Origin of the sequence: Sphaerisporangium sp. NPDC005288, assembly GCF_040607475.1 — a bacterium.
GTDB classification, from domain to species: domain Bacteria; phylum Actinomycetota; class Actinomycetes; order Streptosporangiales; family Streptosporangiaceae; genus Sphaerisporangium; species Sphaerisporangium rhizosphaerae.
In genome coordinates, this window is the sequence record NZ_JBEXGT010000004.1 from 56,900 (window position 1) to 114,570 (window position 57,671).

Genomic DNA, 57,671 nt, shown 5'->3' on the forward strand with positions numbered 1-57,671 from the left:
GGTGGACGCCACGCTCCCGGCCGGCCTCATGCCGTACGTCGTCCCGCAGCTCAAGACGATCACCCTGGGCGGCGCGGTCACCGGGCTCGGCATCGAGTCCTCCAGCTTCCGCCACGGGCTGCCGCACGAGTCGGTCGAGGAGATGGAGATCCTCACCGGTGACGGCCGCGTCGTGGTGGCGAGGGACGACAACGAGCACAGCGATCTGTTCCACGCCTTCCCCAACTCCTACGGCACCCTGGGCTACGCGCTGAGGCTGCGCATCAAGCTGCTCCCGGTCAAGCCGTACGTGCGGCTCACGCACATCCCCTTCTCCGACGCCGCCAAGTGCATGCTGGCCATGCAGGAGATCTGCGACAGCGGCCACTACGAGGGGGAGAAGGTCGACTTCGTCGACGGCACGTTCTTCGAGCCGGGCGAGATGTACATCACCGTCGGCCAGTTCGCCGACCGCGCGCCGTACGCCTCGGACTACACCGGCATGCGCATCTACTACCAGTCGATCCGCACCCGCACCCGCGACTGGCTGACCGTCCGCGACTACCTGTGGCGCTGGGACACCGACTGGTTCTGGTGCTCGCGGGCCTTCGGCGTGCAGCAGCCGCTGGTGCGCTCGCTGATGCCGCGGCGCTACCTGCGCTCGGACGTCTACCGCAAGCTGGTCGGGCTCGACCAGAGGTACGGCGTGACGGCCCGCGTGGACCGGTGGCGCGGCAACCCGGTACAGGAGTCGGTCATCCAGGACGTGGAGGTCCCGGTCGAGCGAGGCGCCGATTTCCTGGAGTTCTTCCACGGCAAGGTGGGCATGACGCCCGTGTGGATGTGCCCGCTGAAGGCCACCGGCGAGTGGCCGCTGTACCCGCTGGAGCCGGGAAAGCTCTATGTGAACTTCGGGTTCTGGGGCATGGTCGCCCTCCCGCGCGGACAGGCCGACGGTTACCACAACCGGCTGATCGAGAACTCCGTGCACGACCTGGGCGGCCACAAGTCCCTGTACTCGACATCGTTCTACCCCCGTGAGGAGTTCTGGCGTCTCTACAACGGCGACGCCTACTGGCCGGTCAAACGTGCCTACGACCCGGGCGCCCGGCTGCTCGACCTCTATGAGAAATGCGTACGGGGGCGTTGAGGAGGTTGGTCGCATGACACTCGCCCAGATCTTCGAGAAGATCGTCGGGCCAGACGCGAACATCGAGTTCGCGGCGTACGACGGCAGCAAGGCCGGGCCGTCGGGCGCTTCCGTCCGCATCGAGGTCAAGTCGCCCATAGCGGTGGCCTACCTGGCGCAGTCGCCAGGGGAGATGGGGCTCGCCAGGGCCTACATCGCCGGTCACATCGACGTGCACGGCGACATGTACACCCTGCTGTCGGAGATGGCGCAGATCACGCTCAACGACATGCCGGTGAAGGAGAAGATCTCCGTCGCGCGGTCGCTGGGCGTCAAGCCGCTGCTCATGCGGGTGCCGCCGCCCCCGCAGGAGGTCCGCCGCAGCGCCATGGCGAGGCTCGGCAGCCGCCACGCCAAGCAGCGGGACGCCGAGGCGATCCACCACCACTACGACGTCTCCAACCGGTTCTACGAGTGGGTGCTCGGCCCCTCCATGGCCTACACCTGCGCGACCTTCCCCGAGGAGGGCTCCTCGCTGGAGGAGGCGCAGTTCGCCAAGTTCGACCTGGTCGCCAAGAAGCTCGCCCTCAAGCCGGGCATGCGTCTGCTGGACGTCGGCTGCGGCTGGGGCGGCATGGTGATGCACGCGGCCAAGCACTACGGGGTCAAGGGCCTCGGGGTCACGCTGTCGCGCCAGCAGGCCGAGTGGGCGCAGAAGGCCATCGCCGAGGCGGGGTTGTCGGAGCTGGCCGAGGTGCGCCACCTGGACTACCGCGACGTCGCCGAGACCGGCTTCGACGCGGTCAGCTCCATCGGCCTCACCGAGCACATCGGCAAGGACCAGCTTCCCGGCTACTTCGGCTTCCTGTACGGCAAGCTCAAGCCCGGCGGCCGGCTGCTCAACCACTGCATCACCCGGCCGACCGGCAAGGAGAGGACGATCAACAAGGGCGGTTTCATCAACCGCTACGTCTTCCCCGACGGGGAGCTCGAGTCGGTGGGTCATCTCGTCCGCGAGATGGAGGACACCGGCTTCGAGATCCGGCACGAGGAGAACCTCCGCGAGCACTACGCCAAGACCCTCGAGAAGTGGTGCGCCAACCTCGACGCCCACTGGGACGAGGCGGTCGAGGAGGTCGGCTCCGGCACGGCGCGGGTGTGGCGGCTCTACATGGCCGGCTGCATCGTCGGCTTCGAGCGCAACAAGGTGCAGCTCCACCAGGTGCTCGGCGTGAAGCTCGGCGACCGGGGCGAGTCGGGCGTCCCGCTGCGGCCCGCGCTCGACTGGCCCTGATCGGCGCCCGGCGCGATCACGTGACGACGGCCCGTCCGGCCTCCCCTGAGGAGCCCGGGCGGGCCGCCGCCTTCTCCCGGCACGTGCCCGGCCGCGTACGTGCCACGGCCTCGTGTGCCACGGCGCCGTACGTGCCACGGCCCCGTGTGCCACGGCGCCGTACGTGCCACGGTTCCGCACGTGGCCGGACGGTTCAGAGGGATGCGCGGCCGCTCAGCGCCGGGCGTGGTGTTCGGCGGCGACCAGGCCGGCGGCGAGCTGGACCGCGACCAGCTTGCGGATGGCGATCGGCCGTCCGCCCGATTCGGCGTCGGCCTCGGCGTACCAGGCGTCGAACAGCTCGCCCAGCCGCTCCCGCTGCGCCCGGATGGCGGGGGTGAGGTTGCCAGCGGCGGCCTCGGCGTGCAGCATGCGGCGGAAGGTCCCGCAGGAGCGTAATCGGCGCATGTGCAGGGTCTGCCGGTTGCCGAACTGCTCGGCGACGGTCGCCGGGCGCTCGACGCCTGGCAGGCCCTCCCACACGTCGGCGAACCTGCGGTAGGTGTCGAGCATGTCCTCGACGGAGCGGCGGAAGGGCGAGTGGACGGTGAGGTCGGCCCGCACCGCCGCCATGATCGCGCTGAGGACGTCGATGGCCTCGCGTTGCGCGGCGAGCCCGGCCTTGATGACCTCGCCGTAGGAGGTGGCCGTGGGGCTGGGGTCGCAGACGCGCTCGTCGGCCCAGTACGGCAACTCGGTGATCAGGTGCAGCGCGCCGAACCTCGCGGCGTAGTCGGCGCTGCCGCCGCCGGAGCCGAAGATCCTGGCCTGGCCCGGCCCGCCGGGGGTGGGGTAGACGGCCGGGGCGATGGCGACCGAGCCGGGCAGCTCGGGCTGGCCGTGGTGCAGCGGGATGCCCTCCAGGGCGGGCAGTTCGGTGAGCCGGGCGGCGAGGGCCGGGTCGTGGTGGTTGAGGTAGAAGAAGGCGCCGCTGTACTCGCCGTTGTGCAGGGAGTAGACGAAGGCCGGCCGCACCTGGTCCATGAGCCGCATCAGCGACTCGGTCTCGGGGAGGGCGCGGTCGAACGCGTAGCCCTCGCCGGAGATCGGGAAGGTCCACTCCACCTGGTCGCGCCAGGCGGGCCGGTAGAAGTGCCGGGCGTAGTGGCGCCGGTCGCCGGGGCGGGCGTACCAGCCCTCGTTGAGGCGGGCGCCGTCGGGGTCGACGCACGGGATCAGGTGCCAGCGGTAGCCGAGCCCCTCGCGCAGTGCGGCGTCCTGGCAGAGCAGACGGGTCAGGTGGCTGACGGTGAGCGAGCCGATCGGCTCGTTGGGGTGCGGGCCGCCGATGATGAGCGCGTCGCGGTCCCCGTCGCCGACGGTGAGCGCCCGCAGCGGCTCGCCCAGGCGTGAGGCGCCGATGCGGCGCACCTGTACCAGGCCTGGGTAGCGGGCGGCCAGTTCGTCCAGCTCGGCGCCCATCTCGTCCACGCTGGGAAACCTGTCCAGTTCGGGGACCCGCCGCATGTGATCGCGGACGTCCATGGCATCGCCTCCAGTTCAGGGGAGATCCTTCGACCCGCCTCCTTGTTGTTTTGCCCGAATTTGGGGAGGTCGCGTGCCTGGAGTCCCTGCTCTGCGGCAGCCGGAATCCGTGCCGCCGATGCCCGTGACGCCGGCGGCCGGGGGCCGTCAGCGCAGCTCGCGCTTGAGGATCTTGCCGCTGGCCGTCATCGGGAACGAATCGCGGAACTCCACCAGCCGCGGGTACTTGTAGGCCGCCATGTTCTCCTTGCACCAGGCGAGCAGTTCGTCCTCGGTGACGGTCGCCCCCGGTCTGCGGATCACGTAAGCCTTGATCTCCTCGCCGTGGGAGCCGTGCGGGACGCCGACGACGGCGGCCAGGGAGACCGCCTCGTGGGTCATCAGCACCTCTTCCAGCTCGCGCGGATAGACGTTGAACCCGCCGCGGATGATCATGTCCTTGACGCGGTCGATGATGAAGTAGTAGCCGTCGGCGTCGCGGGTGGCGATGTCCCCGGTGCGGAACCAGCCGTCCTTCGTCACCTCGGCGGTGGCCTCCGGCCGGCCGAGATAGCCCTTCATGACGTTGTGCCCGCGGATCGCGATCTCGCCCGGCCCCTCGCCTTCGACGGTGTTCCACGTCGGGTCGATCAGCTTCATCTCCACACCCCAGACCGGGGTGCCGATCGACCCGGGCTTGGCGGGCCGGCCGCGCTGGTTGAAGCTCGCCACCGGAGAGGTCTCCGACAGCCCGTAGCCTTCCATCACCGGCAGGCCGAAGGTCTTCTCGAAGTCCTTGAGCACCTCCACGGGGAGCGACGCGCCGCCCGAGGCCGCCGTACGCAGGGTGGAGGGCACTTCGGCGCCGTCCGCGTGCACCGAGGTGAGCATCGCCCAGTACATGGTAGGCACGCCCGCGAACATGGTCACGCGCTCCTCGCGCATCAGCGCCAGCGCCGCGGCCGGCTCGAAGCGCGGCACCATCACCAGGGCGGCCCGGCGGCGGAAGCCGGCGTTCATGATGACGGTCTGGCCGAAGGAGTGGAACAGCGGCAGGGCGGCCAGGAAGACGTCGTCGCCGGTCAGCTCGAACATCTCGTCGGAGATCACGGCGTTCAGCAGCATGTTCTGGTGGCTGAGCTCGGCGCCCTTGGGCTGCCCTGTGGTGCCGCTGGTGTAGAGGATCACGGCGGTGTCCTCCGGAGCGGTGGCCACGGTCTCGAACCGGTCGGGGAGCCCGCTCAGCGCCGTCCAGAGGGTCGGGACGCCCTCGATGCCCGATTCGGTGCCGAGTGGGGTGGCGGGCAGGATGAAGAACCCGTCCGGGTCGGGCCCGCCCTCGGCGACCGCCTCGCGGAACCCCTCGTGGCCGCGCCGGCCGAGCGGCAGCTCGGGGGTGCCCTCGAAGCAGAACAGCGCCTTGGCCCGCGAGTCGCGCAGGTGGTAGGCGATCTCGCGGGCCTGGAGCAGCACGTTGAGCGGGACGACGGTCGCGCCGGCCTTGAGGATGCCGAAGTAGACGATCGGGAAGTAGGGCAGGTTCGGGCAGGCGAGCGCGACCTTGTCGCCCCTGCCGATGCCCCGCGAGGCGAGCAGGCCCGCCACCTGGTCTGCCAGGGAGTTCACCAGGGCATAGGACATGCGCAGGTCTCCGAACACCACGGCCGTGCGGTCGGGACGCTCCCGTGCGCTGTCCTCCAGGACGACGGAAAGGTTGAGCATGGCGATCTCCTCGTGCTGCCGGCGCCCCGGCGCGAACGGCGCGGTGGCGCTCGCAGGGGGTCGGCGTCATCTTGCCAGCCGATAGCTACTATCCGGTAACGAGCGTGGACGCGGGGCGGCGCGCGGGCGTAAGTACGGTGGGAGCCGATCACGTCCCCCCGGAGGCCCCCATGCAGTACGACTACGTCATCGTCGGAGCGGGCTCGGCCGGCTGCGTCCTGGCCAACCGGCTCTCGGCGGACCCCTCGGTGCGGGTGGCGCTGCTGGAGGCCGGCGGGGCCGACCGCAAGTTCGAGATCCGCGTGCCCGCCGCCTTCTCCAAGCTGTTCAAGACCCCCTACGACTGGGACTTCACCACCGCCGAGCAGAAGGAGATGGGCGGGCGCAGGCTGTACTGGCCCCGCGGCAGGACCTTGGGCGGCTCCTCGTCGATGAACGCCCAGATGTGGGTGCGCGGTCACCGGGCCGACTACGACGGCTGGAACCTGCCCGGCTGGTCCTACGAGGAGGTCCTGCCGTACTTCCGGCGCTCGGAGCGGCGGGTCGGCTCCAATCACGGCGCGGTGTACGGGACCGACGGCCCGACCTACATCTCCGAGCTGCGCGCCCCCAACGTGACCACCCAGGCGTTCCTGCGCGCCTGCGAGGAGATGGGGCTCACCCGCCTGGAGGAGCTCAACGGTCCCTCCAACGAGGGCTTCTCCCCGACGCCGGTCACCCAGGACCGGGGGCGCCGCTGGAGCGCCGCCGACGCCTACCTGCGGCCCGCGATGGGCCGCCCGAACCTGACCGTGCTCACCGCCGCGCAGGCCGAGCGCCTCCTGCTGGACGAGGACGGCCGGGCGACGGGCGTGGAGTACGGCGGGGGCCGCCGGGTGAGCGCGGGCAAGGAGGTGATCGTGTCGGCCGGGGCGATCGGCTCGCCGCACCTGCTCATGCTCTCGGGCATCGGCGACCCCGACGCGCTGCGGGCCGCCGGGGTCGAGCCGCGGCACGAGCTGCCCGGAGTCGGCCGCAACCTGATGGACCACCTCGCCTCGGCGGTCATGCTGGAGTGCCCCCGGCCGGTCACCCTGGCCGGCGCCCAGTCGCTCGGCAACCTCGCCCGCTACCTGCTGCGCCGCGACGGCCTGCTGACCTCCAACGTCGGAGAGGCGGTGGCCTTCGTCCGGACCTCCCCCGAGGAGCCCGCCCCGGACATCGAGCTGCTGTTCGCCCCGGCGCCGTTCGTCGACCACGGGCTCACCCCGCCGCCCGGGCACGGGATCACCATCGGCGTCATCCTGCTCCAGCCCGAGAGCCGCGGGCGGATCACCCTGGACGGCCGGGACGTGGTGATCGACCCGCGCTACCTGACCGCGCAGGCCGACGTGCGCCGGATGGTGGCCGGGCTGAGAAGGGCGCAGGAGGCGTTCGCCACGACGGCGCTCGCGCCGTACGCGGGCGCGCCGATGAAGCCCTACGAGGGCGCGCGGACCGACGAGGAGCTCGCCCGGTACGTCCGCGAGCGCTCCGAGACGCTGTACCACCCGGCGGGCACCTGCAAGATGGGCATCGAGGACGACGCGGTGGTGGACCCCTCGCTGCGCGTCATCGGCGTGCCGGGACTGCGCGTGGTGGACGCCTCGGTCATGCCGATGCTGAACCGCGGCCACACCCACGCCCCGACCATCATGATCGCCGAGCGGGCGGCCGACCTGATCCGCGGGGCGTGAGATGACCGCGGACCTGACCGGCGTCGACCTGTCGGAGATCCCGTTCTGGGGGTTGCCGCCGCGCCGTCGGCAGGAGGCGTTCCGGCGGCTGCGGGAGCTGGAGCGGCCGGTGTTCGTCCGGGAGAACAAGATCCCGTTCATCGGGCACGGGCCCGGCTACTACGCGCTGGTGCGGCACGCGGACGTCACCGAGGCCAGCCGTGCGGCGGGGGTGTTCAGCAGCGAGCCGACGGCCAACAGCATCCCGGACATGCCGAGGTGGCTGGCCGTCTACTTCGGCTCGATGATCAATATGGACGATCCGGCGCACGCGCGGCTGCGGCGCATCGTCTCCCGGGCCTTCACTCCGAAGATCCTGCGGAAGATGGAGGTGGACCTCGCCCGGGCGGCCCGCGAGATCGTCGACCGGGCCGTCGCCGAGGGGCCGGGCGACTTCGTGCTGCAGATCGCCGCGCGCCTGCCCGTGCAGGTGATCTGCGACATGATGGGCATTCCCGCGAAATATCACGAAATGGTGTTCCGGAACACGAACATCATCCTGGGCAACGCCGACGCCGAGTACAGCGGCATCCGTCCCGACATCAACCGGTGGAACGTCGCCCGGGGCCTGGCCAAGCTGCTGCGCGCCGGGCACGAGCTCAGCGCGCTGGCCCGCCGGCTCGGACGCGAGCGCCGGGGCGTGCCCGTCGAGGACCTCACCGGCATGCTGGTCAACGGCGAGGAGCACCTGACCTCCCAGGAGCTCGGGTCGTTCTTCATCCTGCTGGTCGTGGCCGGCAGCGAGACCACGCGCAACGCCATCTCCCACGGCCTGAAGCTGTTCACCGACAATCCCGGCCAGCGCGAGCTGCTGCTGGGCGACTTCGACGCCCGCGTCGCGGGCGCGGTCGAGGAGGTCGTGCGGCACGCCACCCCGGTGATCCAGTTCCGCCGCACGCTGACCCGCGACCACGAGATGAACGGGCAGCACTACACCAAGGGCGACAAGGTGCTGCTGTTCTACAACTCGGCCAACCGGGACGAGGCGGTGTTCGACGACCCCGACGTCTTCGACATCACCCGCGACCCCAACCCCCACCTCGGCTTCGGCGGCCCGGGCCCGCACTACTGCCTGGGCGCCCACTTGGCCCGGCGGGAGATCACGGTGATGTTCCGCGAGCTGTTCACCCGCCTGCCCGGCATCCGGGCCACCGGCGAGCCGGACTACCTGCTGTCCAACTTCATCAACGGCATCAAGCACATGTCCTACCGGACCCGCTGAGCCGTCCGCGGCCGCCGGGGAGATCGCGCGGTTTGACGTAAGTGAGCACTTCTCTCAATCATGGAAGCATGAGCGTGGAAACACCCCCCGGCCGCCGACCGATCACCTCCTACGACCAGATCGACCTGTCCGACTGGGACTTCTGGGCACGGCCGATGGCCGAGCGCGAGCAGGCCTTCGAGCTGCTGCGCGGCCGTGAGACCCCGGTCTTCTTCGCCGAGCCGGAGCTGTCGTTCGCGCCCCGGGGCGAGGGGTACCACGCGATCGTCCGGCACGCTGACGTCCTGGCGATCAGCCGCAACCCGGAGGTGTTCAGCTCGGGCGAGGGCGGCGCCACCAACATCGCCGACATGCCCGCCGAGTTCGCCGAGTACTTCGGCTCGATGATCAACATGGACGACCCGCGGCACGCCCGGCTGCGGCGCATCGTCTCGCGGGCCTTCACGCCGAAGATGATCCAGAAGTTCGAGGAGGACGTGCGGACCGCGGCCGCCCGCATCGTGGACGAGCTGCTGGAGAAGGGGCCCGGCTGCGACTTCGTCACCGAGGTGGCCGCCCGCCTGCCCCTGAAGATCATCTGCGACATGATGGGCATCCCCGAGAAGGACTACGGGTACGTCTTCGACCGGTCGAACGTCATCCTCGGCGCCTCCGACCCCGAGTACGTGCCCTCCGGCGACCAGGACGAGATCGTCAGCGCCCTGCTCACCGCGGGGATGGAGCTCCAGCAGCTCGTGCAGGACCTCGCCGCCTTCCGCGCCGAGAACCCCACGGGCGATCTCACCTCCTCGCTGGTCAACGCCAACGTCGACGGCGAGCGGCTCACCATGCAGGAGCTCGGGTCGTTCTTCATCCTGCTCGTCGTGGCCGGCAACGAGACCACCAGGAACGCCATCTCGCAGGGCCTGCTGCTGCTCACCCGCAACCCCGCCGAGAAGGCGCGCTGGCTGACCGATATCGAGGGCCACGCGCCCAAGGCGGTGGAGGAGATCGTCCGGCTGGCCTCGCCGGTGAACTACATGCGGCGCAAGGTGACCCGTGACATCGAGCTGAACGGCACGACTTACCACAAGGGCGAGAAGACGGTGCTGTACTACTGGTCGGCCAACCGGGACGCCGCCGTGTTCGCCGACCCCTACCGGTTCGACATCACCCGCGACCCGAACCCGCACGTCGGCTTCGGCGGCCCCGGCCCGCACTTCTGCCTGGGCGCCCACCTGGCCCGCCGCGAGATCACTCTGATGTTCCGCGAGCTGCTCCACCGCGTGCCGCGCATCGAGGCGGGCCGGCCGCAGCGGCTGTTCTCCAGCTTCATCAACGGCGTCAAGCACCTGCCCTGCGACTTTTGACCGCCCGGCCGCGCCGCACGCGGCCGCTCCTAGGGAAGGCGGCCGTCCGGAGAGCTCGCCAAAGACGCCGCGAAGGCGTGAAACACCGCACCATTACTCAGGACGGGGCAAGAGCCAACTATCTATGATTTTTTCGTGATCCTTGGGCTCCTGCTGCTTCTGGGCATTCCAACGGCGCTCGCCTGCGGCTCCATCGTGCTCGCGGCGCAGTCGGCTCCACCCGGCCGGCACACCCGCGTAGACCGGAGCTACCTGCTCTGGGGAGCGGCCCTGTCGGCGGCCGGTGGCACGGTGATGGCCCTGGGGGCGTGGTCCACGCACGAGGACACGATCTATGACGACTTCGGGTTGGCCATGTTCGCCGCGGCGGTCATCATGGGCGGTGCATTGTTCGTCCTCGGTCTGGGACCGTTCATCTCGTGGCTGCTCGGTATCCTCGGGCGCTGGTCGGCGCGGCTGCCCGCGCCGATTCGGCCGGCGGCCCACGACCTGGCCGGTCATCGCGCCAGAACCGGTCCGGCGGTCGCCGTGATCATCATCGCGACGGCCTTCGCGACTACATTCATGATCGCCGCGGCCGCCGAGAACGCCCAGGGCCGGGCGTGGTACGAGCCGAGTGGCCGGCCGGGCGCCCTCCTGGTGCCGCTGCGCGCGGACCAAGATCCGGCGAACGTGCGAACGGCCGTCCAGCAGGAGTTGCCCGGAGTGCCGATCACGCAGGTCGATCGCCCGCTGGAGCGCGGCGACCTCCGTGGTGACAGCGGCACCGTCGAGCCGATCGTCGATGTGGCGCAGGGCCGGACCGGCCATCCCGACACCTTCATCGGTGACCTGGACACCCTCATCGGTGACCAGGCACTGCTCCGCTATCTGACGGGAGACCCCTCGACACCCTACGACGCGAATTCGGCCGTACTCGTCACCGCGCACGAGGTGGCTGTCGACCGGCTGTCGGTCAGGTTCACCTCCTTCGGCACCGACACCTCGAAGGACATGACCATTCCGGCGATCGTCGTCAGAGCCCCCGACCCGCGGGTGGAGAACGTCTTCCTGCCGGCGGAAGCCGTTCGAGCCCTCGGCTATGACCTGGAGCCGGACGAACTGATCATCGACCCCACACACCACCGGGTCTCGCCGGTGGAACAGGAGCGGCTCGACCGTCGGCTGAGCGGCGCCGAGCCCACCCATCTCGAGCGGGGATTCCAGCCATCGAACGCCTGGCGGGTCTTCGCCTTGGCGGGGATCCTCGCCGCCCTCGGGGGCGCGCTCGCCACGACCGCCACCGGCCCCCGGGCGAGACGCGTGCGGCTGCGCATCAGCGCCGGCTCCCGGACGACCCTGAGGCTGCTCATCGCGAGCCACGCGGCGCTCGGCGCGGCCTTCGGCGCGGTGCTGGGCGCCGCCGCCGGGTGCGTCATCGGCCTGCTCCTGGCGTGGCCGATGACGGGCGACTCCGACTGGGAGGCGGAGCCACGGGTGGGCTTCGACACGCCATGGCTCATGATCGCCGCGTTGGTGGCCGGGTTGCCCCTCCTCGCCGCGGCCGTCGCCGGTCTCTTCCGACCTGGCACACCCCCATCTGCCGCACCCGCGCGTCCGGGCGACTCACCCGGGGAACCGTCGTCGGTGTGACGCCCGGCTTCGCCGTCAGGAGGCCGGCCTGATCGAGGAGAACACGGTGTTGACGTCGGGCAGCAGTGCCTTCTTGCCGTCCGGCACCGCCATGTAGACGATCACCGGCAGATCGGTCCCCGTGCTCACCGCGGCGACGACCAGCGTCGTCTTGGCGTCGCCCGCCATGACCTGGTAGGCGGCCAGGCGCGCGGGGTGCCCGCCGGCGGCGACCTTCTGCTCGGCGGTCTTGACGATCTTGTTGCCCGCCGGGAAGAACTTGTTGCGCGCGGCGAAGGCCACCGAACTGATCACCGGGGCCAGGTCGTCCGGCTTGGCCGCGTCGTACTTCGAGGCCAGGGCCGCGGGAAGCCGCCCCGTCATGACGTGCGCGAACTGCGGCTTGCCCGCCGGGTCCGTGCCCGCGGCGACGTACTGGCGCGTGGTATAGCCGTAGGTCTCCTGGACGTGCTGGGAGCGAAGATCCAGCCGCCACGGCCCGCCGAGGCGCACGACGCTGAGGCCGGCGGCCTTGTCGGTGAGGATGCCCGCGCGGGGCGAGGCCTGGCCGCGGTACCTGGGCAGCCGGCCGATCGACTGCGGCTTGGTGGTGCCGGTGCCCCCCTTGCCGGAGGTGGAGGCCTTGGCCGTGCTCTTGGGGGAGGGATCGCCGGAGGCGGTGGAGCCGTTCCCGCCCGAGCCGCTCAGCGGGCCCACCAGGAACGCCCACAGCAGGGCCGCCACCAGGGCGACCAGGACCGAGGCGACCAGCGCCGGCAGCCATACGCGCCTGCCGTTGCCGGCCTCGTCGTCGCCCTCCTCGCCCATCGCGTCGTAGTTCTCGCCGAAGACGGTGTTCCACAGCTCCTGCTGGCGCTCTGGGGGAGGGGTCTTGGGCCCGCTGATCTGCCCGGCGGTGACGAACGGCTTGTAGGGGTCGGCGGGGTCGTCCGGGGCGGCGTGACGACGTCCCGGCGGGGCCTCGGGCGCGGCCGGGCCGGGCACCCGCATGGTGGTCTCGGTGCCGGCCGGGACGTACGCGCCCGTCGGCGCCTGGAGCGGGCCGGTCACGGGCGGGGCCTGGCGGCCGGGCGCCTGCTGGGGACCGGACGGCGAGGGGGCGTACCCCTGCGGGCCGGTGGGCGAAGGCGTGTACCGCTGGTCGCCGGCGGGGGCGTAGGCCTGCGGACCGGCGGCCGCCTGCCGCTGAGGCCCGGAAGCGGAGCCGGGGTGCGGGGTGTGCGGCTGCTGCGGGCCGGTCGAGGGGCCGTGCGGCAGGGGCCCGGTCGGCTGCGGGGTGTACTGCGGCCCGGTGGGCTGGGGGGTGTACTGCGGCCCGGTCGGCTGGGGGGTGTACTGCGGCCCGGTCGGCTGGGGGGTGTACTGCGGCCCGGTCGGCTGGGAAGTGTACTGCTGCGGCGCGCCGGGCTGCGGGGTGTACTGCTGCGGCCCCGTGGGCTGAGAGGTGTACTGCGGTCCGGTGGACTGGGGGTTGTACTGCTGGGGCCCGGTGGGCTGGGGGGAGAACGGCGGGTCGGCGAGCGGCGGCGGAGGCGGGAAGGCCGTCTGCGTGGCGGTGTCGCGAGGGGCGGGGGCGCCGTACTGATGCCCCTCTCCGGGCGAGAGGGGGTCGGCGGCGCGGCCGCCGTAGGGCGCCGGGTCGAACACCGAGGGCGATGGGGGAGGGGGAGGAGGCGGCATCTCCGGCCACGCTGGGGGTCGCGTGGACCGGCTGGACTGCTCAGGAGCCATTGCTGGCGAACCTCCCGACATCATGCCCGGATTGGGGGTGCTCGGCATGATCTCATGCGGAGCGGGGGTCTCCGCAGGAGAATCCGAGAAAGCTCCCCTGAACTGCAGGCCTGTCGGGTCGGTCGGAGGGTCCTGCATCGGCAGGCTCTCTTCCGCGACATTGGGGCCACGTGCCGGTTCATACGAGTTCGCCACGCGAAAAGGGTAAACTAAAGGGACATATGAGGTCACAACGGATCTATCACCTTTGGTCCGCCGCCTGCCCGTTTTCCCGGGGTTATCAGGGGTGCCGCCGGAAGGCCATGAAGACCGATTGCCCGCTGCGCTACCCTTGAGCTATGCGTGGCAGGACCCTGCTTCTTAGCGGGCCGCGCCGACCGAGCTGAGACACCGGTCGACGCGGCTGCCCCTCGTGCCCACGAGGGGTTTCTTTTTGGTCCAGCCATCCGCGCTGAGTCGATCCGAGGGACATGGCCGTGAGTGACGAGCAGTACGATCCGCAGGCGCTGCAGGAGAAGTGGCAGGCCCGGTGGGAGGAACTGGACGCCTTCCGCGCGAACGAGGACGCCGACGACGTGCGTCCGCGCAAGTACCTGCTCGACATGTTCCCCTACCCCTCCGGCGACCTCCACATGGGGCACGGCGAGGTCTTCGCCATCGCCGACGTCGTCGCGCGCTACTGGCTCCAGCGCGGCGACAACGTGCTGCACCCCATCGGTTGGGACTCCTTCGGCCTGCCGGCCGAGAACGCCGCGATCAAGCGCAACGCCCACCCCGCCGAGTGGACCTACGCCAACATCGAGACCCAGGCCACCTCGTTCAAGAGGTACGGCATCTCCTTCGACTGGTCCCGGCGCCTGCACACCAGCGACCCCGAGTACTACCGCTGGAACCAGTGGCTGTTCAACCGCTTCTTCGAGCGCGGCCTGGCCTACCGCAAGGGCGGCCTGGTCAACTGGTGCCCCCAGGACCAGACGGTGCTGGCGAACGAGCAGGTCGTCGCCGGGCGCTGTGAGCGGTGCGGGGCCGACGTCGTGCGCCGCGAGCTGACCCAGTGGTACTTCAAGATCACCGAGTACGCCGACCGGCTGCTGCAGGACATGGACCAGCTGGGCGGCTGGCCCGAGCGCATCCTGACCATGCAGCGCAACTGGATCGGCCGCTCCGAGGGCGCCGACGTCCGGTTCGCCATCGAGGGCCGCGACGAGCCGGTCACGGTCTACACCACCCGTCCCGACACCCTGTACGGCGCGACGTTCTTCGTGGTCGCCGCCGACGCGCCGCTGGCCGAGGAACTGTGCGACCCCGAGCGGCTGCCGGAGCTCACGGCCTACCGCTCCCAGGTCGCCAAGCTGACCGACATCGAGCGCCTGGCCACCGACAAGGAGAAGACCGGCGTCTTCCTGGGCCGCTACGCCGTCAACCCCGTCAACGGCGAGCGCCTGCCGGTGTGGGCCGCCGACTACGTGCTGTCCGGCTACGGCCACGGCGCGATCATGGCGGTGCCCGCCCACGACCAGCGCGACCTGGACTTCGCGCTGAAGTTCGACCTGCCCGTGCGGGTCGTCGTGCACACCGGCCTGGCCGACCCCGGGGAGACCGGCGTGGCCACCCCCGGCGAGGGCACGCTGGTCAACTCCGGGCCGCTGGACGGCCTGTCCAAGACCGAGGCCATCGCCCGCATCATCGAGGTGCTGGACGAGCGCGACGCCGGGCGCGCGGCGGTGAACTATCGCCTGCGCGACTGGCTGCTGTCGCGCCAGCGCTTCTGGGGCACGCCGATCCCGATCATCCACTGCCCCGACTGCGGCGAGGTGCCCGTCCCGGACGAGCAGCTGCCGGTCACGCTGCCCGACCTGCGCGGCGAGGCGCTGGCCCCCAAGGGGGTCTCGCCGCTGGCGAGCGCCACCGAGTGGGTCAACGTCGAGTGCCCCAAGTGCGGCGGCCCCGCCCAGCGCGACACCGACACGATGGACACCTTCGTCGACTCCTCCTGGTACTACCTGCGCTACTGCTCGCCGCACTACGAGGACGGGCCGTTCGACGTCGAGCAGGTGCGCCGCTGGGGGCCGATCGACCAGTACGTCGGCGGCTCCGAGCACGCCGTGCTGCACCTGCTGTACTCCCGGTTCTTCACCAAGGTCCTGCACGACATGGGCATGGTCGACTTCACCGAGCCGTTCGTGCGCCTGCTGAACCAGGGCGAGGTCATCAACCAGGGCAAGGGCATGTCCAAGTCCCTGGGCAACGGCGTCGACCTGGGCGAGCAGATCGACAACTTCGGCGTGGACGCGGTCCGTCTGACGATGCTGTTCGCCGGTCCCCCGGAGGACGACATCGACTGGGCGGCCGTCTCGCCGGGCGCCTCGCAGAAGTTCCTGGCCCGGGCGTTCCGCGTCATGGCCGAGGCCGGCGCGGCCTCCGCGCCGGGCGTGGACCCCGCCGCCGGCGACCTGGAGCTGCGCAAGGTCACCCACCGCGCCATCGACGAGGTCACCCGGCTGATCGAGTCCTACCACTTCAACGTGGCCATCGCCCGCATGATGGAACTGACCACCGCCGCGCGCCGGGCCATCGACGCGGGCCCCGGCGCGGCCGACCCCGCCGTGCGGGAGGCCGCAGAGGCGCTGGCCGTCATGCTGTCGCTGGTCACGCCGTACGTGGCCGAGGAGGGCTGGGAGCGGCTGGGCCACGGCCCGACGATCGTCCGCGGCGGCTGGCCGGTCGCCGACCCCGCCCTGCTGGTGCGCGAGTCGGTCACCTGCGTCGTGCAGGTCGCGGGCAAGGTCAGAGACCGCCTGGAGGTCGCGCCGACGATCTCCGAGGCCGATCTGCAGGAGCTGGCGCTCGCCTCGGAGAAGGTGCGGGCCTACCTCGACGGCGCGCCGCGCAAGGTGATCGTGCGGGCGCCCAAGCTCGTCAACATCGTTCCCTGACCCGCCGGGCGTGCACCGGCCGGGCCGGCATGCGAAACGCCTGAGCGCTCACCGGAAGAGGTGAGCGCTCGGGCGTGGACGGGGAATCGCGAGAGGCGGGGGCGGCGGTCAGAGCTTGCGCAGGACCGCGACGACCTTGCCCAGGACGGTCGCCTCGTCACCGGGGATGGGGTCGTAGTTGGCGTTGTGCGGCACCAGCCAGACGTGGCCGTCCTTGCGCTTGAAGGTCTTCACCGTGGCCTCGCCGTCGATCATGGCGGCGACGATGTCGCCGTTGTCGGCCACCGGCTGCTGGCGCACGACCACCCAGTCGCCGTCGGCGATGGCGACGTCGATCATCGAGTCTCCGGCGACCTGGAGCAGGAACAGCGTGCCCTCGCCGACGAGCTGCTTGGGCAGGGCGAAGACGTCCTCGACCCGCTCTTCGGCAAGGATGGGGCCACCGGCGGCGATGCGGCCGACCAGGGGGACGAACGCGGCCGTCGGGCGGGTCACGAGCTGTTCGTCCTCGCCGGGCGCGACGGGGTCGACCCACAGCGCCGGCTCGCCGGGCAGGCGGACCTCCAGTGCGCGGGGACGGTGCGGGTCACGGCGGAGATAGCCCTTGCGCTGCAGTGCGGTCAACTGGTGGGACACACTGGAGGTGCTGGTGAGCTGGACGGCCTCGCCGATCTCGCGCATGGACGGCGGATACCCGCGCTGCTGGACCGAGTCACGGATCACCTCGAGGATCTTGCGTTGCCGCGGGGTGAGACCAAGGGAGTCACGCCTGCGCACCGCCAGATCGCTGACGACCGTGCCGATCTCTTGCTGCTCGCTCACAATGTCCTCCTCGCCGGACGCCCCAAGGACGCCCTCTGACGCCAAACCGCCCGGCCGGCTCCCCATCCGTATTGCTCGTGTCGCACACAGCGACAATAACCCTGTTCAAGATCGTCATCAAACAGTTGTTCGAGAGTCGCCCATTCGGTGAACCGTCCGGTGAACGACATCGTACGGGAGTTCGATCGATATCGTGTTCGACTCACGCGATCTTATGCCGGAGGGGCGCCGAAGTCGATCAACCGTGGCGGCGGTGCCAGGGTGACCGCTGATGCCCTGGTTGCGGACGAGGGGGCGCGCCCCGCGACACGCCGGTTCCACCGCCGTTCGCCCTGATGGCGGGCCCGATCGCGGCGCACCGGCGGTTCCGACTTGCGTTCATGGTGCGTCACTCCTACGGTTGGACCACAACATCTAGTAGTTACACCGATGTGGTTCACCATAGGTTGTGTTTCCGTCGGCGCGCTGAAGGCAGGCCGCAGTGCGTGCGCGAGCTTATTCGCATGCGCGCGCGAAGGCCTCTCGCGCGTCCCGCGAATGCGCAAACATAGGGCGGCTTTTACCGGGACGCGCGTCCCGGGCTCCCGCGATTTCGGGGGCGGTGCTCCTGTGACCGGTGGGGGCCGAGAAAAGGAGGCGACATGCATTGTCCATTCTGTCGTCATCCGGACACCAGGGTCATCGACAGCCGTTCCACCGAGGACGGCGCGGCGATCCGCCGGCGGCGCACCTGCCCTGAGTGCGGGCGCCGGTTCACCACGCAGGAGACGGTGTTGCTGATGGTGGGCAAACGCAGCGGCGTGACCGAGCCCTTCTCGCGGGACAAGGTGATCGCCGGCGTCCGCCGGGCCTGCCAGGGGCGGCCCGTCAGCGAGGACTCGCTGGCGCAGCTCGGCCAGCGCGTCGAAGAGAGCATCCGGGCCACCGGCTCCGCCGAGATCCCCGCCCACCAGGTCGGGCTGGCGATCCTCGGGCCGCTGCGCGAGCTGGACGAGGTGGCCTACCTGCGTTTCGCCTCGGTCTACCGGGGCTTCGAGACGCTCGCCGACTTCGAAGAGGAGATCCAGCAGCTCAGGTCGGCGCGAGCCGCCAGAGAAGGCTGATCGCCCACCGCGGGCCCGGCGGGGCCCGACGACCAGATGTTGCCCCGGCGCCGGGGGATGCCAGCGGCGTGACGATGTGTTTCCAAGACGAGGGCTCCTCGGAGCCCCGGAAGGGGGAGAGCATGACGGAGACGGTGAGCGGCTCAGTGGGGCGCGGGGGCAAGCGGCCCCACAAGGGCCTGAAGATCAAGCGCGTCTACACCACTCCCGGCGTGCATCCGTACGACCAGGTGCGCTGGGAGCGCCGCGACGTCGTCATGACCAACTGGCGGGACGGCTCGATCAACTTCGAGCAGCGGGGCGTCGAGTTCCCCGACTCCTGGTCGGTCAACGCGGCCAACATCGTCACCACCAAGTACTTCCGCGGCGCCGTCGGCACCCCGCAGCGCGAGACGAGCCTGCGGCAGCTCGTCGACCGCGTCGTCGGGGTCTACACCCGCACCGGCCGCGAGAACGGCTACTTCGCCTCCGACGAGGACGCCGAGATCTTCGACCACGAGCTCAAGCACGCCCTGATCCACCAGGTGTTCAGCTTCAACTCCCCTGTCTGGTTCAACGTCGGCACCGCCTCTCCGCAGCAGGTGTCGGCTTGTTTCATCCTGTCGGTCGACGACCAGATGGAGTCGATCCTGGAGTGGTACAAGGAGGAGGGGGTGATCTTCAAGGGCGGGTCCGGCTCGGGGGTCAACCTCTCCCGCATCCGCTCCAGCAAGGAGCTGCTGTCCAGCGGCGGCACGGCCAGCGGCCCGGTGTCGTTCATGCGCGGCGCCGACGCCTCGGCGGGCACCATCAAGTCCGGCGGCGCGACCCGCCGGGCGGCCAAGATGGTCGTGCTGGACGTCGACCACCCCGACATCGAGGAGTTCATCGAGACCAAGGCGCGCGAGGAGGACAAGATCCGCGCGCTGCGCGACGCCGGCTTCGACATGGACCTCGGCGGCAAGGACATCGTCTCGGTCCAGTACCAGAACGCCAACAACTCCGTCCGGGTCTCCGACGAGTTCATGCGCTCCGTCGAGGCGGGCGGCCGGTTCGGGCTGCGGGCCCGGCTGAGCGGCGAGGTCATCGAGGAGATCGACGCCAAGGGGCTGTTCCGCAAGATGGCCCAGGCCGCCTGGGAGTGCGCCGACCCGGGCGTGCAGTACGACGACACCATCAACGACTGGCACACCTGTCCCGAGACCGGCCGCATCACCGCCTCCAACCCCTGCTCGGAGTACGTCCACCTGGACAACTCCTCGTGCAACCTGGCCAGCATCAACCTGCTGAAGTTCCTGCGCGAGGACGACACCTTCGACGTCGACCGGTTCGTCAAGCTGACCGAGCTGATCATCACGGCGATGGACATCTCGATCACCTTCGCCGACTTCCCGACCGAGAAGATCGCCGAGACCACGCGGGCCTACCGCCAGCTCGGCATCGGCTACGCCAACCTCGGCGCGCTGCTGATGGCCACCGGCCACGCCTACGACTCCGAGGGCGGCCGGGCGGTCGCCGGGGCCATCACCAGCCTGATGACCGGCGCGTCCTACCGCCGCAGCGCCGAGCTGGCCGCGATCGTCGGCCCCTACGACGGCTACCAGCGCAACGCCGAGCCGCACAAGCGGGTCATGCGCAAGCACGCCGCCGCGAGCGACGCGCTGCGCGCCATGGACGTCCTCGACCGGCCGATCCTCGCCGAGGCGACCAAGCAGTGGCAGGAGTGCCTGCGCCTGGGCGAGAAGAACGGCTACCGCAACGCCCAGGCGTCGCTGCTCGCCCCGACCGGCACCATCGGCCTGATGATGGACTGCGACACCACCGGCATCGAGCCGGACCTGGCGCTGGTGAAGTTCAAGAAGCTCGTCGGCGGCGGCTCGATGCAGATCGTCAACCAGACCATCCCGCGCGCGCTCAAGCAGCTCGGCTACCAGCCCGAGCAGGCCGAGGCCATCGTCGAGTACATCGCCGAGCACGGCCACGTCATGGACGCCCCCGGGCTCAAGCCCGAGCACTACGAGGTGTTCGACTGCGCCATGGGCGAGCGGGCCATCGCCCCCATGGGGCACGTCCGCATGATGGCGGCCACCCAGCCGTTCCTGTCGGGCGCGATCTCCAAGACCGTCAACCTGCCCGAGTCGGCCACGGTCGAGGACATCGAGCAGGTCTACCTGGAGGGCTGGAGGCTCGGCCTGAAGGCCCTGGCGGTCTACCGGGACAACTGCAAGGTCGGCCAGCCGCTGTCGATCGCCAAGAAGGCCGACGAGAAGGTCACCGAGAAGGCCGCCGAGCCGGTCGTGCAGATCATCGAGGTGCCCAAGCCCAAGCGCCGCCGTCTGCCCAACCAGCGGCCGAGCAGCACCACCCGCTTCACGGTCGGCGGCGCCAAGGGCTACATGACCGCCTCGTCCTACCCCGACGACGGCCTCGGCGAGGTCTTCCTGAAGATGTCCAAGCAGGGCTCGACCCTCGCGGGCGTCATGGACGCCTTCTCGGTGGCGATCTCGGTGGGCCTGCAGTACGGGGTCCCGCTGGACACCTATGTCAGCAAGTTCATCAACATGCGCTTCGAGCCGGCGGGCATGACCGACGACCCGGACGTGCGCATGGCCGCCTCGGTGGTCGACTACATCTTCCGCCGCCTGGCGCTGGACCACCTGCCCTACGAGGAGCGGGCGGCCCTCGGGGTGTTCTCGGCGGCCGAGCGCGCGGCGCAGCAGCGCGGCGAGGACCCGGCCGCGGTCCAGGAGGTCATCATCGACACCGCCGCGCTCGCGCAGTCGGCGCCGATCGAGGACAGGCCGGAGGCCGCCGGGCCGGTGGCCGAGGCGGCGCAGGCGCCCGTGGCTCCGGCGAGCCGGGCCAACGGCACGGCGGCGCTCGAAAGCCACCAGGGCCGCACGGCGGACGCGCCGCTGTGCCTCACCTGCGGCACCAACATGCGCCCGGCCGGAAGCTGCTACGTCTGCGAGGGCTGCGGCAGCACCAGCGGCTGCAGCTGACCGGGTCGTGACGCCGGTGGGCGGCCGTAGAGCCGCCCACCGGTGTGCACCAGGGAACCCCGGCCCGTACCGGCTCCCCTCCCGGGTGTCCGGCGGGCATAAGCCGCCCCTGGTGGGTAGTCGGAAACCATGTCTCCAACGGTCGCGGTCATCGCTCATCGGAAGAAGACGCTCGGTGCGGGCCTGGACCGGCTCCGCGTGCTCATCACCGAGCAGGACGTCGGCGAGTTGCTCTGGTACGAGGTGCCCAAGAGCAAGAAGGCGCCCAAGAAGGTGCGCAAGGCCCTGAAGGAAGGGGCCGATCTGGTGTTCGTGTGGGGCGGCGACGGCATGGTGCAGCGCTGCGCCGACGTGATGGCCGGGTCGGAGGTGCCGATGGCGATCCTGCCCGCCGGGACGGGCAATCTGTTCGCCACCGAGATGGGCATCCCGATCGACCTGGAGGAGGCCGTGCGCATCGGCTTCCACGGCGAGCACCGGAAGCTGGACCTCGGCGTGCTCAACGGTGAGCACTTCGCGGTCATGGCGGGCGCCGGGTTCGAGGCCAAGATCATGGCCGACTCCGACCGGGACGCCAAGGGCCGGCTCGGCCGCCTGGCCTACATCAGCGCCGCCGTGCGGCACGTCGGCGGGCCGCTGGTGCCGATGACCATCAAGATCGACGGCACGACGTGGTTCGAGGGCGACGCGAGCTGCCTGCTGCTCGGCAACGTCGGCACGATCACCGGCGGCATCGAGGCGTTCGACGACGCCCGTCCCGACGACGGATGGCTGGAGGTGGGCGTCTCCACCGCCAAGGGGCCGATCCAGTGGGCGCGGGTGCTCGGCCAGATGACCGCCGGCCGCTCCGACGAGTCGCCCTTCGTCCGCATCACCCGGGCCAGGAAGGTCACCGCCACCTTCGGCGCCCCGCTGATGTACGAGCTGGACGGCGGCGACCGTGAGGAGGTCACCGAGCTGAAGGCTTCCATCGCGCCGGACGCGCTCACGGTCCGCGTCCCCGCCGTCCGTGAACCGGTCGGCGCCGGCGCCGGAGGCGACCAGGACGCCGCCCAGGCGTGACCGACGGCGAGAGGGCCGGAGCCGTCGCGGGCCGGCCCTCTCTGTGCGCTCAGGCGGCGGGGATGTCGCGGCGGCGCAGGGCGGCGAGGCCGGCCCCGGCCAGCACCGCTGCCACGACGGCGAGCCACAGCAGCGGCGTCACGTTCATCGGGCCCCCGGGAAGCCGCGGCAGGTGGGTGAACGGCGAGACCTCCAGCAGTCGTTTGTCCACCCGCAGGGCCGGGCCGACCAGCCCGATCAGCAGGCAGATCGCCAGCGCTCCCCAGCTGACCGCCGCGAGGCGGGGCAGCAGGCCGAACAGCAGCACCGCGACCGCGCCGAGGACCCACACCGCCGGGAGCTGCACCATGGCGGCCCCCAGCACCCGGGGCAGCTCGCGGCCGACGTCGCCGGTGTTGAGCCCGTGGGTCAGCCCCATGGCCAGCCCGGCGGCGGCCAGCGCCACGGCCGGGCCGAGCAGCGAGAAGGCCAGATGGCCGGCGGCCCACCGCACCCGGCCCACGGCGGTGCCCAGCACCGGCTCTGCCCGCCCGGAGGACTCCTCCTCGCGCGCCCTGAGCGTGGCCTGGATGGCGTACCCGGCGGCGAGCAGCCCGAACAGTGCCACCAGGCCGGAGAAGTAGCTGTCGACCAGCCCGCGGACCCCGCCGATGCGGATCATGATGTCGCTCATCGCGGGGGCGTCCCGCACCAGGTCGCCGATGCCCTCGGCCAGGTAGCCGAGCACGACGCCGAGCGCGAGGAACCCCGCGGTCCAGCCGGCCAGCAGGGAGCGGTGCAGACGCCAGGCCAGGCCGAGCGGCGAGCGCAGGCCCGCCCCCGCCGAGGCGGGGCCGAGGCGCTGGGGCAGCAGGCCGGCGCCGATGTCGCGCCGCGCCGACAGCGCGACGGCCACGGCGACCAGCAGCGCGGCGACGCCGGCCGCCAAGGCCAGAGGCCACCAGGCTTCGCCTGCGTACGGGCGCACGCGGTGCGCCCAGCCGATCGGCGACAGCCAGGAGGCCCACGTGAGCGTGCCGTCGCTGGACAGGCCGCTCAGGTCGCCGGTGACACGCAGGACGAAGGTGGCGCCGAGCAGGCCGATGGCGATGCCCCGCGCGCCGCCGGCGCCGCCGGTCAGCTGCGCGGCCACGGCGGCGACCGCGGCGTAGACCCACCCGCAGGCGGCGAAGCCCAGTCCGAGCGCCCACGACCCGGTGGCGGGCAGGCCCTGGCCGACCAGGCCGCCCGCGAGGATCGCGCCGAGGACCAGGTCGGCGGCCATGGTGACGGCCAGTGCGGCGGCCAGTCCCGCGTGCCGGCCCATCACGGTCGAGCCGAGCAGCTCGCGGCGGCCGGCCTCCTCCTCGGTGCGGGTGTGCCGGATGACGGTCAGGATGCTGAACAGCCCGATCACGATGGGAATGAAGCCCGCCCGCCAGGCGACGAGCTCGCCGAGGCTCGAACCGTGCAGCGGGCCGTACAGGGCGACGAACCCGCCGTTGTGCCCGCTGGCCGCCGCGTACGCCCGCCGCCCGGCCTCCGTCGGGAACAGGCCGTCGATGGCGGCCACGTAGGAGACCGGCACCAGGCCGACGAACAGCACCCACAGCGGGGTGAGCACCCGGTCGCGGCGCAGGATGAGGCGGATCAGCCCGCCCACGCCCGTCAGCTCTCTCATCGCGACACCTTCTCCTCGGCCGCCGCCGCGCCGGACCTGTCGTAGTGCCGCAGGAACAGCTCCTCCAGCGTCGGGGGGCGGCTGACGAGGCTTCGAACCCCGGCGGCGGCCAGCTCGCGCAGGACCGGCTCGAGGGCGGCGGCCTCGACGTCGAAGCGCACCCGGCCCTCGCCGGCGCGCAGGTCGTGCACGCCGGGCAGGGCGGCCAGCCCGTCGGCCGGGGCGGTCAGCTCGGCGTCGATGGTGGTGCGGGTGAGGTGGCGCAGCTCGTCCAGCGTCCCGGTCTCGACGGCGCGGCCGTCGCGGATGATGGTGAGCCGGTCGCACAGCGCCTCGACCTCGGCCAGGATGTGGCTGGACAGCAGCACGGTGCGGTCGCCCCGGCGCTTCTCCTCGCGGATGGCGTCCCGGAACACCTCCTCCATCAGCGGGTCGAGCCCGGAGGTCGGCTCGTCGAGCAGCAGCAGCTCCACGTCGGAGGCCAGCGCGGCGACCAGGGCGACCTTCTGCCGGTTGCCCTTGGAGTAGGCGCGCCCCTTCTTGCGGGGATCTAGGTCGAAGCGCTCCAGCAGCTCGGCCCGGCGCTGCTTGTTCAGCCCGCCGCGCATGCGGCCGAGCAGGTCGATGACCTCGCCGCCGGACAGCTGGGGCCACAGCGTGACGTCCCCCGGCACGTAGGCCAGCCTGCGGTGCAACTCGGTCGCCTCGGCCCACGGGTCGCCCCCGAGCAGCAGCGCGGTGCCCGCGTCCGCGCGCATCATACCGAGCAGGACGCGGAGCGTGGTGCTCTTCCCCGCGCCGTTCGGCCCGAGGAAGCCGTGCACCTCACCGGTGCGGACGGTGAGGTCGAGGCCGTCCAGCGCCCGCGTCGGCCCTAAGGTCTTGACGAGCCCGGACGCCGAGATGGCGTCAGTCATCGTGGTGCTCCTCATCTCGGCCGGGCGCGCCTTCGCGCTCGGCTGGGGTGGCCCGGAGGGGAGTGCGGTCGAGGGCGTCGTTGTAGACGGCGGCCTCCTCCGGGCTGATCAGGGGGTGCGAATAGATGTCGACCATGGCCAGGGAGAGCAGCCGGTCGCCTTCCGGGCTGAACATGTCCACGCCCATCCCCCGGGAGACGTGCTCGTAGAGGACGGGGATCGCCAGCGCCATCGCGGTGCCGAGCGTGGCCCGGACCTTGCGGTCGACCTTGGGAGGGTCGGGCCGTCTGGCGTCGAGCTCGGCGAGCCATTCCTCCGACAGGCGGACCATCTCGTCGAACAGCGCCGCGGCGGCCCCCTCGGACAGGGCTCGGGCCATGTAGCGCTGGTAGGGCTTCAACGCGGCGCGGGAGGCGGCCACGCTGTCCATCTGGCCGCGGGAGACGTCGTCCTTGGCCAGGTCGTTGAGCCGGCGGACCATCTTGACCAGGTGGTCGTCACACGCCTCGCGCAGCCCTTGTTTGGAGCCGTAGTGGTGGCGCACCAGCCCCGGGGACACGCCCGCGTCGGCGGCGATCCCCCGGATCGTCGCCCGTTCGAGCCCGTGCTCTCCGAACTGGCGCAGCGCCGCCTCTCGGATGCGGGCCCGTGCGGTCAGGTCGTCATAATTCGGCCCGGTCGCCGTCACGCCTGCTCCTATCTCTCGGTGCAGTTTCCTATTCGCTTGTGCATGAGACTACACACGTGTATAGCCGGTCGTCCATCGCCCCCCTGGCCGGGTCAGCGCCGCGACGGCCGCCAGGCAGGCCGGGACCGCGAGGTAGGCGCCACAGGACAGCAGGACGACGACGGTGAACACCGTCGCGACCGCCGCCGTCCACCGTCCGCGGCCGCTCAGCAGGCGGGTCGCGGCGGCGCAGCCCGCGAAGGTCACCGCCGCCAGGCACGCGGAGGTGACGCGCATGAGCGTGTCCAGGTCCAGCGCGAAGGCCACGCTGATCGCCACCGACCCCGACGTCAGGACGGCGGGCAGCGCGAGGCCGCGGCCGGCCGCCGCGCCCGCCGCCAGACGCCGCGGCAGCGCGCCCTCCCGGGCCAGCGTCACGCCGAGCCGGGCCGCGCCCGCGATGTAGGTGTTGACGGCCCCGAAGGACAGCAGGACGGCCGCCGCCGCGGCCGCCGGGCCCGCGGCGGGGCCGAGGCCGTGCCCGAGCAACGCCGCGAGCGGCACGGCGGCCGTGGCCGCCCCGGCGCCCAGCACGCCCACCGTCGTCACGGCCAGGGCCAGGTACAGCGCGCCCGCGACGAGGAGCGTGAGCGCCGTGGCGCGGGGAAGGTCGCGGCGCGGGTCGGCGAAGTCGCCGGACAGGTGGCTCGCCGCCTCCCAGCCCACGAAGGCGAAGAACAGCACGCCCGCCGCGTGGCCGACCCCAGCCCAGCCGTGCGGGGCGAAGGGCGTGAAGCCGGCCGCGCGGATGTGCGGCGCGGCCACCAGCACCGCGACGACCAGCAGCAGCGCCAGCAGGCAGGTGAGGACCAGTTGCAGCCGTCCCGACACCCGTAGCCCCGCGTGGTTGGCGGCGAACGCGGCCGTCAGCAGCATGACCGCGACCGCGGGCGTGCCGCCGGAGCCGAGGCCGAGCACCTCCCCGACGTACTGCGCGCCGATGAGGGCGCCGGCCAGCACGCCGATCGGGATGGAGAAGTAGAACCACCAGCCCACGACGACGGAGGCCGCCGGGCCGAACGCGCGCGCGGCGAACGCCGCCACGCCTCCGCCGCCGGGGAAGCGCGCGCCGAGCACGGCGAAGGTGAGGGCGACGGGCACGCTGAGCGCGAGCAGGCCGGCCCACGCGAGGACCGAGGCGGGGCCGGCCGCGTCGGCCGCGAGGCGCGGCAGCGCCAGGACGCCGGGCCCGAGCACGGCGCCCACCAGCAGCGCGGTGCCCTGCCCGAGGCCCAGCCGGTGCCCGCCCGCACGGGGCGCGGCGGTACGGGGTGGCGCGGCCGGAGCCGGGGGAGAGCCGGCGGGGTTTTCGCGCGTCCCAGGGCGGGAGCCGGGGGAATCGCCGGAAGCCACCCGGGGAGGGCCGGTGAGGTCACAGGCCGGCTGGCGGAAGGCGGCGGGACCGTCGCACGTCCCACGGGGTGCCTTCGTCGGAGGTCGCATGGCGGATCCCTTCAGACGGTCGGTGAACACCGTCGAAGCTAGCCATACGGCCGTTCAGCAATCCCCTCGATCGAACGTCCGGCCGGAAGTGGTGGCAGAATACCGCCCGTGGACGAACTTGATTCGGAGATAGTCCGCCTGCTCCAGGCGGACGCTCGGCAGTCCAACCGTGAGCTGGCCCGTCAGCTCGGCGTCGCCCCCTCGACCTGCCTCGAACGGGTGCGCTCGCTCACCCGGCGCGGGGTGATCCGCGGCTACCACGCCGACATCGAGCTCGGGGCGCTCAACCGGGGCGTCCAGGCGATGGTGTCGGTGCAGGTGCGCCCGCTGAGCCGCACGGTCATCACGGCGTTCAAGGAGTCGGTCGGCAGGCTGCCCGAGGTGCTCAGCGTCTTCGTGCTCTCCGGGGGCGACGACTTCCTGCTGCACGTCACGGCCCAAGATCTGGACCACCTGCACGCGTTCCTGCTCGACCGGCTGAGCAAGCGCAAGGAGATCGTGAGCTTTCGCACCTCGATGGTCTTCCAGCGCCTGCACAACACGGTCCTGAGCAGGCTTCCCGATCCGACGGCGCTCGACTGAGCGCCCGGCGTCACGCCCGGTGGGTGCGCACCAGCGCCACGGCGAGGGCGGTGACCAGCATCAGGGCGGAGCACACGGCGATGCCGATGTCGATGCCCCCGGCCGGCCCGTGCCCGCCGACGATGGCCGCGATCATCGCCACGCCCAGCGACGACCCGACGTAGCGGGCGGTGTTGTTGGCGCCCGAGCCCATGCTCACCCGGTGCTGCGGCACGCTTTCGATCGCCAGGTGGGTGAGAGCGGCGTTGACCAGGCCGCTGCCGACGCCCGACACGGCCAGGCCGAGCACGATCTTCCACCAGGACCAGCCGGTGACCAGCCCGAGCAGCATCGGCGTGCCCACGCCCGACAAGGCAAGGCCGAGCGCGAGCCTGGCCCTGGCGTGCGGGAGGAACCTGCGGGCCTGCAGGGCGGCGACGAACGACAGGCCCGACCAGATGCTGAACAGCGCGGCGCTGCCGAGTGGCGTCATGCCCCGGGTGACCTGGAGCACGGTGGGCAGGTAGCTCATCAGCCCGATCAGCGCGAAACCGGTGACGAGCGCGCCGCCGGTGGCCACCAGGAACGGCGGCCGGCGGAACAGGCCCATGTCGAGCATCGGCTCGCGGCGGCGGGTCTCGATGACGGCGAAGGCGGCCGGCAGCACGACGGCCGCGGCGAAGGCCCACAGCACGACGGGCCTGCCCCAGCCGAGCCGTCCTTCGATGACCCCGGCGATCAGCGCGGCCAGACCGAGGCTCAGCGTGACGACACCGGGGACGTCGACCCGCCGCGGCTCGGCGGCGCGCGACTCCGGCAGCGACCGGTGGGCCACCACCGCCAGCACGGCGGCGGACAGCGCGACCGTCCAGTAGACGCCGCGCCAGCTCGCCGCCGTGGCGAGCACCCCGGACACCAGCGGGCCGAGCGCGACGCCGAGCCCGAGCATCGCCCCGTAGAGGCCGGTGGCACGGACGCGGTCGTGCCCGGCGGGGAAGGCGTGCCCGATGATGCCGAGGCTGGCGGCGAGCAGGGCCGCGCTCGCGCCTCCCTGCACCAGGCGGGCCAGGACGAACACCAGCGTGGTGGGGGCGAGCGCGGCGACGACGCCCCCGGCGGCGAGCGTGGCCGTGCCGGCGACGAAGGTCCGCCTGCGTCCGTGGTCGTCGGCGATGGCCCCGGCCACCAGCAGCAGCGCGGCAAGGCCCAGGGAGACGGCGTTGAGGATCCAGGCCGGGCCGGTGGGCCCGGCGCCGAGGGCCTGGGCGGTCTCGGGCAGCGTGACCATCGGCACGGTGTAGTTCAGCAGCGCCAGCAGGGGAGCGGCGCACGCCACGGCGAGCGTCGTACGCGGCGTCTTCCCTGACCGCGGAGGCGCGGTGACGGCAGTGAGGGACACGGCGGGGGCCTTCCCATTAGTTCAATGAATGAACCGACAGTAACACGGCTCGGTTCGTTCAATGAACTAAGATGGTGGCATGGCATTGGGCAAGAACTACGACGGGCAGAACTGCGCACTGGCCAAGGCGCTGGAACTGCTCGGCGAGCGCTGGACCCTCCTGGTCGTGCGCGACGCGCTCTACGGCGTGCGCCGCTACGGCGACTTCCTCGCCCACCTGGACATCCCCCGCGCCGTGCTGTCGCAGCGGCTGCACACGCTGGTGGAGGCGGGGGTGCTGACCAAGCAGCGCTACCAGGACTCGCCCGCGCGCGAGGAGTACGTGATCACCGCCGCGGGCCGCGAGCTGTGGCCGCCGGTCTACATGCTGGGACGATGGGGCGAGCGGCACGCCGTCACCAACGAGCCGTGGCGACTGTTCTTCCACCAGCCCTGTGACGCGCCGCTCGACCGGTACGCCGCGTGCACCGCGTGCGGCGCGCACACCGAGCCCGACCAGGTCGAAGTGCGCCCCGGCCCCGGCCTGCCGAACGACCGGGAAGACCCCGTCACCGTGGCGATGCGCATCCCCCACCGCATGCTCACCCCCCTTCCCTGACCCCGCCGGTTCCGCGGCCGGGCACACCCGAACGCCCGGGGACCGTGCTCGCCGTACCCACGCAGCACCCACGCCGTACCCACGCCGTGCCCGCGAGCACGTGGAATGCCAGGACGCCCGAACCTGCGGCGCGGCGTGGGCGCGGGTCGTGCCGCGGGCGGGACCCCCTCGTGGTCCCGCGTCCGGCCGTGGGCTCGCCGCCGTCGTTCACGGCATCCCGCTCGTTAGACTGGGCCGGTCGTCGAGGGCGGAGGACGCGGATGGGGCGGTGGGTCGAGGTCGGTGACCGGGCCTGGGCGCGGCGCCATGACGAGCTCGACCTCACCCTCGGCCTGGTGGCGGGCGACCGCGCCTGCGTGGTGGTCGACACCGGCGCCGACGAGGCGCAGGGAGCGGCCTTCGCGGCGGCCGTGCGCGAGCTGACCGGCCTGCCGTGGTCGGTCGCGCTCACCCACGCCCACTTCGACCACTGTTTCGGCACGGCGGCCTTCGGAGAGTGCGTGGTCTGGGCCCACCCTGGCTGCCGCGCCGACCTGGTCGCGACGGGCGAGAGGCAGCGCTCGGCCTGGGTGGAGCACTACCGCGAGGAAGGCGACCCCGAGGCGGCCGGACGTCTGGCCGCCGCGCGCATCGTCCTTCCCGATCGCGCGGCCGGGGCGGTGACCGAGCTCGACCTGGGCGGCCGGGTGGTGCGGCTGGCGGGTCCCGGCCCCGGGCACACCGGTCACGACCTGGTGGTCCACGTGCCCGACAGCGGCGTGGTGTTCGCCGGCGACCTGGTCGAGCAGGGCGCGCCCCCGGCGTTCGACGACGCCTTCCCGCAGGCATGGCCCTCCGCGCTCGACCGGCTGCTGGAGCTCGCGCCGCGCACGGTGGTCCCCGGGCACGGCGAGCCGGTGGACGCGGCGTTCGTCGCCCGGCAGCGGGACGAGCTCGCCGAGGTCGCCCGGCTGTGCCGGGCCGTCGCCGCGGGCGAGTTGACCCGCGCCGAGGCCCTGGCCCGCTCGCCGTACCCCGAGCCCTTCACCTCCGACGCCCTCGCCCGCCCCCTCGCTCCCTGACCCGCGCTCCGGGCGCTACTCGGCTCTCGGGCGGGTCGCGAGGCTGGAGACGATGACGACCGTCGCCGGCTCGCCGGTCGGCGCGTAGTTCCCCACCCGGCCGGTGTGCGTGCCGCGGGCCGTCACCACGACCGCGACCGACCCCTTGTCGTCCTCCACCCGCTCCTGGACGGAGAACGTGGCGTCGGGGAGCGCCTCGCGGATCATGGCGGTCAGCCGCCGCACCTCCTCCGGGCCCGTGGCGCGGATGCGCACCGGGAGATTCTTCGGCGTCGCTTGCTCTGACATCACCTTTCTCCTTTCAACGCGTGCTTTCGCGTGGGCCGGCTCTCCGAGCCGCTCTCTGGGCCGGCGGCTTGACGCAGCGCGTGCACGGCCGCCGCGCCGGTGAACAGGCGGCGCCAGTCGGGCACGACGATGTCGAGGCCGAGGATCGACTCGGTCCAGGTGACGCCTCGCCACGGTTCGACGACGGCCGGCCGGGGAACGCGCAGGATGGGCTCGGCCTGCCAGCTCCCGTCCGGAAGCTGGTGCTCGGCGAGCCACCGGACGCCGCCCGCCACGGCGCGTTCGAGGGCGTCGCGGTCGTGGTGGTCGTCCCGCAGCGCGCACAGGGCCTGCACGGCGAGCGCGGTCTGAAACGCGCCGCTGCCCTCCCGGTGGCCTCCGGACCATCCGCCGTCGGCCCGCCGGCTCCACAGCAGCCATCCGGCCGCGCGGGTCAGCGTCCTGCCGGTGCCCGGCAGCTCTCGTCCGGCGGCGCACAGCGCCTGGACCGCGCGGCATGTCGTGTACAGCCCGCCCACCCACCAGTAGGCGTCCCAGTACCCCGCGGGACGCTGGCCGCGCTGCAGGAAGGTCAGCGCCGCCTCCGCCGCCGCCTTCGCCCGGTCGCCGTCGACGCGGCTCAGCAGCAGCGCCACCATCGCGGTGACGCAGGGATGTGCCGCCGTCCACCCTGGGGCGTCGTCGGTCGGCGCGCGGAACCGGACGAGCCAGGCGTCCAGGTCGTCGACCGTGGTGAAGCCGCCATCGGGGGCCTGGGAGGCGAGCAGGTGGTCCAGCGCCGGTTCCAGCAGCGCCCGGTCGACGCCGGGGCGGTCGACCAGGAACAGCAGTGCGTTCGCGGTGGAGTCGATGTCGCAGGGCCAGTGGCCGTTGTACCCCCAGGCTCCGCCGGGCGAGCGGTTCTCGACCAGCCATCGCGCGGCCGCGTCCAGGACGGGTCCACCGACGCCGGCCCGGGCCAGGTTCCAGCCGACGTAGCCGGTCGCCCAGGACGTGCTCTGCTGGGTCAGCACCAGGAAGTCGCCCCAGTGGCCGTCCGCGTACTGCTCCCCGCTCATGTGGGCGACGGCGGCGCGGACCGCCTTCTCGCTCATGTCGGCCAGGCGCGCGGCGGTCCGGGGGCGCGGGGGACCGGTGGTGTGGCCGCGTGCCGCGGCGAGGTGACGGGCGCGCGTCTCGGCGAGGTCGGAGCGGAGCCGGAGCACCTCGCCGTGCAGGCGGGCGAGCATGGCGGCCCACGAGACCGGGGGCAGGTCGGTGACGGCGGCCATCGAACGGGCGAGGTGCTCGGTCGCGGCGTCCAGGGCGCTCTCGGCGATGCCGCCGTAGTGGAAGGCGCGGGCGGCGGCGGTCAGTCGCGCTTCGCGTTCCCCGGCTCCGGGCGCGGCCGGAAGCGCTTCGGCTTGGGGCGTGGCCGGATGCGCTTCGGCTCCGGGCGTGGCCGGGAGCGCTCTGGTTCCGGGCACGCCGGGGAGCGGGCCGAACGCGGGCGTGCCGAGCGCGTCCAGCACGCGGGCGACGACCTCCGAGCGGTGGCCGCTGAGGAAGTCCCGCTTCCACCGCACGCAGTCGCGGTAGAGCACCAGGCCGGCGTAGAGGTGCGTCTGTGACTCCTGGACCGGTGGCAGGATCTCCAGGTCGCCGCCGCAGGCGGCGAAGGCCGCTGCCGTGGCGTGCGGCAGGTGGCTCCAGGCAGGGAGCACCGCGGGTTCGGGGCCGTCCGCGAGCAGCCGCCAGTACGGGTCGCCCGGCGGGATGAGCGGCTCGAGCTGCCGCCGCGCGAGTTCGTGCAGCCAGGCGCGGGCGCTCCCGCCGCCGGACGTCTCGTCTTCGCCGCGCGCGCAGGCGTCCCGCAGCGCGGAGGCCATGCCGTGCGCCCGGGCGGCCAGGCCGATGCGGCGCGCGGCCCCCAGCGTGACCGCCGGGAAGTGCTCCCACAGCAGGAAGGGGAAGTGATCGAACAGCGCCTCGGCGCCGCGGCGCCCGAAGGCGCCGGGCCGGCCCTGCTCGCGCTGCCAGGCCGACCAGAGCGCGCCGAACCTCTCGTCGGCGCGCCGCGTCTCGACCATGAGCAACGTCATCTCGGGCCCCTCAGGCGATCGACCGGGTGCGGTGGTGCCGGAAGACGGCGTCCATGGAGGGAGGCGCGGCCGCCGCCGGTTCCCCGGAGCAGTCGGAGATCAGCCGGTAGCCGAGATACCGGCCTACGGCGGGGGGCGCCCATCCCGAACTCCGTTCGGCGGGCGTCCACAGCTCTGGCGGCTCATCGAGGCCGTCGGCCAGCAATCCGTCGAGCCAGGCGTCGTGGCGCCGGAGCCAGGCCAGTTCCGCCGCCGACACGCCGAGGTGCGCTTCGAGGCCGCGTCCGGGGAAGGCGCGCAGTGAGGCGTGGACGGCCCGGCCGACGTCGTAGAGCGCCTCGCTCAGCGAGTGGACGCCCTGGCCCTCGGCCAGGATTCCCGCCTGCTCGCGCAGGATGTCATCGTCGGTGACACGGGGCTCCCTCGCGGGGGCGAGCCAGGGATACCAGGTGCGGGTGATCGGGGCGTCGGCCGCGCGCCCGCCGCTCCAGCGCATCCGGACCCCGCCTTCGGGCGCCGGTTCGACCGCGGGCTCGCCGTCCGCTTCGGCGGGCCGTGTCCCGTCGAAGCGCATCTCGCTGATCCGCCGGTGGGCGTTCCTGATCGCCCCCGACCAGCCGTCCACCTCCAGACCGGACGCGGCGGCCTGCGCCCGCGCCAGATAGCGGAGGGCGAGCGCCCGCGTCTCCTCGGCCGCGCCCGAGCGCGCGAGCAGGTCGCCGACCTCCTCCACGCTCGGCCTGGCGCCTGACTCGACGCGGTCCCGCCAGCCGGCGGACAGGAAGGCGCGCGTCAGCGGATAGGTGTACATGCGGCGTTCGTAGTCCGCGCGCCAGTCGTCCAGGTCGTCGGCCAGTTGGAAACCGATGTAGAACAGGTCGTGCGACGCCTCCAGGGTCTCGATGACCTGCTGGTTCCCGTCGAGCGCGGCGAGCGCGGCCAGGCAGCTCCTGGCGACCGCCGACTTCCCCGAGTAGATCATCTCCAGGTCGTCCGGCGGGTAGGGGGTGACCAGGTCGCGATGGCGTGCCCCCTCGGCGAGCATGGCCCGGCTGAAGTGCTCGTAGTTGCGGTCGAAGCAGGTCCAGAAGCGGCTGCCGGCGGGGAACAGCTCGTGCAGCATGCCGAGCGCCTCCCGGTACAGCGCGGTGCTCAGCAGGAGCGTCCCGGAATCGTCCGGCGATGGGCGGTCGCACAACTGGTCCAGGCACAGCACGTGATCGAAAAGGAGGGATCCGCAGGTGCACAGCGCGCGCAGCTCCGCGAGCGAGATGTTCGGGAAGGCGCCGTAGAACAGCAGCGGGTAGGTGGAGAAGCCGCGCGTGTCGACGCCGGCCGCGATGCGACGTTCCGAGGGCGGGGCGCCGGCGGCGGGCAGGCCGTCCACGCTCAGCGCTCGCCGGAGCCGGCGCGTGATCGGCCGGCGCGCGTCGTGCACCAGGACGTTGTCACCCTGCCAGCCGACGTGCGTCTCCTGCTTGACGGGCGCCGCGCCCGGGTTCGCGGGGCGGCGACCGGTCACCACTGCGCCGTGACGATCTGCGTGACCACGGTGACGACGCCGCCCGCTTCCCCTTCCGCCTCCATGCGCGACTCGAGCTCCACGAGCCCGAGGTCCTCTATCGGCAGTTCTTCGAGCGGCAGCTCGTCGAACGGCAGCTTCTCGAAGGGCAGTTCGTCGAAGGGCGTGGTCGTCTCGGGGGTGTCCATCGCGTTTCCTCCGGTCTGGTGTTCCGCTGCGGCCCGGCTTCGCGTGATCGGCGCCTGGCTACACGGGGCTCGGGGCCTGCGCCGGGATGAGCCCCATCGCCCTGAGATGCCGTTCCTCCAGGTGGTGTCTGGTGGTGAAGCCTGTTTGCTGTGAGAGGTTGCGGATGACGAGCTGGGGCCGGCTGACGAGCTGCCGTGCGATGTCGCGGATCTCCAGGACGTCGCCGGCCCGCACGAGCGGGTCAGGCGTCCGTGGCACGCTCGCTTCCAGGAAGACGTAACCGCGCTGCCGCACGAGTTTCAGGTCGACGAACAACAGGTCGTGCGCGCCGGGCCTGGCGTCGGGCGGGCCGCCGGCGCCGCGCAACGACTCACTGAGCGCCCGCACGTCCCAGTCGAAGCGGCGGAAGACCGTGGGCTGCGGGATGAGCCCGCGCTGGAGGGCGTAACGCACCTCGAAGTACTCGACGAGGTCGGGGAGATACGGGGCCCGGTCGATCAGCTCGGGCAGCAGTTCGGCCCTGACGTAGGCGCACAGGTCGAGCACGAAACGGTACAGGAAATAGTCCTGTGCGCGTTGCTCACCGGAAAGGGTGCGGCGCTGCCACGCGGTCCATCCGGTCAGGACGCGGCGCGGGTCGGCGCCGGCGTGCCGTAAGGCGATGAACAGCAGGGGGCAGGTGTAGGTGGCGGCGGAGACCGCCTTGGCCAGCTCTCGGTCGAGGTGGGGGGTGGGGATGAAGTAGAAGTTCGCGAAGATGTCGGGGTGGCGGCGGACGAGCGTGATCTCGGCCTCGTTCAGCAGGAAGAGCGAGATGTCCGAGCTGTGCCCGTCGAACCGCAGCTCGTCCTGGTGCTGGGCGTGCAACGGGCTGCCGGTGAGCGGGGCCAGCAGGTGCATCTGCGCCGAGGTCTTGTGCGACAGCTCCAGAACGTCCAGCGCGAGCTCGAAGGAGTCCAGCGCGTCGGTCACCGTTTCGTCGGGGAACCCTGTGATGAACGACGCGGTGGGGGAGATGCCGTTGTCGACGCAGGAAGAGATGACGGGAAGGACATGGGAGACGTCCAGGCGCTTCTTGATGGAGGGCTGCAACGGCTGGGCGCCGGTCTCGACGCCGAAGAAGACCCCCACGCACCCCGCGTCCGCCATCTCCGACAGCAACGCGTCGTCCACCCTGTCGGTGCGCGCGCTGCACCCCCAGGAGTACCCCTCGCCGCCGTCGCGGAGCACCTCACAGAACCGCCGCACCCAGCGGCGGTCGACGGTGAGCATGTCGTGCACGAGATCGAACCGGGAGAACCCGTGGGCCTGGTGCAGGAACCGCATCTCCGCGACCAGCCGCTCGGGCGACTTGATGCGGTGCCGCCGGTTGAAATAGACGTTGGTGGAACAGAATGTGCAACCGTAGGGACAGCCCCGCCCCGCCTCGACCGGCGCCAGACCCACTCTGATCTGGTCGAAAGGGTAGAGGTCGTACGCGGGGTAGGGCAGCTCGTCCAGGTCCTGGAGCAGCGGCGCGCCGGGGTTGCGCGCGACCGTGCCGTCGGGCCGCCGCCACGTCACCCCGGGGACGCGGCCCAGGTCGCCGTCGCCGGACAGCTCGCCGAGCATGGCGCTGAGGGAGACGTCGGCTTCGTTGCGCACGACGGCGTCGATCGAGGTGAACTCCGTCAGCGTGGCCACGTCCACGACGCTCGCCTGGGGCCCGCCGAGGACGATCTTCGATTCCGGTAGGAGATCACGGCATTCCCCGGCCAATGCCAGCGTCTGCGGATAGGAATTGCACATCGTGGTGAATCCGACGACGTCCGGGTTCAAGCCCGCGATGAAGCCGGCGACGTCCCGGTGGAAACCGGGGCCGTCGGTCGCCGTGCCGTCGAAAAGCGCGAGCGTCTGGTCCACGACGATGGGCTCGTGCCCGGCCGCGCGCACGTGCGCCGCCAAAGTGAGCAGATTGAGGGGCACATAGGGTGAGGGCACCTTGCCGTGGTGCCAGTCGGCATTGAAACAGGTCACAAGCGCGATGCGCATGCGCACCCCCGCTGATAGTGCAGATTCCCAGAGTCTAGAGACGTCTTTTGTTTCCGTCCAGGGCCTTTTCGGCGTCGATCATGCCAATCCGTTCTGGGTGGATTGAGATGGTTTGTGGAAATGCACGGTGAAATGATATTCAGGACGGCCATGGGAAGGCGCGCAATGTTCCGCCGGCTCGCGGGTCAGGCGTGGATGATCGCGCGTTCCTTCGCGGCCGCGCGCCGCGGACGCGGCGTCGCCCGCACGGCCCGGCTGGCCCTGCACGAGGTGCTGTTCGACCTGCGGCACGGGACGGACACCTCGATGGAACCGCCCGGCCGCGCCACCGCGCACGAGGGCACCAATCCGCTGCTGTTCGCGGAGATCCTGCGGCATGCCGGGTTCGCCGCGGACGGCCGCGCCCTGGTGGATTTCGGCGCGGGAAAGGGCCGGGCGCTCATGCTCGCCGCCGAACACGGCTTCGGCACGGCGATCGGGGTCGAATCATCGCCCGAACTGTGCGCGATCGCCACCGCGAACATCGCGAGATACGGTCGCCGCCGTCCGGGCGCGTTGTCGGTGACGTGCGCCGACGCCGCGTCCTTCGAGGTGCCCGCGGAGGTCACCGTGGCGTACTTGTTCAACCCGTTCGGCGCGGACACCATGAGCGCGGTCGTCGACCGGATACGCGAATCACTCGATCGCGCCCCCCGGGAATTCCACGTCGTCTACCTGAACCCGCGCCAGGCCGGCCCGTTCCTCGGCGCCGGATTCATCGTGGACCATCGGCGGCCGGACGCGCTGTTGCTGCGCCGGCCCCGTTGAGCCGCCGCCCCGCCCGCGACCGGTACCAGCGACCGAGGAAGTCGTACAGGACCAGCTCCTGGGCTCGGGCGGCGGAGGGCAGCATCCGGTTGGCGTGCATGTGGAGGAAGCCGCCGGCGAGCGCGGTGAGCGGACGGGTGAGGCGGCCGGCCTCCGCGCACGCCGCCAGGTCGCCGGCCACGGAGGCCAGCGCGCGAGACCGTGCCGCGTAGGGCGGCGGGCCGGCGGGCGGCTCCGGCCCGAGCAGCGTCTCAAGGGCCGCGCGCTCGCGGCGGTAGCGCGCGCCGAGGCGGTGCGTGAACGCGGCGTCCACCCGGAACTCCCTGCCGAAATGGTCGCGCAGCGCCCCGGCGACGGCGAGCCGTTCGTTCAGGTCCAGGCCGAGGTCGCCGAGCAACCGGTCGAGACCGGCCAGCGTCAGCCGCCAGCGCGCGTCCGCGTCGCCCGGGACCGTCCCGACCGCGTCGAGCGCGGCGTCGCTGTCCGCGTGGAACAGCCGCTCGGCCAGGACGATCCCCTCGGGGCCGCCGTACCGCTCGACCTCGCGTTCGTAGGTGTCCAGCTGGGTGCGCCACAGAATGCCTTCGGCGTGCAGGGCCGCGCAGCCGCCGAGCAACGCGGGCAGCACCTCGCCCGTCAGGCGGGCGGGGTCGCCGTGCAGGCGCAGGCGGAGGTGCGGGTCCGGATCGGCGTACCTGACGAAGAACCAGCGGTCGGCCGCGCCGCCGGAGACCGCGTCGCGCACGACCGGGCGCACGACGCGCCGGAGCACCGCGTCCGCGCTCGCGGGCCCGGTGTACAGCTTGGCGTAGAGCCATTTGGACCCGGGAGGGAAGCTTCGCCTGACCGGCCCCACCCCGCCGAGCGGGACGCCGCGACGGGCCGGCCTCACCGCCGGGCTCGGCCTCGAGGGCGTCGCCGGGTCCCGTACGCGCAGGAACGGCACGACGAGCTCATGCGCGAACCGGCCCTCGGGCCCGGTCACCGGCACCTCGTCCGAGCCGAAGAACACCTCCTCGATCCGGACCGAGGAGCGACCGCGCAGCAGGCCGGCGGCCATCTCGGTGAACAGCGCGTTGTCCAGGTCGACCGGCAGGCGCCGGTCCCCGTCGGCGACGGCGACCCAGCGCGGCAGGCGCAGGCGCGCGCGCAGCCGCTGCACGGCGGCGAACCGCACCGCCGTGGTCGGCCCGTCCAGCTCCGCCAGTTGCCCGCCGGACAGGTTCCAGCGCGCCCGGGACAGCACCAGCCGGCCGGCGGTGACCCGCGGCAGGTACGGCGCGTCCTCCAGCGCCCCGAAGGAGAAGGACAGCCCGCTCGTCACGCCCTGCCCTCGCAGAGCGGACAAGAAGCGGTACACGCCGAGGTTGCCGGCCCCGCCGGTACGGTGTGCCGTCGCCAGCCGGGGGAGGACCTGGCGGCCGAGCGAGCGGGAGCGCAGCACCACCCGCCCGCCGGTGACGGCGACCACGAGGTCGGTGAGCGGGATCCGGCGCCCGGGCTCGGCGGAACGCCCGAGATAGACGATCTCGTGGTCCCTGAGATGGGGCCGGACCAGGACGTCGCCCACCTTGCCCGGCGGGCGATGCGCGACCTCCGCGAAGACGGCGTCGGGGCGCAGGGCCTCCTCGGCCCGCAGATGCGCCCGGACGTGGCGGCTCAGCTCCTCGTCCCGGCGGCAGAAGCGGGCCATCAGGTTCGTTCCGGACGGGCCGCCGGCGCCGGACAACAGGATCCGGTAGTGGCCCGCGGCCACGGCCTCCTCGCCGGTCGCGAGGATCGTGGCCATCACGCCGAAGGAGTCGGGCATGACGGCCGCCTCCTCGCCGGCCTCCCGCAAGGCGCGCAGTTCCTCCCCACCCAAGGCGATCTCGGTCGCTCCGGTGCGTCCCGCTTCGGACAGCCAGCGCAGCAGCAGCGCGTCCCGGCGGCCGAAACGCGCCGCGCCGACGTCCGGCGGAGGCCTGAACGCCAGGCCGTCCAGCAGCGGGGCCGGCGTCGCGCCGGGCGCTTCCGCGGCGGGGAATCCGATGCCGATCTCCTCGTCCAGGGCCTCGCAGAGCGGCACCTCTCGCCCGCCGTACCGGCGGTCGAACGCCTCGCGGAACCGGTCCAGGGGGTCGGTGCGCCGGCCCACGCCGCTGATGCGATGCAGGACGCGCACGCCGCGCTCGATCTCGGCGACCACCTCGCGCCCCAGCGTCACGGCGGCCGGCTTGGTCAGGTCCACGTGGAAGGCGACGGGGGTCACGGGCCCGATCGGCAGCGCGTCGAGCGCCTCGGAGACCTCGCGATAGCGTTCCGGCGCGGCGCCGGGCGGCGACCGGTCGAGGTCGGCGAGCATCGCACGCGCCCTGCCCAGGACCGCGCGGGCCCGCGCCGCGTGCGGTCCGGCCGCGCCGCCCAGCCCGCCGAGGATCTCGTCGATCGGCTCCGGCCCGCAGACCGCCGGGGTGAGCTCGCAGACCAGCAGTTGGGCGCCGATCAGGTCGTCCACGAAGTCGAGCGCCTCATCGGGGCCGGCCTCGGGGACGGCGGCGCGGACGGCGTCGGCCACCTCGCCGGGCAGGGCGCCCGCCGCCGCACGCGCGAGCGCGGCGTCCAGGTGGACGGAGGGCTCGACGGCCACCAGATGGTAGGACGTCCCGGTGCCGGCCGGCCGCGCCTCGGTGTACCTCAGCCGCCCGGCCACCCGGTAGAGGCTGGAATTGGGCGTGTACCTGAGGTGCCGCCGCACGGCCGGATCACGGTGCAGGGCCTCCGCCACGGCGTCGAGGTAGCGGACGTCCAGGCTGGTGTGGCGTCGATAGGTCTCCCCGCCCGGGAGGCGCAGCCGGGTCTCGTCGCCGACGACCCCGACCGAGCAGCCGGCGAAGAGCCCGAACGGGGTGGCGCGTCCCGCCATGCGGGCGACGTAGCGCAGGAGGCTGTGCCCGGCGCGGGGCGCGCCGTCCGGGGCGCCGGCCCAGTCGTCCAGCCGCCGCTCCAGCGACGGGGACGCGACCATGAGCGCTTCGCGCACGTCGGGCCGCAGGCACAGCGCGCGCAGCCTGCCGAGGACGCGGGCGCGGTCGCGGTCCAGCAGTGCCGCCTCATGCGGGTGGGCCGCCCCTTCGAGGCCCTCGCCCAGCGCGAGCAGCGCGTCGAGCGGAAGGCCGGGCGTGCGGAGCACGAAGAAGCCCGACGCCTGCCAGGCGGGTTCCCCGTGCCCGCTCCTCACTCCCCGCGCCGCCGTCTCGCCCGTGCCCACCCTCGCCGCAGCAGGAACCGCCACAGCGGCGGAGTCGCGATGCCCTGCGGGAACGGCCGTCGCCAGAAGAAGTTGACGTTCAGCGCCCAGGCCGACACCACCGTGACCTGGTGGTACCAGCCGACCGGGATGTGCAGCGACTCGCCCGGCGAAAGCGTGCACTGCCAGCCCGACGCACGGCGCGCGAGCGGGAAGCGGTCGAAGTCCGGGTCGTTGGGGTCGAACCGGCAATGTGTGACGCGTGGAATGCGATATACCCGCCGCGACTGCGAGGGCGGGAAGAGGATGAAGTGCTTGCGGCCGATCACCTGCACGTTGCAGTTGGGCGTCACGTCGCAGTGGAGCCCGGAGGAGGTGCCGAGGACGCCCAGCCACAGGTTGGTGTCCACTGGGGGAGAGCGGTACCAGCCGGGGGCCGGCGCGTCCGCGAGGAGCGTCCGCGACAACTGGCCCAGCTTCGCGTCCAGGTAGTAGGAGACGTCGAATCCGCTGCCGGCGACGGCGCGGGTGATGTCCCGGACGCCGGAGTGACCGGCGATGCCTTCCAGCTCCCGCGCCGTCTCGACCACCCAGTCCAGGTAGTCGCCGAACGGCACGCGGCCGCCCTCGGCGAGGTTCTGGAAGATGTTGCGGGGTGGCCCGTTCGTCTCGCGCACGGCCACCTCGCGGTGGCCGGCCACGGATCTCAGGTATCCCTCGTGCCAGCGGGTGAAGGCGGGCCAGCCAGGCGTGTTGTCCAGGACCACCAGGGGACGGCCGGCCAGCCGCGCCGGCCGGAAGTCTCCCCGGGAGACGCGCGGGATCGGCCTCAGGCGCATCCGCGGCCGGTTCCGGCGCTCACCCGCCCTGCTCGCCCCCGCCTTCGCCCCGCCCCATGTCGGCGGTCTCTTCGCAGGTCCACAGGCTCCACCCCTGCGTGGTGAGTATCGGGTCGTTGAGATCGCGCACGGTCTCCCGCTTGAGCGCCAGTCTCTTCTTGGGGGTGGTCGTCTCAGATGCTGCGTCCATGACGCGAACTCCTCCGGTCTCGGCCGACGACGCCTATTTCTGACGCCTATTTCCTCAGGGTGATCTCGCGGACCAGCTTCATGCCGAGCAAGTCGCGGAACTGGGCGCAGTCCTGCTTGGCGTTCCCTGCGCTGACCCGGCCGGCCAGGTCGTTCATCTTTTCCTGGTATCCGTCGAGGGCGGCCATGTTCCGCACCTCGACCATGAGCATCACATCCCAGTCGTCGCGATTGACATGCGGAGCGACCAGCACGCGGTAGTCGAGGATCAGGCCCTCGCGCTTGGCCTCGTCCATCAGGGGCGTCCAACCGGCGCCCAGGTTGCGCAGGTATTCCGCGGTCATGCCCGGCTTGGTCTGGGCGAACTGGATGGACCAGACCGAGCCCTCGGTGAACGGCAGTTCCCGGCGGGCGTTCGCCGCGGAGGCGGCCGGCGGTGACTCGTCGTTCTCGATCACGGTGCCCTCCCTGGTGCTTCGCGACTCGTCGCGTCATGCCTCGGTGGGCGGGCCCCCGCGAATCCCTGGCCCCCTGTGCTCTAGGCACTCAGCATAGACACGTTCCGTCCCCGTGCGAATACCCCGTGCGAATACCGCGCGCGAATACGCCGCGCGAATACGCCGTGCGAGTACGCCGCGGCGGGGCGATGAGGGCGCGCCGGTCAGGCGGCGGGGGTGCCGTCGCCGGGGCGGGGGAAGCGGATCACGTTGCGGCCGGTGTAGGCCTGCAGGTGGACGACCTTGCTCTCGTTCGCGGGCTTTCGACGGTGCGCCGAACGGATGTCGCGCACCTTGTGCCGCGGAATGTACGCGGGCACCACGGCCAGCCTTCTCATCTAGCCCCCCGGCGTGATGATCTCGTTACATGAGATGTCTACAGAGGTCGGCGTAAGACTATTGTAAAGATCTCTAGTATGGCAGCGGACGCCCGGAAGGCGAGCGCAGATCGAGAGGGATCATCGTCTCGGGACGGTGTCCCGGGCGGGGCCGGGCGATCCTGACGCGTCTCATCGCGTTCTCCCTCCAGCGGAGGCCGAGTGTCTGGGAGAACCATCCCTCCGCTCGCTTGCGATCCTGTTGCCGCCCGCTTGCACCCGCCCGGCGAGGTGCCCGGGTGGATGTGACATCTCATTCGGGGGCGTGGAGGCGGACGACCGCGTACCCGCTGAGGGGCAGGGTCACGAGGCCTCTGGTCCCGGCGCCGGTGACCAGGTCGGTGCCGTGGCAGAGCCCGGGCATGCCCCTCGGACGGTCGATGGCCTCTCCTCGGGTTACGGTCGCGGGCCGCCGTGAATTCGTGCGGTGCTCAAACTAAGGACGGGTCCGCCGCGCTGTCAACGGCACTTCCACCGGCGCGCATGGCGTTGACGTTTGTTCGTATAGTCGGCAAACTAATTCGCGTCGTCTTCACCCGGACCGCCAGGAGCGCCGCAATGCCGTACCGTCCCCCCCTGGTCGCGCACGAGTACTTCAGCGCCGATCCGCCGGAGCTGCCGGTACGCGCCCAGGGGGAGCAGGGGCTATCCGCGCTCGTCCGGGCCGAGGTGATGGCCTCCGGCGGCGACGGGGTGACCTTCAAGGTCTCCACCTCCGCCGAGGAGGTGCTGGTCGTCCAGGTCGGGGTGGCCGGCGAGGGCGTGATCCGCGTGCGGCTCGGAGAGGACGTCGCGGCGCGCACCCGGTCGGCGCGCGCGATCGAGATGGTCCGCCCGGGCCGGTTCGGCGGGGCGCGGGTGGAGGCGGGCGAGGGCCGGGTCGTCGTCGACGCGGGCGCGGTCCGCGCCGAGATCACTCTGGACCCCTGGCACCTGCGCTTCACCGACGGCGACGGGCGACTGCTGACCGAGCAGGACCGCGGCCATGTGGACATCAGCGGCCGGCTGCGCACGCTGCCGTTCGGGCGGTCCCTGGTCGAGGGCGCGGCGGTGGCCTACCAGGAGAGCCTGGTCGCCCAGCCGGACGAGCACTTCGGCGGATTCGGGGAGAAGTTCACCCCGCTCGACAAGCGGGGCCAGCGCCCGCTGATGTGGAACTTCGACGCCTTCGGCGCGGAGTCCGACCGTTCCTACAAGAACGTTCCATTCTTCGTCTCCAGCCGCGGCTACGGCCTGCTGGTGGACAGCGGCATGCCGGTGGAGTTCGACCTCTGCCGCGCGACGCACAGTTGTGTCGAGATCGTCGTCCCGGACGACCTGATCGACTACTACCTGATCGCCGGCCCGTCGATCCCGGAGGTCCTGGCCCGGTACGACACGCTGACCTGCGCGCCGGCCCTGCCGCCCAAGTGGGCCTTCGGCAGCTGGATCTCCTCGGGCTTCTTCAAGGACAGCCAGGAGCGGGTGCTGGCGCGGGCCAGGAAGATCCGCGAGCGCGGCATCCCCTGCGACGTGCTCCACCTGGACTGCTACTGGCAGACCCTCGGCCACTGGTCGGACCTGCGGTGGGACGCCGAGAGTTTCCCCGACCCCGAGGGCATGCTCGCCACGCTGCGCGAGCAGGGCTTCGAGACCTGCCTGTGGATGAACCCCTACGTCTCCCACCTCAGCCCGGACTTTCCCGACGCCGCCGCCAAGGGGTACTTCCTGAAGGACCAGGACGGTGAGACCTACGTCGCGGACTCCTGGCACGGCTCGTACCCGGCCTGCGGCATCATCGACCTCACCAACCCCGAGGCCGTCGACTGGTTCACCGGCCTGCTGCGCGGGCTGCTGCGGCAGGGCGTGGCGCTGTTCAAGACCGACTTCGCCGAGGGCGTCCCGAGCGACTCGGTGGCGCACAACGGCATGAGCGGCACCGAGCTGCACAACGTCTACTCGCTGATGTTCAACGACGTCGTCTCCGGCGTCACCCGCGAGGTGAACGGCCACGGCATGGTGTGGGCGCGCTCGTCCTTCCTGGGCGGCCAGCGGCACTCGGCGCAGTGGGGCGGGGACACCTACACCTCCTATCCCGCCATGGGCAGCACCATCCGCGGCGGCCTGTCGCACGGCCTGTCGGGCATCCCGTTCTGGAGCCACGACGCCGGCGGCTTCACCGGAACCCCCTCCGACGACCTGTACGTGCGGTGGGCCCAGTTCGGCGCGCTGTCGCCGCTGGTCCGCTTCCACGGCACCACCAGCCGCGAGCCGTGGGAGTTCCCCGCGGTGGAGCACCTGGCGGTCGAGGCGATCAGGCTGCGCTACCGGCTCATGCCCTACATCTACTCGGCCGCGGTCGAGGCGGCCCGCACCGGCGCGCCGATGATGCGCGCGCTGTGCGTCGACCACCCCGGCGACCCGGTGGCCTGGCAGGCCGACCTTGAGTACCTGCTCGGCCGCGACCTGCTGGTCGCCCCGATGACCTCCGCCGACGGCACCCGGCAGGTGTACCTGCCCCAGGGTGAGTGGGTGGACTACTGGACCCACGAGGTCCACCGCGGCGGGCGCTACATCACCGTCACCAAGCCCCTGGAGCAGATCCCGCTGTTCGTCCGGCACGGCGCCCTCATCCCGGTGACCGAGGTCCGCGACACGGTCGGCGACGGCCCGTTCACCGATGTCGCCGTCGTCGCCTACGGCGGAGGGGGCAGCACCATCATCAGGGACGTCGACGGCGACACCACGATCACCACCGTCCGGGACGGCGATGTGCTGCGCGTCGGCGTCACCGGTCCCCTGCCGATCACCACCGTCGAGATCGCCCCCGTCGCCGGCGCCCCGGCCACGGTCGTCGTCGGCTAGCACAACTGGAGAAACACCATGTCCAAAACAGGGATCGTCGCCGCGCTGGTCGCGGCGGCGCTGACACTCGCCGCCTGCGGCTCATCGGGTTCCTCGGGCACGAGTGGCACGAGCGGCGGGGGCGGCTCGAACGAGGCCAAGACCCTGACGCTGTGGCACTACGAGGGTGCCACCAGCGCCATGGGCGTCGCCTGGGCCGAGGCCGTCAAGCGGTTCGAGGCGAGCCACCCGAACGTGAAGGTGAAGGTGGAGGAGAAGGGCTTCGAGCAGATCCAGAAGACCGCGAGCATGGTCCTCGGGTCCGACCAGGCGCCCGACATCATGGAGTACAACAAGGGCAACGCGACCGCGGGCCTGCTGTCCAAGCAGGGGCTGCTCACCGACCTCAGCGAGCAGGTCGCCAAGCGCGGGTGGGACAAGCTGCTCAGCCCGAGCCTGCAGACCACGGCGCGCTACGACGACCGCGGCATCATGGGGACGGGCAAGTGGTTCGGCATCCCGAACTACGCCGAGTACGTGATGGTCTATTACAACAAGGACGCCTTCGACAAGCAGGGCGTGAAGGTGCCCACGACGTTCGAGGAGTTCACCGCCGCGCTGGACAAGTTCGCCAAGGCCGGCGTCACGCCCATCTCGCTCGGCGGCGCCGAGTACCCCGCCCAGCAGATCGTGTACCAGCTCGCGCTGAGCAAGGCGCAGCGTCCCTGGGTGGACGCCTTCCAGCTCTACAAGGGCAAGGTCGACTTCCACGGCCCCGAATGGACCTACGCGGCCACGACCTTCGCCGACTGGGTGAAGAAGGGCTACATCGCCAAGGACTCGGCGGGGCTGAAGGCCGAGGACATGGGCACGGCCTTCATGTCCGGCAAGTTCCCGATCATGATCTCGGGCAGCTGGTGGTACGGCCGGGTGGCCACCGAGGCCAAGGGGTTCCAGTGGGGCAGCTTCCTGTGGCCGGGCAACCAGATGAGCGCCGGCTCCAGCGGCAACCTGTGGGTCGTGCCGGAGAAGTCCAGGAACAAGGACCTGGCTTACGACTTCATCGACATCACCATGAACAAGGACATCCAGAACAAGCTCGGCAACGCGGGCGGCGTGCCGGTGGCGGCCGACCCCTCGGCGATCACCGATGAGAAGAACAAGGAACTGATCGAGAACTTCAACAAGCTGTCCACCCAGGACGGGCTGGCCTTCTACCCCGACTGGCCGGCGCCCGGCTACTACGACGTCCTGGTCGCCGGCGTCCAGGAGCTGATCAACGGCGGCAAGACGCCGGCGCAGGTGCTGGACGAGCTGGCGCAGCCCTACAACGACAATCTCGCCGACATCGGCGGCTGACCCGCACGCCCTAACAAGTCGTGACAAAGCCGGAGAAGACCGGAACATCGTGTACGTAGGGGAGGGACGGCACGCCCCGCCGCCACCAGGCGGCGGGGCCGGGGCCGAGCAATAGATGGCAGTACAAGCTCCGGCGGCCCGGCCCGCGAGGGCCCGGACGCCCGAGCCCGTCCGGCGGTCGCGCGGGAGCGCCGGGTACTGGGTCTACCTGGTACCCAGCGCGGTTCTCTTCCTCGCGGTCATCATCGTGCCGTTCCTGATGAACGTCGCCACCAGCTTCACCCGCTGGAGCGGCGTCGGCACGCCCACCTGGACCGGGCTCGACAACTACCGGCGGCTGCTGCGGGACGAGACCTTCTGGGCCTCCTTCCAGCACAACGTCGCGCTGATCCTCGCCATGGCGGTCCTGCCCACCTTCGCCGGCCTGATCCTGGCCGCCGCGCTGTTCGACTACATCGGCAAGCGCTTCGGACCCCGCACGGCGAGCGCGCTGCGGGCGGCGTACTACCTGCCCCAGGTGCTGCCGGTGGCGGTCGCCGGCGTCGTGTGGGGCTGGATGCTCCACCCGTCCTACGGCGCGCTCAACCAGGTGCTCAAGGCGGTCGGGCTCGGCGCCCTGGCCGAGAACTGGCTGGGCGACCCCGACGTGGCCCTGGCCACCGTCATGGCCGTCATGGTGTGGTTCCAGCTCGGCTACCCGGTCGTCATCTTCATGGCCGGGCTCCAGCGCGTCGACCCCGCGCTGTACGAGGCGGCGGAGATCGACGGCGCGTCCTGGTGGCGCAGGTTCTGGCACATCACCGTGCCGCAGATCAGGCCCGAGACCTTCGTGGTGCTGCTGACCTGCACCATCGCCGCGCTCAAGGTCTTCGGGCCGATCTTCGTGCTCACCCGGGGCGGTCCGGGCAAGGCGACGATGGTGCCGTCGTACTTCAGCTACCAGAACTTCTTCGAGAAGGCGAACGTCGGCTACGGCTCGGCCATCGCCACCGTCCTGGCGATCATCATCGTGGTCGTCACCTTCCTGTTCCTGCGCGTCCAGGAGCGCTCGTCATGACCACGCTCCCGGTGCCCCGCGCCACGCGCGCGGGACGGGCGGGCCACGTGCGCGGCCGGGCCCCCGGGGCCGGGCCCGGCAGGTGGGCGGTGCTCGCCGCGCTGGCCGTGCTCGCCGTGGTGATGCTCCTGCCGTTCGCCATCGTCACGCTGAACGCCGTCAAGAGCCCGGCCGAGTACTCCTCCGGCGGGCCGCTCAGCCTGCCGCACGGTCTCTACCTCGACGGCATCATCGAGTTCTGGAACCGGGTCGACTTCGGGCGCAAGCTGCTCAACAGCCTGGTGATCAGCGCGTCGGTCGCGGTGCTCGCCGTGGTGTTGTCGGTGCTCAACGCCTACGCCCTGGGCATCGGCCGGGTGCGGGGCCGGCTGTGGATCCTCGTGCTGTTCCTGGTGGCCAACACCCTCCCGCAGGAGGCCCTGGCCTATCCGCTGTACTACCTGTCCAAGGCCGCCGGCCTGTACGACAGCCGGCTCGCGGTGATCATCATCTTCACCGTCGTCCAGGGCGCCTTCGGCACCTACCTGCTGTCGGCGGTGCTCGGCGACTTCCCCAAGGAGATCATCGAGGCGGCGGCCATGGACGGCGCGAGCCGGTGGCGCATCCTGTGGCGCATCGTCGTGCCGATCAGCCGCCCCACGCTCTCGGTTCTGATGATCTTCTTCTTCATCTGGACCTGGAACGAGTTCTTCCTTCCGCTGATCTTCCTGATCTCCAACGACAACCAGACCGTGCCCGTCGCGCTCGGCGTGCTCCAGGGCGAGAAGATGATGGACGCCACCATGAGCAGCGCCTCGGCCCTGCTGGGCATCGTCCCGGCCGTCGCCTTCTTCCTGATCTTCCAGCGCACGCTCACGCGCGGCGTCACGGTGGGCGCCGTCAAATGACCCGCTGAATCCCCTGTCGAACGCGCACACCACCTGACCTGGAGGCGCCCCATGTCCCCCCGGCGACCGTTATTGTTCGCGGCCGTCCTCGGCCTGCTCACCACGCTGCTGGCGGCCCCCGCCGCGGCGGCCGAGGACCCGCCCTTCCGTGACCCGTCCCTGCCGCTGAACCAGCGCGTCGACGACCTGCTCGGCCGTCTCACGCTGGACGAGAAGATCTCGCTGCTGCACCAGTCGCAGGCCGCGATCCCGCGCCTCGGCGTGCGGTACCACAAGAACGGCACCGAGGCCCTGCACGGCGTGGCCTGGTCCAACGACGACGCCAACGGCTGGAGCCAGACCTTCGCGAGCGGCACGGTCTTCCCGCAGGCCGTCGGCCTGGCCAGCACCTGGGACCCCGAGCTGATCAAGAGGGTCGGCTCGGCCGTCGGCGACGAGGTGCGCGGCTACAACTCGGCCGACCCGGTCGCCTGGGGCACCCAGGTGTGGGCGCCGGTGGTCAACCTGCTGCGCGACCCGCGCTGGGGCCGCAACGAGGAGGGCTACTCCGAGGACCCGCTGCTGACCGGCGCGATCTCGGTCGCCTACGGCAAGGGGCTGTCCGGCGACGACCCGCTCCACCTCAAGACCGCCCCGGTGCTGAAGCACTATCTGGCCAACAACAACGAGTACCAGCGCAGCCTCACCTCCTCCAACCTCCCGCCGAGGGTGAAGCACGAATACGACGAGGCGGCGTTCAAGCCGGCGATCTCCGCCGACGCGGCCACCGGCGTGATGGGGTCCTACAACCTGGTCAACGGACGGCCCAACACCGTCAACCCCGACCTCGGCGGCCTGGTGCGGAGCTGGACGGACAAGACCCTGTACAACGTGAGCGACGCCTGGGCGCCGCACGCGCTCACCGACCCCGAGCACTACTTCGACAACGAGACCGAGGCGTTCGCGGCCGCCCTCAAGGCGGGCATCGACAGCTTCACCGTGGACGACAACAAACCGGCCGTGATGACCGGGTTGATCAAGGACGCGCTCGCCAAGGGCCTGCTGGCCGAGTCCGACATCGACCGCGCCGTGCGGCACGCCCTGTCCATCCGCTTCCGGCTCGGCCAGTTCGACCCCGGCGGCGGCCCCTACGGCTCCATCACCAAGGACGTGGTCAACAGCCCGGCCAACCAGCGGCTCAACCGCGAGACCGCCGGCAAGGCCATGGTGCTGCTGAAGAACTCCCGCAGGACCCTGCCGCTCGACCCGGCCCGCGCCAAGAAGGTCGCCGTCATCGGCCCGCTGCACGACACCCTGCTCAGCGACTGGTACGGCGGCAAGATGCCCTACCAGGTCACCCCGCTGGACGGCATCAAGGAGCGGCTCGGCGCCGGCGCCACCGTGACCGGCTCCGAGGCCCTGGACCGGGTCGCCCTCAAGGACGTCAGGACCGGCAAGTACATCACCGTGACCGGAGACTCGGCCGCGGTCACCGTGTCCGACACGACGCCGACGGCCGCCTCGCAGTTCGACATGACCGACTGGACCGACGGCGTGACCACCCTGCGCAACGCCGGCAACGGCAAGCTGCTCACCGGCAACTGGGGCACCTTCCTCGCCAACTCCGACACCCCCGGCGGCTGGTTCGTCCAGCAGCAGTTCAAGCTGGAGAAGCAGGCCGACGGCGCCTACCTCGTCAAGTACGTGGGCTACGAGATCAACGAGAGCTGGTGGTCGCCCGCGGATCCGTACGTGACCATCGACGCCGACGGCACGCTGAAGATGGGCGCCAAGGCCGACGCCGCCCGCTTCGCCAAGGAGGTCCTCACCAGCGGCGCCGCCACCGCGGCCGCGCAGGCCAAGGCCGCCGACGCCGCCGTCGTCGTGGTCGGCAGCGACCCGTTCGTCGCCGGGCGGGAGAACCACGACCGCACCGGGCTGGCGCTCGGCGACAGCCAGCAGGACCTCATCGCGGCCGTCACCAAGGCCAACCCCAACACCGTCGTCGTCCTTGAGGACAGCTACCCGACGACCATGCCCAAGGTGCAGGACCAGGTCGGCTCGCTGCTGTGGACCACCCACGCCGGCGCCGAGACCGGCCACGCGCTGGCCGATGTGATCTTCGGTGACGTCAACCCCGCCGGGCGGCTCACCCAGACCTGGTACAAGTCGGAGGCCGGCCTGCCGAGCATCCTCGACTACGACATCACCAAGACCGGCCACACCTACCTGTACTACAAGGGCTCCCCGCTGTACGCCTTCGGGCACGGGCTCAGCTACACGACCTTCGCCTACCAGGGGCTGAAGCTCAACAGCGGCACGGCGCGGCCGGACGGCACGGTCACCGCGACGGTCAAGGTCACCAACACCGGCGGCCGGGCCGGGGACGAGGTGGTGCAGCTCTACACCCACCAGGCGACCTCGCGGGTGACCCAGCCGGTCAAGCAACTGCGCGCCTTCCAGCGCGTCCACCTCGCGCCCGGGCAGACCAAGACGGTCACCCTGTCGTTCAAGGCCGCCGACCTGGCCCTGTGGGACGTCACCCGCGGCAGGTGGACGGTCGAGAAGGCCCGGCACGACGTCATGGTCGGCGGCTCCTCCGCCGCCGTCCACCAACGCACGACGCTCGACGTCGCGGGGGAGAAGATCCCGCCCCGCGACCTGTTCAGGACGACCCGCGCAGCCGACTTCGACGACTACGCGGGCGTCGAGCTGGTCGACGAGACCACGGCGGCGGGCGACGCGGTCGGCAGGACGGCCACCGGCGACTGGATCGCCTTCAAGGACGCCGACCTGCGCACCGGCGCCACCGGCCTGACCGCCGGCGTGGCCGCCACCGCCCCCGGGAAGATCGAGGTGCGCCTCGACGGGCCCACCGGCAGGACGCTCGGCACCCTCCAGGTGCCGGCCACCGGCGGCCTGTACACCTACACCACCGCCCGTACGCCCCTCGCCAAGGCGGGCGGCCGTCACGACCTCTACCTCGTCTTCACCGGCGACCTCCGCGTCAAGGACCTCACCCTGACCAAGTAGTCCGCACACGATCCGCAGGAAGGCACGGCGCCTCGCCCGTCATGGCGAGGCGCCGTGCCGTTGTCCGGTGCCACAGCACGATCAGGCCTGGGTTAGAGTCGATGATTCGCTGTTTTCTTTGCGCCGTGCCGTGACGGGATGCGCACTTATGTGGCGAAGGACGCGGCCAATAGGCTGACCGACGAGTATCCCTTGGGGCGACACAACAGGAGTCTTTTTGACCACCTCGAATTCCGCGGCCCAGCAGCGCATCGAAGGTCTCCTCGGCACCTCCGAGGCTCAGGTGCTCCAGCGCTGGCGGCAGATGGCGGAGACACCAGAGGACGAGCTGCGCGAGCTCTATGCGGCGTTGCGCGCGGCGTTGTCCGATCCCCAGGGGGACTTCAGTGACGTGCGCGGACTGCTCGCCGAATTCTCCCGCGCCCGCGCACGGCAGGGCCTCACCCCCTCAGAGACCTCGCGCGCGGTCTTCTCGCTGAAGGAGGCGGTGTACGAGGTGGTGGAGGCCACCGGCGACATCGAGACGTTGGGCGCGTACATCTGGTTCGCCAGACTCGTCGACGACCTCGGGCTGTACACGTTCGAGATCTACTCCGCGGCCCGGGAGAAGATCATCCGCGATCAGGCGGAGCAACTGCTGGAGCTGTCGACCCCGGTGGTGAAGCTGTGGGACGGCATCATCGGGGTGCCGCTGATCGGCACGCTCGACTCCGCGCGCACCCAGGTGGTAATGGAGAAGCTGCTCCAGATGCTGGTGGACACCGGCTCGGAGCACGCGGTGATCGACATCACCGGCGTCCCCGCGGTCGACACGCAGGTCGCCCAGCACCTGCTCAAGACCGTGGCCGCGGCCCGCCTGATGGGCGCCGAGTGCTCGATCTCCGGCATCAGCCCGCAGATCGCGAACACCATCGTCACGCTCGGCATCGAGTTCGGAGACATCGTCACCAAGGCGACGCTGGCCGACGCCCTGGCCCACGCGCTGAGGCGCAGCGGGGTCGAGGTCACCGCGGCCCGTTCGGCGCGCATCTCGGTCAGGGCGGAGAGGTCCTGATGGAGCGCATCCCCATCCTCAAGCTTGGGGACATTCTTATCGTCACCATCCAGATCGACCTGGAGGACCAGAGCGTGCTGGCCCTGCAGGAGGATCTGTCCGACATGGTGGTCAGCACGGGCGCGCACGGGGTGATCATCGACATCACCGCCGTGGACATCGTCGACTCCTTCATCGGGCGCGTGCTGGCGACCATCGCCGGGGTGGCGCGCATGCTGGACGCGCAGACGGTCGTGGTCGGCATGCGCCCCGCGGTGGCGATCACGCTGGTGGAACTCGGCCTGTCGCTGGGAGGGGTGCGCACTGCGCTCAACCTGGAGAAGGGCATCGCGCTCTTGGACCATGTCTGGGACCCCGCACGGTGACCGAACCGCGGGAGTTGCCCATCACCGGTAACAGCGACGTGGTGCTGGTGCGGCAGCATGTCAGGAACGCCGCTATCGATGTTGGGCTGTCCCTGGTCGACCAGACCAAGGTGGTGACCGCGGCGAGTGAGCTCGCTCGCAACGCGCTGGTGTACGCCGGCGGCGGCTGGGCGCGCATCGAGATCGTCAGCAAAGGCGCACGGCAGGGCCTGCGCCTGTCCTTCCGCGACGAGGGGCCCGGCATCCCCGACCTCGACCTCGCGCTGACCGAAGGATGGAGCACCGGCCGCGGCATGGGGCTCGGGCTCACCGGGTCGCGCCGTCTGATGGACGAGTTCGACCTCACCTCCACGCCCGGCGTGGGCACCGTGGTGACGGTGACGAAGTGGGCGAGATGAGCATCGTCGCGGGAGACACCTGGACCCGGGCCGAAGACCGCAGCGTCGTCGGCGCCCTGCGGAAGACGGCCACCACACTCGCCGCGACGGCCGGGTTCTCCTCTGTGCGCACGGAGGAGATGGCGATCGCGGTCAGCGAGGCGGTCTCCAACCTGGTCAAGCACGCGACAGAGGGCACCGTCCTGCTCCGCGCGCACCCGGAGTCGGCGGCCGCGATCGAGTTCGTGGCCATCGACAAGGGGCCCGGCATCAGCGACTTCGCCCAGGTGCTGCGCGACGGCCACTCCACGGTGGGCACGCTCGGCATCGGGCTCGGGGCCATGTCCCGCCTCGCCTCGCGACACGACGTGTACTCCGTGCCGGGCAAAGGTACCGTGCTGACGATGCACTTCTGGGCGGACGGCGCATCTCCGCCACCGTTGCGGTCCAGCGGCCTGACCCGGCCGATCGGGGAGGAAACGGTGTGCGGCGACTCCTTCGCCGCCGTCGAGACCGGCACGGGGACCACCGTGGTCCTGTGCGACGGGCTCGGCCACGGCTACCTGGCCGCCGAGGCGTCCCGTGAGGCGATGCGCGTCTTCCGGCAGATGCCGGACCTTGCGCCCGCCGAGATTTTGGAACGCGTGCACCGGGGCTTGGGCCACACCCGGGGCGGTGCGATCGCGATCGCCAGGGTAGGCCGGGACGAGGTGTCCTTCGCCGGGCTGGGCAACGTGGCCGGCTGGATCGTCCACGGCCCGCAACGCCAGGGGATGGTGTCGCTTCCCGGCATCGCCGGCCACCACGGCAGGCGGCCACGGCAGTTCGAGTACCCGCTGCCCGCCGGCGCCTCGGTGGTGTTGCACTCCGACGGGCTGACCAGCCGCTGGAACCCGGCGACCATGCCGGGCCTTTTCGCCCGGTCGCCCTCGGTCATCAGCGCAACCCTGCTCCGCGAGGCCGGCAGCCGCAGGGACGACGCGTGCGTGGTGACGGTGAAGGCCGCCTCATGACCGACCACGAGCTGATCCGGATCCGGCTGGGCGACCAGCAGGACGTGTTCGCCCTCCGCCGGCTCGGGCGCGAGGTCGCCGAGATGGTGGGGCTGAAAGGACAGGACCAGATCAGGGTGGCCACCGCGCTGAGCGAGGTCGGCCGGGAGGCCTTCGACGTCGGCGCCGCGACCACCGTGCTGTTCTCCGTGAGCGAGCGCGAACTGCTCATCACCGTGGACCACCGCCTGGGCGCGGACATCGGCGCCTCAGAAGGCGTCAAACTGGCCGGGCGCCTGTTCGACGACGTCACCCTCGACCCCGCCGGCGGCCGGATCCGCATGACCAAGGTGCTTCCGGTCAGCATCCACGCGCTCGACCTGGACGACGTGCGCGCCCGGCTCACCCATCTCGCCCCGGCGGGCGCTCTGGAGGAGCTCCGCGAGCACAACCGGGAACTGGCCGCCACCCTGGAGGAGGTCATGCGGCTCAACGAGGAGTTGCAGGAGACCAACCAGGGGGTCATGGCGCTGTACAGCCAGCTGTCGGCGGAACTGGACCAGACCAACCGCGGCGTGGTGGCGCTGTATGCGGAACTGGACGACAAGTCGCGCCGGCTGCGCCAGTCCGGTGAGGCCAGAAAGCGCTTCTGGACGAACGTCAGCCACGAGCTGCGCACGCCGTTGAACTCCATTATCGGCCTGGTCCGGCTGATGGCCGGACCGGGCGGCGACCCGCTCACCGGGGAGCAGCCGCACCAGGTGCGCCTGATCGAGTCCTCGGCCAAGACGCTTCTCGAGCTGGTGGACGAACTGCTGGACATGGCCAAGGCCGAGGCCGGGCGGCTGGAGCCGCGACCGTCGGTCATCGACGTGGTCGCCCTCGCCGAACAGCTCGCCATGACGCTGCGCCCCTCCGAAGAGACCCACGAGGTGACACTGAGTGTCGAGGTGGCCGACTCCGTCCACGAGATGCTCGTCGACGAGGTACTGCTGACCAGGGTGCTGCGCAACCTGGTGTCGAACGCGCTGAAGTTCACCGAGCGCGGTACCGTGAAGCTGCTGGCGCACCTCGACACCTCGACCGATGAAGTCGTCTTCACCGTCGCCGACACCGGCATCGGCATCGCCGCCGGTCATCTTGAGAAGGTGTTCGAGGAGTTCTTCCAGGTCCCCGGTCCCATCCAGGTCACCGTCAGAGGCACCGGCCTCGGGCTGCCGTACGCGCGCAGGGTGGCGGAGGCGCTCGGCGGCACGCTGGAGCTGAGCAGCCGGCCAGGAGAGGGCACCACGGCGACATTGCGGCTGCCGCACCGGATGCAGCCGCCCGAGGTGCGGCGGATGCTCATCGCCGACGACGACGCGGATTTCCGCGCCCTGGCCAGGCGCCTGCTGAGTGGAGTGGCCGCGCACGTCGATGAGGCACGCGACGGCGCCGAGGCCCTGGCGCTGATGCGGGTTAACCCGCCCGACGTGGTCCTGCTCGACCTGCTGATGCCCCGCCTGGACGGCACCGCCCTGCTGCAGCACATGGCCGACGACGACCTGCTCCGTGGTGTGGCCGTGGTGACCGTGACGAACGACCCCCCGCGGCCCTCCGCGTCCCACCCCGTGCTGTCCAAGCAGGGACTGCGCAGGGACAAACTGCTCGCCGCCATTCACGCCGCCATCGGTGGCGACCATGAATGAGGCGCCCGCCACGGTACTGGTCGTCGACGACACCCAGACCAAGCGATACATCCTCGCGAGCTGGCTGCGCCGGGCCGGCCACCGGGTGCACGAGGCGGCGGGCGGGCAGGAGGCCCTCACGAAGGTCGCCGAGCTGCGGCCCGAGCTGGTCGTGCTGGACGTGCGGCTGCCCGACATCGACGGCTTCGAGGTCTGCGAGCGGATCAAGGCCGACCCGGCCACCGCCTCCATCCCCGTCATCCAGATATCGGGCAAGGCCGTGACGCCGGCCGACCGCACCGAGGGACTGGAGCGCGGCGCCGACGTCTACCTGTCAGAACCGGTCGAACCCCAGGAGTTCACGGCCACGGTCGAGGCGACGCTGCGCTACTCGCGGGCGCGGCAGCGGGCCGAGCAGATGGCCGTCCGCCTGGCGCTCCTCGCCGAGGTGACCCGGAAGATCAACGAGGCCGAGACCTTCGACCACCTGCTGCAGGTGGCCGTCGTGGGCGCCGGTGAGATGCTGGAACGCCACGCGGAGGTGCTGGCCCTCCCGCCGGACGGCAGAGTCCGGTGGTACGACGGCCGGGCGGGGGGTACGGCGGTGGCCAATGACGGTCCCGCGGACATGCTGGAGAGATTCGAGCGCATCGCACCAGGTGACCAGGCGGGCGTTCGGGCCGTGGTCCTCGACCCCGCCGACTGGCCGCCGGGCGTGCCCGGCGCCGGTCCGGCCGCTCCGGCGTCCGGCATGCTGTGCCGCAGCAAGCAGGGCAGACCCTCGGTCTACCTGGGCACCCGTACCCACTCACCCCTCGATCCCGACGAGGTCAACCTGCTCCGGCAGCTCGGACAGGCATTGGCTCTGGCCGTCGACGCCCTGCGCGTCTACACCGAAGAGCACACCATCGCGCTCACCCTGCAACGCAGCCTGCTGCCGGCCCGCCTGCCCGACGTCCCGGGCATCGCCTTCGCCGTGCGCTACGAGCCGGCCGTCGAGAACGTCCAGGTCGGCGGTGACTTCTACGAGATCCTGCCGGTGGGGGAGCGGCTGCTGGTCGCGATCGGTGATGTGGTCGGTCACTCCCTGTACGCGGCGACGGTGATGGCCGAGCTCCGCCACGCGCTGCACGCCGCGATCATCGGCACGACCGACCTGAGCGAGATCATGGCTCTGCTCAACAAGGTTCTGCGCCGCTACCACCCCGGCATGACGGCCACCGTGTGCATCCTCATCATCGACCCCGCCACCGGCGAGGTCGAACTGGCCAACGCCGGGCACATTCCGCCGCTCCTGGTCGGCGAGGCCGCCCACTACCACGGGTTCGGCAACCTCCTGCTCGGGGTGACCGACGAGGTCTACCGCGTCGACAAGCTCCACCTGGCCCCCGGGCACAGCATCGTGCTGTTCACCGACGGGCTCGTGGAGGAACGCACCATGCCG

44 protein-coding genes (2 of these 44 running past the window's edge) are annotated in these 57,671 nt (G+C 71.5%); 25 read left to right on the plus strand and 19 right to left on the minus strand.

Annotated features, from left to right (window positions below; translation table 11 throughout):
- Positions 1-1,129, plus strand: partial view of an FAD-binding oxidoreductase gene (locus ABZU32_RS05435; RefSeq protein ID WP_354849795.1) — the 3' portion only. Its footprint begins 221 nt before the window's first position; the window shows 1,129 of its 1,350 coding nt (coding positions 222-1,350); the start codon falls outside the window, past its left edge; it ends in the stop codon at positions 1,127-1,129.
- Between the two features lie 13 nt (positions 1,130-1,142).
- Positions 1,143-2,402, plus strand: coding sequence for a cyclopropane-fatty-acyl-phospholipid synthase family protein (locus tag ABZU32_RS05440; protein WP_354849798.1), 1,260 nt, complete (start codon positions 1,143-1,145; stop codon positions 2,400-2,402).
- A 213-nt stretch (positions 2,403-2,615) separates the two neighbouring features.
- Here ABZU32_RS05440 and ABZU32_RS05445 read toward each other — a convergent pair whose 3' ends face one another.
- Both ABZU32_RS05445 and ABZU32_RS05450 read right to left on the minus strand, forming a co-directional pair.
- Positions 2,616-3,926, minus strand: a complete 1,311-nt coding sequence (locus tag ABZU32_RS05445; RefSeq protein WP_354917485.1) for a M14 family zinc carboxypeptidase — start codon at positions 3,924-3,926, stop codon at positions 2,616-2,618.
- A 147-nt stretch (positions 3,927-4,073) separates the two neighbouring features.
- Positions 4,074-5,627 (minus strand): long-chain fatty acid--CoA ligase, encoded by a 1,554-nt coding sequence (locus tag ABZU32_RS05450; protein ID WP_354917488.1) that lies wholly within the window; start codon positions 5,625-5,627, stop codon positions 4,074-4,076.
- A gap of 170 nt (positions 5,628-5,797) precedes the next feature.
- On the opposite strand from ABZU32_RS05450, the gene ABZU32_RS05455 reads away from it, so the two are divergent.
- The 4 genes from ABZU32_RS05455 to ABZU32_RS05470 all read left to right on the plus strand — a co-directional run bounded on the left by ABZU32_RS05455 (position 5,798) and on the right by ABZU32_RS05470 (position 11,584).
- The gene (locus ABZU32_RS05455; RefSeq protein WP_354917491.1) at positions 5,798-7,342 is read left to right on the plus strand and encodes a GMC family oxidoreductase N-terminal domain-containing protein; all 1,545 of its coding nucleotides are present in this window, start codon (positions 5,798-5,800) and stop codon (positions 7,340-7,342) included.
- Position 7,343: 1 nt separating this feature from the next.
- Complete coding sequence (locus tag ABZU32_RS05460; protein ID WP_354917494.1) at positions 7,344-8,603, plus strand: cytochrome P450; 1,260 nt, start codon at positions 7,344-7,346, stop codon at positions 8,601-8,603.
- 68 nt (positions 8,604-8,671) lie between these two features.
- Positions 8,672-9,952 (plus strand): cytochrome P450, encoded by a 1,281-nt coding sequence (locus ABZU32_RS05465; protein ID WP_354917497.1) that lies wholly within the window; start codon positions 8,672-8,674, stop codon positions 9,950-9,952.
- A gap of 135 nt (positions 9,953-10,087) precedes the next feature.
- On the plus strand, positions 10,088-11,584 hold the full coding sequence (locus ABZU32_RS05470; RefSeq protein ID WP_354917500.1) for a hypothetical protein: 1,497 nt from the start codon (positions 10,088-10,090) through the stop codon (positions 11,582-11,584).
- Positions 11,585-11,599: 15 nt separating this feature from the next.
- Here the strand turns inward: ABZU32_RS05470 and ABZU32_RS05475 are convergent, their stop codons facing one another.
- A complete protein-coding gene (locus ABZU32_RS05475; RefSeq protein WP_354917503.1) occupies positions 11,600-13,264 on the minus strand; it encodes a hypothetical protein in 1,665 nt (554 codons plus the stop codon).
- A 521-nt stretch (positions 13,265-13,785) separates the two neighbouring features.
- Here ABZU32_RS05475 and leuS point away from each other — a divergent pair.
- Positions 13,786-16,251, plus strand: coding sequence for a leucine--tRNA ligase (gene leuS / locus ABZU32_RS05480; protein ID WP_354917506.1), 2,466 nt, complete (start codon positions 13,786-13,788; stop codon positions 16,249-16,251).
- Positions 16,252-16,359: 108 nt separating this feature from the next.
- Here leuS and lexA read toward each other — a convergent pair whose 3' ends face one another.
- Complete coding sequence (gene lexA, locus ABZU32_RS05485) at positions 16,360-17,076, minus strand: transcriptional repressor LexA (RefSeq protein ID WP_354850023.1); 717 nt, start codon at positions 17,074-17,076, stop codon at positions 16,360-16,362.
- Positions 17,077-17,714: 638 nt separating this feature from the next.
- Here lexA and nrdR point away from each other — a divergent pair.
- The 3 genes from nrdR to ABZU32_RS05500 all read left to right on the plus strand — a co-directional run bounded on the left by nrdR (position 17,715) and on the right by ABZU32_RS05500 (position 22,219).
- Positions 17,715-18,176 (plus strand): transcriptional regulator NrdR, encoded by a 462-nt coding sequence (nrdR, locus tag ABZU32_RS05490; protein ID WP_354849823.1) that lies wholly within the window; start codon positions 17,715-17,717, stop codon positions 18,174-18,176.
- Between the two features lie 122 nt (positions 18,177-18,298).
- A complete protein-coding gene (locus ABZU32_RS05495) occupies positions 18,299-21,157 on the plus strand; it encodes a vitamin B12-dependent ribonucleotide reductase (RefSeq protein WP_354917509.1) in 2,859 nt (952 codons plus the stop codon).
- A gap of 129 nt (positions 21,158-21,286) precedes the next feature.
- Positions 21,287-22,219, plus strand: a complete 933-nt coding sequence (locus ABZU32_RS05500) for a diacylglycerol kinase family protein (RefSeq protein WP_354917512.1) — start codon at positions 21,287-21,289, stop codon at positions 22,217-22,219.
- A gap of 49 nt (positions 22,220-22,268) precedes the next feature.
- On the opposite strand, the gene ABZU32_RS05505 is transcribed toward ABZU32_RS05500, so the two are convergent.
- The 4 genes from ABZU32_RS05505 to ABZU32_RS05520 are packed head-to-tail and all read right to left on the minus strand — an operon-like array spanning position 22,269 to position 26,876.
- The gene (locus ABZU32_RS05505) at positions 22,269-23,879 is read right to left on the minus strand and encodes an ABC transporter permease (RefSeq protein ID WP_354917515.1); all 1,611 of its coding nucleotides are present in this window, start codon (positions 23,877-23,879) and stop codon (positions 22,269-22,271) included.
- Complete coding sequence (locus ABZU32_RS05510; protein WP_354917518.1) at positions 23,876-24,796, minus strand: ABC transporter ATP-binding protein; 921 nt, start codon at positions 24,794-24,796, stop codon at positions 23,876-23,878. The genes ABZU32_RS05505 and ABZU32_RS05510 overlap by 4 nt, the downstream gene beginning before the upstream one ends.
- Positions 24,789-25,484 (minus strand): helix-turn-helix domain-containing protein, encoded by a 696-nt coding sequence (locus tag ABZU32_RS05515; RefSeq protein ID WP_354917521.1) that lies wholly within the window; start codon positions 25,482-25,484, stop codon positions 24,789-24,791. Before ABZU32_RS05515 ends, ABZU32_RS05510 begins: the two co-directional genes overlap by 8 nt.
- 48 nt (positions 25,485-25,532) lie before the next feature.
- A complete protein-coding gene (locus ABZU32_RS05520) occupies positions 25,533-26,876 on the minus strand; it encodes an amino acid permease (RefSeq protein ID WP_354917524.1) in 1,344 nt (447 codons plus the stop codon).
- Positions 26,877-27,074: 198 nt separating this feature from the next.
- Here ABZU32_RS05520 and ABZU32_RS05525 point away from each other — a divergent pair, with 198 nt between their 5' ends.
- Positions 27,075-27,548, plus strand: a complete 474-nt coding sequence (locus tag ABZU32_RS05525) for an Lrp/AsnC family transcriptional regulator (protein WP_354917527.1) — start codon at positions 27,075-27,077, stop codon at positions 27,546-27,548.
- A 10-nt stretch (positions 27,549-27,558) separates the two neighbouring features.
- Here the strand turns inward: ABZU32_RS05525 and ABZU32_RS05530 are convergent, their stop codons facing one another.
- A complete protein-coding gene (locus ABZU32_RS05530) occupies positions 27,559-28,926 on the minus strand; it encodes an MFS transporter (protein WP_354917530.1) in 1,368 nt (455 codons plus the stop codon).
- A 79-nt stretch (positions 28,927-29,005) separates the two neighbouring features.
- Here ABZU32_RS05530 and ABZU32_RS05535 point away from each other — a divergent pair, with 79 nt between their 5' ends.
- Positions 29,006-29,524 (plus strand): helix-turn-helix domain-containing protein, encoded by a 519-nt coding sequence (locus tag ABZU32_RS05535; RefSeq protein WP_354917533.1) that lies wholly within the window; start codon positions 29,006-29,008, stop codon positions 29,522-29,524.
- Positions 29,525-29,784: 260 nt separating this feature from the next.
- Positions 29,785-30,585, plus strand: a complete 801-nt coding sequence (locus ABZU32_RS05540; RefSeq protein WP_354917536.1) for an MBL fold metallo-hydrolase — start codon at positions 29,785-29,787, stop codon at positions 30,583-30,585.
- A gap of 15 nt (positions 30,586-30,600) precedes the next feature.
- Here ABZU32_RS05540 and ABZU32_RS05545 read toward each other — a convergent pair whose 3' ends face one another.
- The 5 genes from ABZU32_RS05545 to ABZU32_RS05565 are packed head-to-tail and all read right to left on the minus strand — an operon-like array spanning position 30,601 to position 36,696.
- Entirely contained in the window at positions 30,601-30,873 is a 273-nt protein-coding gene (locus tag ABZU32_RS05545; RefSeq protein ID WP_354917539.1) for an ester cyclase, read from the minus strand.
- Complete coding sequence (locus ABZU32_RS05550) at positions 30,873-32,954, minus strand: hypothetical protein (protein WP_354917542.1); 2,082 nt, start codon at positions 32,952-32,954, stop codon at positions 30,873-30,875. Before ABZU32_RS05550 ends, ABZU32_RS05545 begins: the two co-directional genes overlap by 1 nt.
- A 10-nt stretch (positions 32,955-32,964) precedes the next feature.
- Complete coding sequence (locus ABZU32_RS05555; RefSeq protein ID WP_354917545.1) at positions 32,965-34,476, minus strand: class 1 isoprenoid biosynthesis enzyme; 1,512 nt, start codon at positions 34,474-34,476, stop codon at positions 32,965-32,967.
- Positions 34,473-34,664, minus strand: a complete 192-nt coding sequence (locus ABZU32_RS05560) for a hypothetical protein (protein WP_354917548.1) — start codon at positions 34,662-34,664, stop codon at positions 34,473-34,475. The genes ABZU32_RS05555 and ABZU32_RS05560 overlap by 4 nt, the downstream gene beginning before the upstream one ends.
- A 58-nt stretch (positions 34,665-34,722) precedes the next feature.
- Complete coding sequence (locus ABZU32_RS05565; protein WP_354917551.1) at positions 34,723-36,696, minus strand: radical SAM protein; 1,974 nt, start codon at positions 36,694-36,696, stop codon at positions 34,723-34,725.
- Between the two features lie 150 nt (positions 36,697-36,846).
- Here ABZU32_RS05565 and ABZU32_RS05570 point away from each other — a divergent pair, with 150 nt between their 5' ends.
- Complete coding sequence (locus ABZU32_RS05570; RefSeq protein WP_354917554.1) at positions 36,847-37,503, plus strand: class I SAM-dependent methyltransferase; 657 nt, start codon at positions 36,847-36,849, stop codon at positions 37,501-37,503.
- Here the strand turns inward: ABZU32_RS05570 and ABZU32_RS05575 are convergent.
- The 5 genes from ABZU32_RS05575 to ABZU32_RS05595 all read right to left on the minus strand — a co-directional run bounded on the left by ABZU32_RS05575 (position 37,451) and on the right by ABZU32_RS05595 (position 42,595).
- On the minus strand, positions 37,451-40,777 hold the full coding sequence (locus tag ABZU32_RS05575; RefSeq protein WP_354917557.1) for a lantibiotic dehydratase: 3,327 nt from the start codon (positions 40,775-40,777) through the stop codon (positions 37,451-37,453). The genes ABZU32_RS05570 and ABZU32_RS05575 overlap by 53 nt on opposite strands.
- Entirely contained in the window at positions 40,720-41,571 is an 852-nt protein-coding gene (locus tag ABZU32_RS05580) for a cupin-like domain-containing protein (protein WP_354917560.1), read from the minus strand. The genes ABZU32_RS05575 and ABZU32_RS05580 overlap by 58 nt, the downstream gene beginning before the upstream one ends.
- A gap of 19 nt (positions 41,572-41,590) precedes the next feature.
- On the minus strand, positions 41,591-41,761 hold the full coding sequence (locus tag ABZU32_RS05585; protein ID WP_354917563.1) for a hypothetical protein: 171 nt from the start codon (positions 41,759-41,761) through the stop codon (positions 41,591-41,593).
- Positions 41,762-41,807: 46 nt separating this feature from the next.
- A complete protein-coding gene (locus ABZU32_RS05590) occupies positions 41,808-42,218 on the minus strand; it encodes a hypothetical protein (protein WP_354917566.1) in 411 nt (136 codons plus the stop codon).
- A 203-nt stretch (positions 42,219-42,421) separates the two neighbouring features.
- Positions 42,422-42,595, minus strand: coding sequence for a hypothetical protein (locus ABZU32_RS05595; RefSeq protein WP_354917569.1), 174 nt, complete (start codon positions 42,593-42,595; stop codon positions 42,422-42,424).
- Between the two features lie 597 nt (positions 42,596-43,192).
- On the opposite strand from ABZU32_RS05595, the gene ABZU32_RS05600 reads away from it, so the two are divergent.
- From ABZU32_RS05600 to ABZU32_RS05650, 11 genes are all read left to right on the plus strand, one after another.
- The gene (locus ABZU32_RS05600; RefSeq protein ID WP_354917572.1) at positions 43,193-45,478 is read left to right on the plus strand and encodes a TIM-barrel domain-containing protein; all 2,286 of its coding nucleotides are present in this window, start codon (positions 43,193-43,195) and stop codon (positions 45,476-45,478) included.
- Between the two features lie 18 nt (positions 45,479-45,496).
- On the plus strand, positions 45,497-46,816 hold the full coding sequence (locus ABZU32_RS05605; protein WP_354917575.1) for an extracellular solute-binding protein: 1,320 nt from the start codon (positions 45,497-45,499) through the stop codon (positions 46,814-46,816).
- A gap of 115 nt (positions 46,817-46,931) precedes the next feature.
- Positions 46,932-47,873: a sugar ABC transporter permease gene (locus ABZU32_RS05610; protein ID WP_354849889.1), complete on the plus strand. Its 942-nt coding sequence runs from the start codon at positions 46,932-46,934 to the stop codon at positions 47,871-47,873.
- Positions 47,870-48,760, plus strand: coding sequence for a carbohydrate ABC transporter permease (locus ABZU32_RS05615; protein WP_354849892.1), 891 nt, complete (start codon positions 47,870-47,872; stop codon positions 48,758-48,760). Before ABZU32_RS05610 ends, ABZU32_RS05615 begins: the two co-directional genes overlap by 4 nt.
- Before the next feature lie 51 nt (positions 48,761-48,811).
- The gene (locus ABZU32_RS05620) at positions 48,812-51,772 is read left to right on the plus strand and encodes a glycoside hydrolase family 3 C-terminal domain-containing protein (RefSeq protein WP_354917578.1); all 2,961 of its coding nucleotides are present in this window, start codon (positions 48,812-48,814) and stop codon (positions 51,770-51,772) included.
- A 217-nt stretch (positions 51,773-51,989) separates the two neighbouring features.
- Positions 51,990-52,826 carry an STAS domain-containing protein gene (locus tag ABZU32_RS05625; RefSeq protein WP_354917582.1) on the plus strand — a complete coding sequence of 279 codons (837 nt, stop codon included), beginning with the start codon at positions 51,990-51,992 and terminating at the stop codon, positions 52,824-52,826.
- Positions 52,826-53,191, plus strand: coding sequence for an STAS domain-containing protein (locus tag ABZU32_RS05630; RefSeq protein WP_354849901.1), 366 nt, complete (start codon positions 52,826-52,828; stop codon positions 53,189-53,191). Before ABZU32_RS05625 ends, ABZU32_RS05630 begins: the two co-directional genes overlap by 1 nt.
- Entirely contained in the window at positions 53,188-53,589 is a 402-nt protein-coding gene (locus tag ABZU32_RS05635; RefSeq protein ID WP_354849904.1) for an anti-sigma regulatory factor, read from the plus strand. Before ABZU32_RS05630 ends, ABZU32_RS05635 begins: the two co-directional genes overlap by 4 nt.
- Positions 53,586-54,581: an ATP-binding protein gene (locus ABZU32_RS05640; RefSeq protein WP_354917585.1), complete on the plus strand. Its 996-nt coding sequence runs from the start codon at positions 53,586-53,588 to the stop codon at positions 54,579-54,581. Before ABZU32_RS05635 ends, ABZU32_RS05640 begins: the two co-directional genes overlap by 4 nt.
- On the plus strand, positions 54,578-56,248 hold the full coding sequence (locus tag ABZU32_RS05645; protein ID WP_354917588.1) for an ATP-binding protein: 1,671 nt from the start codon (positions 54,578-54,580) through the stop codon (positions 56,246-56,248). Before ABZU32_RS05640 ends, ABZU32_RS05645 begins: the two co-directional genes overlap by 4 nt.
- A protein-coding gene (locus ABZU32_RS05650; protein WP_354917591.1) for a fused response regulator/phosphatase crosses the window boundary here: on the plus strand, positions 56,241-57,671 show its 5' portion. It continues 141 nt past the right edge of the window; 1,431 of the gene's 1,572 nt are visible here — the first part of the coding sequence; its start codon is at positions 56,241-56,243; its stop codon lies off the right edge, out of view. The genes ABZU32_RS05645 and ABZU32_RS05650 overlap by 8 nt, the downstream gene beginning before the upstream one ends.

Bases quoted from the DNA above. Each gene is read 5' to 3' on its own strand.
- ABZU32_RS05475 (WP_354917503.1), bottom strand. From the start codon at position 13,264: ATGCCGCCTCCTCCCCCTCCCCCATCGCCCTCGGTGTTCGACCCGGCG.
- ABZU32_RS05550 (WP_354917542.1), bottom strand. From the start codon at position 32,954: ATGACGTTGCTCATGGTCGAGACGCGGCGCGCCGACGAGAGGTTCGGC.
- ABZU32_RS05595 (WP_354917569.1), bottom strand. From the start codon at position 42,595: ATGAGAAGGCTGGCCGTGGTGCCCGCGTACATTCCGCGGCACAAGGTG.
- ABZU32_RS05460 (WP_354917494.1), top strand. From the start codon at position 7,344: ATGACCGCGGACCTGACCGGCGTCGACCTGTCGGAGATCCCGTTCTGG.
- nrdR (WP_354849823.1), top strand. From the start codon at position 17,715: ATGCATTGTCCATTCTGTCGTCATCCGGACACCAGGGTCATCGACAGC.
- leuS (WP_354917506.1), top strand. From the start codon at position 13,786: ATGGCCGTGAGTGACGAGCAGTACGATCCGCAGGCGCTGCAGGAGAAG.
- ABZU32_RS05585 (WP_354917563.1), bottom strand. From the start codon at position 41,761: ATGGACGCAGCATCTGAGACGACCACCCCCAAGAAGAGACTGGCGCTC.
- ABZU32_RS05615 (WP_354849892.1), top strand. From the start codon at position 47,870: ATGACCACGCTCCCGGTGCCCCGCGCCACGCGCGCGGGACGGGCGGGC.
- ABZU32_RS05450 (WP_354917488.1), bottom strand. From the start codon at position 5,627: ATGCTCAACCTTTCCGTCGTCCTGGAGGACAGCGCACGGGAGCGTCCC.
- ABZU32_RS05610 (WP_354849889.1), top strand. From the start codon at position 46,932: ATGGCAGTACAAGCTCCGGCGGCCCGGCCCGCGAGGGCCCGGACGCCC.
- ABZU32_RS05580 (WP_354917560.1), bottom strand. From the start codon at position 41,571: ATGCGCCTGAGGCCGATCCCGCGCGTCTCCCGGGGAGACTTCCGGCCG.
- ABZU32_RS05495 (WP_354917509.1), top strand. From the start codon at position 18,299: ATGACGGAGACGGTGAGCGGCTCAGTGGGGCGCGGGGGCAAGCGGCCC.
- ABZU32_RS05565 (WP_354917551.1), bottom strand. From the start codon at position 36,696: ATGCGCATCGCGCTTGTGACCTGTTTCAATGCCGACTGGCACCACGGC.
- ABZU32_RS05560 (WP_354917548.1), bottom strand. From the start codon at position 34,664: ATGGACACCCCCGAGACGACCACGCCCTTCGACGAACTGCCCTTCGAG.
- ABZU32_RS05465 (WP_354917497.1), top strand. From the start codon at position 8,672: ATGAGCGTGGAAACACCCCCCGGCCGCCGACCGATCACCTCCTACGAC.
- ABZU32_RS05640 (WP_354917585.1), top strand. From the start codon at position 53,586: ATGAGCATCGTCGCGGGAGACACCTGGACCCGGGCCGAAGACCGCAGC.
- ABZU32_RS05440 (WP_354849798.1), top strand. From the start codon at position 1,143: ATGACACTCGCCCAGATCTTCGAGAAGATCGTCGGGCCAGACGCGAAC.
- ABZU32_RS05570 (WP_354917554.1), top strand. From the start codon at position 36,847: ATGGGAAGGCGCGCAATGTTCCGCCGGCTCGCGGGTCAGGCGTGGATG.
- ABZU32_RS05645 (WP_354917588.1), top strand. From the start codon at position 54,578: ATGACCGACCACGAGCTGATCCGGATCCGGCTGGGCGACCAGCAGGAC.
- ABZU32_RS05605 (WP_354917575.1), top strand. From the start codon at position 45,497: ATGTCCAAAACAGGGATCGTCGCCGCGCTGGTCGCGGCGGCGCTGACA.
- ABZU32_RS05455 (WP_354917491.1), top strand. From the start codon at position 5,798: ATGCAGTACGACTACGTCATCGTCGGAGCGGGCTCGGCCGGCTGCGTC.
- ABZU32_RS05535 (WP_354917533.1), top strand. From the start codon at position 29,006: ATGGCATTGGGCAAGAACTACGACGGGCAGAACTGCGCACTGGCCAAG.
- ABZU32_RS05545 (WP_354917539.1), bottom strand. From the start codon at position 30,873: ATGTCAGAGCAAGCGACGCCGAAGAATCTCCCGGTGCGCATCCGCGCC.
- ABZU32_RS05500 (WP_354917512.1), top strand. From the start codon at position 21,287: ATGTCTCCAACGGTCGCGGTCATCGCTCATCGGAAGAAGACGCTCGGT.
- ABZU32_RS05505 (WP_354917515.1), bottom strand. From the start codon at position 23,879: ATGAGAGAGCTGACGGGCGTGGGCGGGCTGATCCGCCTCATCCTGCGC.
- ABZU32_RS05630 (WP_354849901.1), top strand. From the start codon at position 52,826: ATGGAGCGCATCCCCATCCTCAAGCTTGGGGACATTCTTATCGTCACC.
- ABZU32_RS05540 (WP_354917536.1), top strand. From the start codon at position 29,785: ATGGGGCGGTGGGTCGAGGTCGGTGACCGGGCCTGGGCGCGGCGCCAT.
- ABZU32_RS05620 (WP_354917578.1), top strand. From the start codon at position 48,812: ATGTCCCCCCGGCGACCGTTATTGTTCGCGGCCGTCCTCGGCCTGCTC.
- ABZU32_RS05600 (WP_354917572.1), top strand. From the start codon at position 43,193: ATGCCGTACCGTCCCCCCCTGGTCGCGCACGAGTACTTCAGCGCCGAT.
- ABZU32_RS05445 (WP_354917485.1), bottom strand. From the start codon at position 3,926: ATGGACGTCCGCGATCACATGCGGCGGGTCCCCGAACTGGACAGGTTT.
- ABZU32_RS05510 (WP_354917518.1), bottom strand. From the start codon at position 24,796: ATGACTGACGCCATCTCGGCGTCCGGGCTCGTCAAGACCTTAGGGCCG.